This is a genomic window from Flintibacter sp. P01028 (genome assembly GCF_041925235.1).
GTDB classification, from domain to species: domain Bacteria; phylum Bacillota; class Clostridia; order Oscillospirales; family Oscillospiraceae; genus Lawsonibacter; species Lawsonibacter aceti.
Window position 1 is genome coordinate 227,398 of the sequence record NZ_JBHEVC010000006.1, and the last position, 43,228, is coordinate 270,625.

A 43,228-nucleotide genomic window follows, 5' to 3' on the forward strand; every position below is an offset into this window, starting at 1 on the left:
AACTGCATCATCGTCAAAGACCTGTCCCGTTTCGGACGAGACCATTTGGGCACAGGGGAATATCTTGAACGCATCTTTCCGTTCCTGGGTGTGCGGTTTATCGCTATCAACGACTGCTATGACAGCCTGTATCGCAACGCCGGTATAGACGACTTCCTGATCCCCTTTAAAAATCTAATAAATGAAGTTTACTGCCGGGATATCTCCATCAAGATACGCAGCACTTTGGAAGTAAAGCGCAGGAGCGGCGATTTTGTGGGGGCATTTGCCGCTTTCGGCTACCGGAAAGCCCCGGGGAACCGGCATAAACTGGTGATTGACGACTATGCTGCCAATGTAGTCCAGGATATTTTCCGATGGAAGCTTGATGGGTATAGTGCCGCGGAGATATCCCGGCAACTGAACAGACAAGGCATCCCGGCACCGATGACATATAAGCGGCTGCAAGGCCTGTCCTATTATACTCCCTTTCATATCAAGGATGAGTCAGCTTGGAGCGCCGGCATGGTGTTGCGAATCCTCAAAAACCCGGTGTATATCGGCGTATTGGAACAAGGGCGTGTCACCACCCCAAACCACAAGGTCAAGCGGTTTGTGCAGAAGCCCCGGGAGGAGTGGGCAGTGGTGGAGGGTTGCCACGAGTCTATCATCGACCGTTGGGAGTTCGAAAGTGTCCAACGCCTTCTTGGCCGGGATATCCGGGCCAGCATGAGTGGGAAGGCGGTAGGCCCACTTTCAGGGCTTGTCTTCTGCGGAGAGTGCGGGGCCCCCATGGTGCGAAAGACAGTCCCCTCTGGGGCGAAAAGATATGTGTACTACGTCTGCTCTGCCCATAAACGGAAGAAAAGCTGCTCTCCCCATGAACTACAGGAACGGACGTTGGAAGGAGTGGTGCTGAACTCTTTAAAGCAACATGGTTGGGGATATATTGACCTGCCGAGACTACTGGAACAGATAGAAGAACAATGGGCGCAAAGGAACGGCATACATAAGATCCAAACACGGTTGGAGAAGAAGGAGTGGGAGATCGGGCGATATCAACGCCTGGTGGCCTCCCTCCACGAAAATCTGGCGGAAAGGATCATCGACCGAGGTGAGTATGCGGAACTCAAAAAGATCTACTCTAGGTGCTTGGCCAAAGCAACGGAGCAGGCCGAATGTCTCCGGGAGGAATTGGAGAGGGCGATAGCACATTCCACATCGAGGCAGGAGTGGAGGGAGCAGATTTTACGTCAACAGGACATGATTCCTTTGAATCGGCCTATAATCGCTTCTATCATAGAGAGAATCATGGTGGATAAGGAGCGGAACATTGAGATTGTTTATCGCCGGTAAGTCGCAAAGGAAATAGCATACAAAAATTATATCCGATGTTGACAGGTAATGCCGACAGCATCGGATGCGGATTTCATATCAATAACGGAGGGAAATTACAATGAAAAATAAGACAGTAATCTTGGGCAGATTGCCTCCACGCATATTCAAAATTTGCCCTGTAACACAGGCTATATCGATGGGCCGCACAATTCGTCATTATTCAGCAACGGATTCAAAAGCAGTTCGACACGGGTGATGACCTAAAAAACAACAAGAATGTTGTTGTTTCAACAAAGTCCATCAAATCATTCTAAAAAGTCCTCAATTATTCTTAGTTAATGCTTGACACAGGTAGATTTAAGGCACACGTTTGCTACCCACGCCCTCACAAGCGGCGTGGACGCCAAGACCCTGTCCGGCATTCTGGGCCACACCAACGCCAGCTTCACCCTGGACACCTACACCCACGTGACGCCGGACATGCAGCAGGAGGCCAGCCACATCGTAGGCGGCTTTCTGGAAGATCTTCTGGGGAGGGACCTGAAACCGTGGCAGAAAAACAGACCGGAAGGAGGTAGATGCCATGGGTAAGCGGCGGAAAAAGGGCGAGGGCTCCGTCCGCCAGCGCAAGGACGGCCGCTGGGAGGGCCGGGTGGTCGTCGGCTACGATGAGAAGGGCCTGCCCAAGACGAAGAATGTTTTGGCCAAGACGAAACGGGAGTGCCAGGAGAAGCTGAAGCAGCTCCGGGAGACGGTGACCGGCTCCAAAACGGAGAAGGTCCGGCCGGAGATGCTCTTCGGGGAGTGGCTGGACTTCTGGTATCAGAACTATGTGAAACCCCAGATCCGTCCCACCACCCAGGCCAACTACGAGGCGAAGATCTATCAACACATCATCCCGGAGCTGGGAAAGATCTCCCTGAACCAGCTGGCCCAGAAGGATCTCCAGCAGTTCTATGCCCGGATGAAAACGGGCGGGCGGCTCATCCGCACGGAGCAGTTCGGCAGGGGGCTGTCCGACTCCATGGTGCGAGGTCTTCACGCTGCCTGCAGGTCCGCTCTGGAGAAGGCAGTGCAGGAGGAGCTGATCCGCACCAACCCGGCGGTAGGCTGCAAGCTGCCGCCCAAGCGGGGCCGGGAGATGCAGGTGCTGGGCCGGGAGGAGCTCCAGCGGTTTCTTATTCAGGCCCAGGCGGAGGGATACTTTGAGCTGTTCCTTCTGGACTTATGTACCGGCCTGCGGCGGGGCGAACTGCTGGCCCTCCAGTGGGACGACCTGGACTTCAAGACCGGGGCCCTGACCGTGAACAAGCAGGTCTACGAGGTGAAGGGACAGCTCCAGGTGAGTGTCCCGAAAACCCGCGCCTCCATCCGCAGACTGGTCCTACCGCCCGGCGTGGTGGAGGTGCTGCGGCAGTATCAAGAGACGGTGGACTCCCGGTGGATGTTCCCCTCGCCGGTCAAAGAGGACATGCCCATGACGCCGGGCGCGGTGCGACGGCGGCTCCAGATCATTCTGGAGCGGGCCGGGTGTAAGAGAATCAGATTTCACGATCTGCGGCACACTTTCGCCACCCTGTCCCTGGAGAGCGGCATGGATGTGAAGACTCTCTCCGCCATGCTGGGCCATGTGTCAGCGGCCACCACCCTGGACATCTACACCCACGTCACCGGGGATATGCAGAGCGAGGCGGCGGCCAAGATCGACCGGGGGCTGGGCAACGAGGTGCGGGAGGAATCTGCTCAGATAGAGCAGGACTTGGCTGCGAACTTCCAGCCAGTGCTGAGAAAGACCCGGAAGCCCGGCACTGGGTGTATTACCCAGATCAATGACCACCTGTTTGAAGGGCGCTACTCCCCCACCTGGCCGGATGGCACCAAGCATTCCAAATGCGTCTACGCTCACACTCGGGAGGAATGCGAGGCGAAGCTGAAGGTGCTGATCCAGCAGATGAACACAGAGCGGCAGGCCTTGCGGGACCATGCACGGGGCATTACTCCGCCGGATAAGCTTACCAAAACCCAGAAGAAGATCTGGACGTACATGAAGTTCCGCCCCGATGTGACCAGCTACCGGGCCATCGCCAGAGGCGCCGGGGTGACCCGACATACGGCGGCGAAATGGTATGAGAAGATCCGTGGGATGCTGGGCCGGGCGGCGTGAAACACGGGAAGAGGATCGTATCATAACGTGATACGATCCTCTTCCCGTTGATACACACTTTCAAATCATAACATATTGGTCTGCGATGTCTACATATCTGTGATATACAAATTCGCTGTTGCAGCCCTTCACCAATCCTCCGCAGACATCACCACTTCTCCGTCAGCAGAAAATCCGCCAGAAGCACGATGCGGATACCGTTCTCGTTGCCCACATCCAGGCCGTTGGTGGTGACCACATACTTGGGATAGTGGTCCGGGATTTCCATAAGGTTGCCCACCTCCCGGTCCGAGTTCTCCGGTAGCTGGACGCAGACCTGGACATAGATCTTCTCGTCCCGGCGGATGCCGATGAAGTCAATCTCCTTGGCGGCGTTTTTCCCGACGTAGACCTCATAGCCCCGGCGCTTCAGCTCCAGGAACACGATGTTCTCCAGAGCCCCGTCCAGCATCTTCCGGTCATAACCCAGAAGGCAGTATTTCAGCGTGACATCGACCAGATAGTACTTCTCCTGAGTGGCCAGGACTGCCTTCCCCTGAATGTCATAGCGATGGCAGGGATAGATGATAAAGACCTGCTCCAGCCAGCGCAGGTAGTTGTAGATGGATTCCGCGGAGACGGTGCGATGCTCGCTGCGCAAAAACTTGGTGATGGAGCTGGCCGAGAAAGTCTTGCCCATGTTCTCCATCAGGTACTTCACCACCCGGTCAAACAGGTCCGGCTTATTGATCCGATTGCGTTTGAGAACATCCCGGGCAAGGATCGTGTGGTAGATGCCGTTGACGATCTGGTAGGCGCTCTGGGCGTCATAGCTGCCTAATGCGATGATAGGGAACCCGCCAAACCGGATGTAGTCCTCCAGCAGCTCCTTGGCCGGCCGGGGATCTCCTGCGTTGAAGTCCAGAAACTCCCGGAAGGACAGGGGGTAGACGGGGATGGACACATACCGGCCGGTGAGGTAGGTGGAGATCTCGCTGGACATCAGCTTGGAGTTGGAGCCGGTGATATAGATGTCCGCATCCGCCCCCTCCAGCAGGCTGTTGACCGCCTTCTCCCAGCCCTTCACCTCCTGGATCTCATCCAGTAGCAGATAACAGCGGCCCTTCCCATGGATCTGCGCTTTCAGCTCATCGTACATGTCCTTGGCAGAGATGTCCGCCGGAATGTCCATCTCTGTATAGCGTTTTTGGATGATATGGTCCTCCGGTATCCCCCGCCGGCGAAATTCATCAGCCAGCATCTCAAAGATGGTGGACTTCCCGCAGCGGCGCACGCCGGCCAAAATCTTCACCAGCGGCTGGTCCATAAACGGTCTGACAGCCTCAATGTAGGCAGGTCTTATGATCATAGGCTCGCCCCCTTTTTTATGATAGTATACCCGAATTAGCTGTAATATTCAAACACTTTTTCGTGTTAGACATGAAAAATTGTTTTCTTTTGAGCTTGTTTGAGGTGGACGATGAGCCCAGGAGCATTCGTCCCAGATGATCGACTTCCGGCCAGTGCTGAGAAAGGCCCGGAAACCCGGAACCGGGTGCATCCCCCAGATCAATGACCACCTGTTTGAAGGCCGCTACTCCCCAGTAAGGCCGGGCGGTACGTGGCACAGCAAACAAGACCCGGAAGGAGTGCGAGAAGAAACTGAAGGCCCTCATCTAGGAGATGCAGGCGGAGCGGCAGGTGCTTCAGAACCAGGTGCGGGCATCACTCCGCTGGACAAGCTCACCAAACCTCAGGAGAAGATCTGGATGTACATGAAGGTCCCCCCGACGTGACCAACTACTGGGCCATCGTCCGCGGTGCCGGGGTGACCCGGCACACGGCGGCGAAATGGTATGAGATGATGCGGGGGATGCTGGGGCGAACACCGACCTAAAGAAGAAGGGCTGGTATATCCGTTATACCAGCCCTTTCGTTTCTGATTTAGGTCGTTTTTTCTGCTTGGCACACTTGGGACAGCCATGTCCTTTTGTTCGGCTGGCAATGACAGCTTCCCATTCGTGTCCGCACCGTGGGCACTTCCACCATGCCCTTTTCCCACTTCCGGGAAGCAACTGACGCGGATTCAAACCTACGTTTTTTTGAAAATTCCACTCCTCCATCAACCCTGGACACAAAGTTGCCAAGTCATTTACACCGCTTTTGGGGACCCTACCACTGCAACATGGGCATCCCACACCTCTCTTGCGATTATTAGGGCTTGCCTCCCACTCATAACCACATTGCGGACAAAGCCACCAAACCGTCTTAAAGTGTCCTGCCGAGATATCATCGGGGGATAATACTCCGTTTTTTGTCGGATGCCACTCTTTTGCTAAATCAGGCATTGTCTCAGCAAGAGAACCCACCCGTTTTGCAACTTGTTTTGTATATGTAGTTCCCCGTCGACTCTTGGAACATTCCGCACAGCCATATCTTCCTGGGCGTGTCATACTGTTAATGCTACATTGCCACTCATGTCCGCAGTCTGGACATTTCCACCACACGACTTGGTTGGAACTCACTGTAAACATACTGGGGACTAAATTCTTGTTCTTGGTAAAATCCCAGCACCTGACAACATCTGGACGAAGTTCCTCCAACGAGTTCTTGATTTCATTCAGATAGTTGAGAATGTCCGCTCTGTCTCTTTCCAAATCAACTGTGATAGCACTATGAAGATAGCGAGGATTTTTTCTTGTCCACATATTTGAATTCCGGTCAATGGAATCCAATATCGCCTGAATAACACCTTCCAACTCAGAATATGTCCGTACTTTGGGAATGTAATAGACTGCATCCGCAACATCATTCCATTCTTGGTCCGTGTTTTCTTTAACACGAATAAGGGTAATGTGATGCTTCTGGCAGATGGTGTACTTTTTCTTTTCTCGTTTCAACTGTGTTGCGGAGTTATGCCAGGCTGCACCATCAAACTCAATTCCTAATCGTATGGATGGAATATAAACATCCAATTCTATGGAATGTTCAAATATCTCTTTATATCTGTTGACTGCATCAGGATATAGTTTTTTAACGTAATAGAGGATTGCCTGCTCAGGGAATGAAGTCTGGTTCTTGGCATTGCAAATTGGGCATTGTGTATCATCGCTGTTTCTATCGTGAATCGTCGCCTGATATTCATGTCCCACCGGACACATCCACCACACTCTTTTCCCGCTTCCAGCGGTAACATCAAATGGAGTTAAATCAGCGTTTTTCGTGGGATGCCATTCTTTCGCCAAGCGAGGATTTACAGTTGCAAGATCATTGAATCCTCTAAGTGCTTTATGTCCGGAACAGTACGGGCAAGAGTATCCTCGGTTGGTTCGTTTGATAATGAACTGCTCGTAGGCATGTCCTTTTTCACACCGCCACCATACTTTTTTCCGACTACCGGCAGTTACATCACACGGCGTTAAATCAATGTTTTTATCATAGTTCCATTCTTGTGCCAAGTCTGGATTTGTCGTTGCCAAATCGTTTATACCTTTGAGTGCTCGATGCCCAGAACAATAGGGACAGCCATATCCTCTTTTTGTCCTCAGATTGACCACCATTAAATAGGAGTGCCCTTTGGGACACAGCCACCAAACTTCCTTGCTCGATCCAGATGTGATGTCTTCCGGATTTAAGTTCCTATTTTTTTGGGGTGCCACTCTTTTGCCAACACGGGATTCACAGTAGCCAAATCATTCTCACCTTTTATCAATTTGACCATGATTACCTCCCTCTCGACAAGATAGTGGTTTGAATGTGTATTTTAGTAGAGCATAGGCCGCAAAGATAAAATAGATTTTCCTTTTACATTGCTGCATAGGCAGAGAATATTTTCATATAAGAGGGCTCTGTGTGCCATCATCAAAGGCGCAACGGCCAGTTAGCACCTGATGGCCAAGTGGTATGAGACAATGCGGAGATAGTGACTCCGGTTAATCTCCATAGCGCCACGCCTTACTGAAAACTTTTCGGATGTATCATGCTACTTTTCAATAGAAATCATACAACTGTTTGCGTATTCTGGCTAATAATTTGTGTGGAAGGTTTCTGTGCCCTAATAAGATACGGTTGTCCGTCTGAGGCCTTCTGATCTTGACGTTCTGGGCGATACCGCTACGGGATCACACCGTTTCTGAAAAACAGCTTTTACTCCTGTTGTCGTGCAATAAAGTTCGAGATGGCCTCCACCGTCTGGGCCTGCTGTTCCTCTGCTGAGATTGTGGCGGGCAGATCCCCTTTCTGGGGGCCGTAATTGCCGAACTGGGCGTGGTTGCCGCCCTCAATTTCCACCACATTCTCTTTATAGTCGATCTTGGCCTCCACGCTCTGGTTCAGGGAGCCGTAGATGGTGAGGGTGTCCTCCGGCGGATAGTCGCCGTAAAGGTAGGCCCCCAGTAGGATTAGACCGTCCACCTCGTCCGGGTGCTCCGAAGCGAACTGGGAGGCCATGGCCCCGCCCATGGAGTGACCGGCGATGTACCAGTGCCGAATGTCCGGGAACTGGGCCATCACATCCTCTGCCGCGTTCACGTCGAAGATAGCCAAATGGAAGGGCATCTCCACCAGGATGCAGGTGAGGCCGGTCTGCCGGAGCTGGTCCAGCAGGGGCAGGTAGGCGGCGGTTTCCACCTTGGCCCCGGGATAGAAGATGACGGCGGTGTCCGTAGGATAAGAGGGGGAGAGGGCCGTCAGATCATCCCGGACCTCAATATTATCCCCGGCGGAGAGCACCTCCAGGGCCACGTCCTCCGCCCGGTAGTAGTCGGACACATACCAGAAAAAGCCCCCCGCCGCCAGGACCAGCACCGCCAGCAAAATGCCGGCGGCGCTCTTCCACCGTTTGCGGCGGTGTTTCGTCACTGCTTGTTCCATTACGTCTCCCACTCCTTTAGTAGTTCGGTCATCCGCTCCAGCCCGGTCCCCAGGCCATCAAAGCCCGCACACCGGCTGGGGCGGGTGTTGACAGCGTGATCCAGCAGGGGCTGGGCCTGCCGGTCTGTGTCCAGGCACAGGTCCGATGTCAGCACATCTTCCCAGGCCCGGTTGAGAAAGGCCACCTCCCGGCGACCGTGGGTGCGGGTCACATCCATCGCTCCTGCCCGGCTCAGGTAATCTGCCACAAGCTCCTGAGAAAAGTCGGCGGCGGTGAGGCTGTCCAGAAGTCCCTCCCGGAACAGCGTCGGCAGATCCGCCCACTGGAGAGACACCACATCATAGCGGACGAAGGCGTACCGGCTGTGGCAGTGGACGGCCAGAAGGCTCCTGTTCCCCCGCAGGGTGATGACATGGAGGTCCCAGCAGAACCTCCGGTCCGGCTCGGTGCCATAGGGAGGAGGCTTCTGTTTCAAAAACCGCTGGAGGGGAAAGGTCAGGCCCAGCTCCACCATGCCGCCTCGTGAGGGATGGTGACCTTCTCCACCCGCAGGGTCCCGTTTTCCACCTCCGCCATCATCATGGTGATCTCCTGATGGAACCGCCGGGGGCCACAGGAGCCGGGGTTCAGCCAGAGAAGGCCGTCCTTCTCCTCCTGGAAATACTTGTGAGAGTGGCCGAACACCACCGCGTTGATCCCGGGGAGGTCTGCCGGGACTTCTTTTTTGTTGTGCACCATGTAAAAGGACACCCCGCCCAGGGTGACGGTGAGGTGGTGGGGAATGTGCTCCGCCCACTCCTTGTCGTTGTTGCCCCGGACGATGTACAGCGGTGCGTACTGCCGAAGCTGGTCCACAATTTCCTGCTGGTTGATGTCCCCGGCGTGGAGGATGGCGTCGGCGGTCTTCAGGTATTCCACCACTTCCGGCCGCAGCAAACCGTGGGTATCAGAGAGAATGGCAATGTTCACAGGCTACGCCCCCTTATTTAAATGATGATGCCCTCGCAGTGGTCGATCTCATGCTGGATGATCTGGGCCGTCCAGCCAGTGAAGGTTTTTAACCGATCCTGGAACTTCTCATTCTGCCAGCGCACCTTGATGGTCTTCCAGCGCCGGGCCGGGCGGGTGCCAGTGAGGGAGAGACAGCCCTCCTCCGCCTGATAGGGCCCGGACTTTTTGACGATCTCCGGGTTGAACATGACCATATAGGTCCCCTCGTTGTCAAAGACGATGATGCGTTTGTTCACGCCGATCATGTTGGCCGCCATGCCCACACAGCCGTCTTTGTGGTGCTCCAGGGTCTCCAGCAGATCGGCCGCCACTTGCAGGTCCTCCGGCGTGGCGGGCTCCGCCTTCCGGGCCAGAAATGCTTCGTCTTTGCAAATGTCTCGAATCATAATTCGTTCTCCTTGTGTGCCTGAATGGCAGCAGCGATGGTCTCCGCCGCGATACGGGAGCCCAGCTCACTGGGATGGATGCCGTCGGCGGCATAAAGGTCCTGGGGATCGGACCACTTGTAAAACCGCTGGCCCACGTCAGCAATCAGGGCATTATTTTCCTGTGCCGCTTTGTGATAGGCCTCGGACAATGCCCGGGCCCTCTCGTCGTAATCCCAGCCTTTGTCGGTCAGCTTGGTTCCGCCCTTCTGGTAGGCCCAGGTGGCGAACAGAATGGGCACCGCTCCGTTTGCCCGGATCTGCCGGCAAAGCCGCTCCACGCTGGAGAAGAAGCTCTTGGGGGCGGTGATAGGGCCGTGGCTCATCTCCTGGAGCACCACGTAGTCCCATTTCTCCTTTTGGAGCGCCGCTTGGGTCTGACTGCCCAGCCTGGTATGGGGGTCCATCTGCTCTGACAGCCGCGCTCCGCCCCGGGTATGGTGGATCACCTCCGCCCCGGTCAGTTCAGCCAACATCTTCGGCATATTGTTGGTAGAGGTAAAGCTGTTGCCCAGCATGAGGATCCGCATGGCACTGCTCCTTACTCGTTTATTTCACTGCTTTCCACTGCCATTATACGCGGCCCAGTTGGGAGGAACAAGACCACAATGCGCGGCCAGGCCTATCAGATTTTGCGATGCAAGATTCAAAGATAAGGCTGCGGCAGCATGAACTGATTGTGAATGGGTGGTCATGCCCCACGTTCCAAAAATTGTGTAGTTTGCTTTTGCCTCTTTTCGAAACGAATCGTGGTGGAGATGGACAAGAAGCTATATCTACAACAAAAATTCAAAACAAATCCGAAAAAGTGCTTTGACCACATTTGAGGCTTTATTTATGCAAAACGCCAAACAAACTATTGCTCAAAAAGTTATAAAAACCGCCTCAAAACATCGGTTTTGAGGCGGTTTTTGGTCCGAGTGGGGAGACTCGAACTCCCGGCATCTTGCTCCCAAAGCAAGCGCGCTACCAACTGCGCTACACCCGGATATTCAGTTTTTCTGCATGATACCATGCGGAGAGGAAAAAAGCAAGTTTTTCGTGTCTGTGGGCGGCGCTGTGGTCAAGCCCGATTTTGCGGGAATTTTTCAACCGGGGAATTTTCGCCACAAGCTACTGTCCCAAGGACTTCCGGGATTTCGCTTTCAGGGGAATGGATAGGTCGTCTATCCTCCCAAATCAAGCGCAATACTACCTTCACTATATCCAGATATTCGATGTTTCATTTTACATTTGATACATACCAACAAACCGGCATATTGTTTGCTCACAGACTGACAATCAGCTAACAAAATATAGTATAGTATATTTTGAAAAAGATTGCAAGTATTCCTATCAATATGATAAGATATTTTTGTAACAAACCTGAGAGGTGACATCCCTATGAGAATGAGAAAAAAGCCCAATCTAATTCCCCGAATGGAGCGGTGTGCCCGTTTTTTAATTCGCGAACCGTCCTCCTACCGGGGACATTGGAGACAGTTAAAGCCGGACGCCAAGGAAATTAGGCTAGAGATCGGCTGTGGAAAGGGGCGGTTTTCTGCGGAGACCGCTCAACGGAACCCAGATGTCTTATATATCGCTTTGGAGCGGGTGCCTGACGCCATGGTCATTGCTATGGAGCGAAGCATGGAAAAGGGACTGGATAATATTTTTTTTATTGATGGTGACGCAGCCAAGCTCCGGGATTATTTTGCGCCAGGAGAGGTGGATCTGCTGTATATCAATTTTTGCGATCCATGGCCAGGGTTGAAACACGCCCGCCGCAGATTGACCCACGAGCAATTCCTGGTTCTGTATCGTGGGATCCTTAGAGAGGGGGGGCAGATCCACTTCAAGAGCGACAACCGGGATCTGTTTGAGTGGTCCCTTTTCCAATTTCCAAAGGCTGGATTCATACTATCTGAAGTTACTCGTGATCTCCACGGACAGGGTATCAACGGGGTAATGACGGATTATGAAGAAAAATTCTATCAAATGGGGACGCCTATCAACCGCTGCGTAGGAACGAAGGAAGCGATGAATCCGGAGCCGGAATATAAGCCCATCGTAGGACCTGACCAGAGCCGCAGGACAAAGACGGATGCGGAGACGGGATAGAAGGAGAGCGGTATCATGCGCTTTTACCGCCTAATGGGAAGCGACTTTCAGATTTTGGACGGAGAGAAAATCACGCATGTGCCCCTGCCGGGACCACTGGCGCCCGGCGTGTATGCCCACTTAGTGGGCGGAGAGCGCTATGCGGCCATAGGGAATTCCCGAGCCACTGCCGAAGGGCTGAGATATGTGCCTGAGGAGGCCCACGGCCTTTGGCTTTATGACCAGCAGGAAGGACAGCTACTCACGGTTCCCATCAAGGTTACAAAAGAGGACTGCTTTACCGCGGATTCGATTATGGGACCGGGGAATACGCTGTATTTTAGCGACGGGAATAGCTTTTGGCGTTGGAGATTGGGGGAGCGGCAGGGGGAGAAGCTGGTTCGCTTTCAACAGGCCAAAGGGGCCCCTATGGGACTGGGGATCAGTCCGGAGGGTCGGTACCTGTCTTACTATAAATACCGCTCCGGAAACAAGGTGCTGCACCTATATGATCTGGATACCGGAGAGGTTCGGGATACGAAATGCTCCATCTTTCATTACCATTGGCTGGATGAAACAAGCGTGGTATATACCAAGTCAAGTGGGGTGAAGGCACTGGATATAAAAACCGGCAGATGCACCACGATACTTCGAGGTTACAGAGATATCCTGCGGTGGGGAAGCGCCCCGGATATCCTGGCTCCCTTTGAGCGGGAGAAGGAGGTGTGGGAAGAGATGGACCTGCTGGGGATCAGCGGGGGGCGTCTGTGGTTTAGTCTGAGGCTGTGCTGCCCTCGGGAGGCAGCTTTAAGGTCTGGTTCTGAAAGAGAACCCTTCCACCACGGGATATGGTCCTCGGCTGTGAATGGGAGCCAGCCTAGATTCCACTTTGAGTGCCCACAGATATCCAGCAGCTCCAGCGGGCCGGTGTGGACCGGAGACTGTTTGACCTGGTCGGACAGCGCTGGCGCTTATCTATATGATGGCCGCCAGCTGCGGGAATTTTTCGGCTGGAAGCCCCTGGTGGGGTATCCTGATTTCTGACATAAAAACGCCGCCTGGGAAAAACGAGGCGGCGTTTTTGAGCGTTTATGCTGTCGGAGGTGTCGGTTCTAGCCGAGAGTCCCGGCTATACAGGATCTTCAAAAAGATGGGGGTGATGATAGCAGACACCAAGATCAAGATGATAACACTGGTGAAGAACATGGAATTGAGAAGGCCCAGCAGTAGCCCCTTTTGGGCCACAATCAAGGCCACTTCGCCCCGGTTCATCATACCGACACCGATCTTGAGGGAGTCTCTGCCGGAGAAGTGGCACAGACGGGCCATTCCGCCGCAGCCGACCACTTTAGACAGCAGACCGACCACAAGGAAGGCGAGGGTAAACAGAAGGAGCTTAGGATTCATCTCGCCCACATCGGTACTTAAGCCGATGGAAGCAAAGAACAGGGGGCCAAAAATGATATACGAGTTAATGTCCATCTTGCGCTCGATATAGGGGGCGTCTTGCAGATTGGATAACACCAATCCGGCTACATAGGCGCCGGTGATATCGGCAATTCCAAAATACTCCTCGGCAATATAGGACATTGCCAAGCAGAAGGACAGAGCAAGGATGGGTAACCGCCTGGTCTGTGGGTGACGAGCATCCATTCGATCAAAGAACTGATAGATTAGATAACCTACCACGGCAGAGAAAAGGAAGAACATCAAAGTTCCCCAGGCTACCATGAACAAAGAGGAATCGGGATCTTTCAGGCCGCTGATGAGGGTCAAGACGATAATGCCGAGTACATCGTCGATGATAGCGGCTGACAGGATAGTGGTGCCGACCTGCTCTTTTAGATGGCCAAGCTCCCGCAGAGCCTGCACGGTAATAGATACAGAGGTTGCGGTCAGGATACAGCCAATGAACAGCGCTTCATAGAACAGATTTCTCTCTGAGTTGTCCCCGCCATAAAACAGCAGGAAAAGGCCCGTACCCGCAACTAGGGGGAGCAGAACGCCGGAAGTGGCGATAGCAAGGGCCTTGGGGCCGCTGCGCAGAAGTTCTTGGGTGTCAGACTCCAGACCGGCCGAGAACATGAGGAGCACAACGCCGATCTCGGCCATTTGGGTCAAGAAATCGGAGGGCTGGACCAGACCAAAGACACAGGGCCCAACCAAAAGACCAGCTACGATCTCACCTACCACACTGGGGACTTTCAGCCTTCGCGCGCACAGGCCGCAAAATTTGCCAGCCACCAGAATGATGGCGATATCTTTGAAAATTGTATAAGAGTCCATAAAATACCTCCTGTGCAAAGAGGCGGGCCACAACTATCATATCCGACGGACCGTCTTTACCGCCGTAAGGCCGTTACCTGTTTTGCAGACAAATCATAGGCTTAACTTTCGAAAAAGTCAAGGGAGCAAGCGTTCAGATTTCGTTCATTTTTTAATTTAAAAATGTGAAGTTTGCCATAGGGGATATCGATTTTGACTTGCATACCCATTGACATTTTATCGAGTGTTGTGTATCATTGTCTAGTATCAGTTTCTTATATGCGGGCATGATGGAATTGGTAGACATGTGAGATTTAGGTTCTCATGGAGCGATCCGTCGGGGTTCGAGTCCCCGTGCCCGCACCACGTCGGAGCAAACGTCATATCGTTTGCTCCGACTTTTTATAAAAGTCAGAGCGCACTCATTTTGTTGCTCCTCCTTTCCAAACCGGACCCGCTTCGTTGGGCTCCGGTTTGGGGCCGCCCTGCGGGCGGCTTTTTCATTTTATTCCAAAGTTCACCGCGCGCATTCTGCTGCTCCTCGCTTCCGAACCAGACCCGCTGTCGCTGGGCTCCGATTTGGTGCTGCCCTATGGACGGTTGTTTTTCGTTTCTGTCCTAAATATCGATTTTGCCCATCCTTTGCACGTGGGAGCACACTTATTTTGTTGCTCCCCCTCTCCAAATTACAACCGCTGCGCTGGGGCGTGATTTGGTATCGCCGCTTCGTGGCGCTTTTATTGGGTACATGGAGATATCGAGTTTAACCGTCCTTTACGCATCGGGGCAAGCTGTATATAGCTTGCTCCAACTTTCCTGAGAAAAATCAGAGCGTACGCACATTGATAGATAAGATGGTCAAAACAGTAAATTTCAAAAAGTCTTAGATATGGAGTTTCACCCGTTACAAAAGTTTACAAAAATTTTATGGACGATATCGTCTATAAATGCTATAATCCAAACTTGCGGACGATGCCGTCTATAAATCTCAAGAACAAAAGGGGATACCGCCAATGGAACTTCTGCTGGATGTATTGAGGCTGCTTGTTTCGATATTGATTGCGTTTTTAGCTGGAAATCTGATTGCAAAGGGAAAACTGCCTTCTATTTTGGGCTGGTTAATTGCTGGGATGTTACTTGGACCTTACGCTCTGGGTTTACTGGGAAACGGTATCCTGGATGCGCGGTGGTTTGAGATGTTAAAGAGTGTTTTTGAGTGTACCTTTGGCCTGATGATCGGCACAGAGCTCATCTGGAAAAAGATGAGAAAAGCTGGCTCTCAGATTGTTATTACTACAGTGACTGAATCTCTTGGTACTTTCCTGGTGGTCAGTTTGGTATTTGGAGTTATTTTTTTGGTGGTGGATATCCCGCTGTATTTGGCGTTTGTGTTCGGCGGGATCGCATTAGCTACAGCTCCAGCCCCCTCTTTATCTGTTGTGCGGGACATGAAGGCGGATGGACCTGTGACTAGGACACTGATTCCTATGGCAGCTCTAGATGATCTGGTGGGTGCCTTAGTTTTCTTTCTAGTCATCGCTTTTGTGTCTGCCCATATTTCCACCCAGGGGATTCCAGTGCCCGTGGTACTCTTTTTAGTGTTCCTCCCAGTGCTGCTTGGAATGATTACCGGGTTTATCACTGGAGAGCTGTTGAGAATGACCCACACTCAGAACAGCACGTTGTCTGTCGTAATCCTGATGCTCCTGGTCTCTGTGGGGATAGGGGCTGCCTTAAACAGCCTGCTGCCAGCCCCGGTGATTAACTTTATGCTGATTGGAATGTCTTTTTCCACTGTTTTCGCCAATATGGTCTCGGAGGAAAAGCTGAAAGGGATCATGAAGGTGATGGATCCTATCATCGGGGTTGCCATGATAGTGGTCATTCTGAGTTTGGGCGCACCTCTGGACTACCATTTGATTTTCGGCGCCGGAATTTATACAGCGGTCTATATTGTGGCCCGTGCCATCGGAAAGTATCTCGGCGCCTATTTTGGCGCTTCGGTCACCCATGCCCCCAAACCGGTGAGAAAATACCTGGGCTTTACACTGTTGCCGCACTCTGGAGTGTCACTGGTGTTTACTGGTATCGCAGTGTCTGTGTTGGCAGGACCGGCACCAGATTGCGCGGCTATTGTGCAGGGGACTATTGCGGCCGCGGCGGTTATCAATGAACTGATCGCGGTGTTTATGGCCAAAAAAGGCTTTGAGTGGGCAGGTGAGTTGGGCAGAGCGAAGAAAACGGTGTCTCCAGTGGAAGGGGGAGCTGGAGCATGACTCAAAAGGAAAGGCAAGAACGGAGTAGGCGGGAAATACTCCGTGCGGCACGAGAAGAATTTGGGAGCCATGACTATGGTCAGGTGACCATGGAAAGCATTTGCTCTGGACATGGGATATCCAAGGGGATGATGTATCACTACTACGCAAACAAAGACGAATTGTTTCTGCTCTGTGTCCAGGATACATTTTTATCGCTGAGAGCCTATGTAGAACGAGAGGCTGAGAAATTGGCCGGGCAGAAAAATTTTGACGCGATAAAAAAATATTTTATGATCCGGGAATACTTTTTTCAACTGGAGCCCAAGCACAAGCGCGTTTTTGAAAACGCCATGCTTCGTCCACCGGAACAGCTTAGAGAACAAATACAGATTCTACATAGACCGCTGGAGGAGATGAATCGGCGTTTTTTGAGAGTAGTCGTGTCTGGGATGAGGCGGCGCCCAGAACTGAAGGAGGAGCAGGTAAATCGTTATCTGGAGAGTATCGTCTATACCTTCAGTGATATGCTGCTGCGAGGCCGCACTTTGGAGGATATCCATGCTATGCTGGAAGCCACAGAGGAGCTGCTGGATATGATTTTATTTGGTGTGTTTCAGCAGGCGGATGCCCCAAGCAGGGAGCAAAAGACAGAGCAATGATACGCGGTTAAATGGGAACCGGTTTATATATAGATAGGGGGGCGACAGAGTAGGTCTGTCGCCCCTTAGGATGTCAAATGAAAATGGAAAATAGAAAAGACTACCTTTTATTTTGGTGCTGGCTGCTTACTGGAATTTTGATTGCCCCGCGCGCTCTCTGTTTATTGATAATAAGAGGTACCATGGATACGCAGTGGTAAGGTATCAAAGAGTGTTTTATCTTTGTCTCGATGATGGGTACAGAGATCATCTGGAAACAGACGAAAAAACAGCCTCTCAAATTATGGTTACTACGGTAACGGAGTCCCTTGGCACTTTCCTGATGGTCAGCCTGACATTATTAGTTTTTGACGGCGGATGCCTAACAAGGATTCCCGGAATAACAGAGCGTCTTCGACAAAAAGTATGACATTTCTGTAAAAACGGAGGTTTTCCCCTTGCGGGATATATGGTTTGTTGATATAGTACTGTCTACATCCCAGGAGAAAGATAGTAGCTTAAAGTGGCTTGGAGAAAGGAACTAGTATGGTGAAAAGCTCCGTATTGCGTTGTTGTCTAAAAGCGCTTCCGTTTCTGCTGATTCTGCTGTATATACTGGCCGTGGTGGTGCCGTACATAGAGCATAAGGAGGTTTCACCAGAGTATCGAGCTGCTTTTGAAGACCGCCGATTTTATGGGACAGGCGTCGGCCCGGAGCGGGCGGCCTATATTGACAACAATAAGGATGCACTGTTCTGCCGGATGAATCTGATTGGAAACGCGGAGGAGGAGATCATCCTCTCGACCTTCGATTTCAATGGGGACAGCAGCGGGACAGACATGGTCTCGGCCCTTTTCTGTGCCGCGGAAAGAGGAGTTCAGGTCCGTGTGCTGGTGGACGGCGCCAGCGGTTTTTTGGATGTGAAGAAGGATCCGGTATTCAAGGCGCTGGCTGGCCACAAAAACGTGGAACTGAAAATTTATAATCCGATTGACTTGCTCCAGCCCTGGAAGCTGCAGGCGCGGCTCCACGATAAATATTTGATCGTAGATCGAAAGGTCTACCTTCTGGGCGGCAGAAATACAACGGATCTGTTTTTGGGAGAGCAGCCCTCTGTCAAGCCGAACATCGACCGGGAGCTTCTTGTGATGCGGTCTGGACAGGATCCAGAGGCCTCGCTGTATCAGCTGGTGAACTATTTTGAGTCGGTTTGGGCGCTTCCAGACAGCAGACTGTTTCAGGGCCGCCTTGGAGAAGCAGACCGGCAGCGAGAGGAGGAGTCGTTACGCAGTCGGGAGCGGGCCATGAGGGCGGCAGAGCCAGAATTATTTGTCCCCATGGACTGGAGGGAGCGTACATTTGAAACCGGGCGGATCAGCCTTTTGACAAATCCGATCCAGGCGGAAAATAAGGAGCCCTGGATGTGGTATTCTCTCAACCGGCTGATGTCTCAGGGGAAACAGGTGATCGTTTATACCCCTTATATTATTTGTGGGCGGGAGATGTATCATGATCTGGAGCGGCTGACCTCGGGGGGCACAGAGATTCAGATTATTACAAACGATGTAGCCAGTGGCGCAAATCCCTGGGGATGTACCGACTATCTGAACCAACGGCGGAAAATCTGGGATACGGGCGTACAGGTCTATGAGTATATGGGGGAACATTCCTGCCATACAAAGGCTATGGTAATTGACGACAGACTCAGCGTAGTCGGGTCGTACAATATGGATATGAGAAGCACCTATCAGGATACGGAGCTGATGCTGGTGGTGGATTCTCCCAAATTGAACCGGATGATTCGGGAAGAGGCCGAGCGCGATCAGACGTACAGTAAGACAATGAGAGAGGACGGAGAGTATCAGTATGGGGAAAAGTATGTGCCGAAGGAGTTGAGCTTTGGGAAAAAGGCGTTCTATCTGGTCCTGCGGGTACTTACCATCCCGTTGCGGAGATTTTTGTAAAATAATAGTCTGGGCAAAGAGGCAGAACGGAATTCGGATTGACAAGGACGGAACATCATTTTATAATGACAAAAAAAGCATCATGACCTCGTGTCTGCTTTGGGCAGAGGCGGGGATGAGGGAATCCGGTGAGAACCCGGAGCAATACCCGTTGCCGTATGCGGGGGAGGCTGTCGTTCATGGCGTGAGCCGGTCATTGGGAGCGATCCTGAGAAGGCGGAGCGACAGGCGCGGAGCGGTGCTCCACACCCCACAAGCCGGAAGACCTATGGTGTTTATATGACAGGGCATTGGTATGCCCAAATGCACCGCGGGAAAAGTCGGCCGCGGCAGTCCTGTTATGGTCTGCCGCGGCCGTTTTTTATATTATTTGAGTTTTGAATGAGAGAAATGGAGGAGATTTGATGAGGAAAATAAGGACAAGGGCCTTGAGCCTGCTACTCACCCTGGTCATGGCGCTGGGCCTGCTGCCGGGGACGGCGTGGGCGGAGGAGGGCGGTACCACCAGTCTGCCAGAGTTCGAATCGTGGGAGTCAATGGGTACAGATAAAGCGTTCAAAATAAGTTCTGAGGAAAGTCTGAAAGCATTAGCGAATGCGGTGAAAGACGATGATGCAAGTGGCACCTACAATATGTCCGGTATCACATTTTATCTGGCCAATGACATTACATTGAGCAGTGACTGGACTCCGATTGGAAATGTTGCATATCCAAGTGATGGTTTTGCAGGAACTTTTGATGGCAATGGGCACACCATCAGCGGAATGAATATCAATAGCAGTAGTTCTGGCGGTGTCGGTCTGTTTGGGACAATCAACGGTGCAACGATTAAAAATCTGAAGGTTGAAGGAACGGTGTCAGCAACCAAGAGTGGTTATGTTGGCGGCATTGTTGGCAAGACCAGCGGCACTGTCACCATCGAGCGATGCTCCTTTTCTGGCAGCGTCCAGTCTTCCAAGACCGGAGTAAATGCGGGGGCCGGCGGCATCATTGGGCGGGTCAACAGCGGATCTGTGTGCGTCTCAGGCTGTGCCAACACCGCAGACATCAGAGGCGGCGCGGCGGCGGGCATTCTAGGCTATTGCTCCGCCAATGGGACAAGCATTGAAAATTGCTATAGCACCGGCACAATCTCCGGTTCCAACAGGGCCGGGGGTATCGTCGGGCAGGTATATTCAACTACCCCGATTCGCAACTGCTTTACCACATCGGATGCCATCAGCGGCTTCAACGGCGAACTGTTCAACTGCTTTGACAACTCTGATCTTCCAATCGACGCTTCTCTGCTGGGCGATGCCTTCACCACCGATGCAGAGGGTAATGTAATCCTCGTCTGGCAGGCTGGGAATACTCCCAAGCCCCCCGAGCCCAGTATTTCCATCCGCTCTACCAACGGCGATACAATTTGGGTACAGACGGGCGGCGGCGACAAAAATGATACCATTCTCTATGTAGACTATCAGAATATGGGGGACGAGACCCCAGAGGTCCAGTGGAGCTTTTCCGCCAGCAATGAAGGGGCGGCCGCCTGGGTGGAAACCACCCAGGACAGCGATGTGAAAGGCTATGTGGTCACCGCCGGCAAGGGCGGCGTGGTGAATGTAACAGCCACGGTGACCTACGATGGGGAGGAGTACACAGATGACTATACCCTGACGGTGATCCCGCATTTTACAACTGTCACCATTCAAAATATAAGTCAGCCCGGCGCGGTGGCCGTAGGGCAGACGGTAGAAGCTGCCCTTAACATCGAGGGCGGCGGCACCTATTCCCCGGAACAGTATCCCGGACTGGAGATGAAATATCAGTGGTACAAGTATGAGCCTATGGCCGCATATCCCACCTCTCATCCAATCGCCGGGGCCACGGAAGCCACCTATACCATTTCGGAAGATGATTTTGGAGCAGAAGACCAGAAATATAAAATCGGGGTTGAGATCACCTGCGGCGGCAGGGTGATTCACAGCTGCCAGGATCACCAGGCAACCGTCCGTACTGCCGACCACGGCAAGCTGTACCCGGTGGCCTATCAGGAAAATAGACTGCCTGACGAGATCAAAGAGGATACCAAGCTGGAGTTTCCCGCTGTGGTCACAGAAAACGGGATTACTGCCCAGATCCAGTGGGGCGGGTTTAATGATGTGATCGCGGCAGACGGTACCGTCATCCGCCCAACTCAGGGGACGGTGACTGTAACTCTGTCTGCAAAATATACATACAACGATGCTTTCTACAATACGTTGTACAAAATTGTAGTTTGGTCCGACACCGCCGCAGATGAGGACAAACAAAATGAACTGCAGCACGCCATTACCGCCCTGAGCGACGATTACAGGCTCTGCCCGGTCTACGACACGGACACCAACCTCAACCGCATGGTGTTGGCCGATCTGGCGGAGAAGGGCTTTGATGACATCACCGTCTCCGTCGCGTCTGTCACCGAAGTCTACGGAGGGGCAGGTATTGGCGATAACGGCGACATCACTTATTTTTATAAGGACCCCAATACGGTTCCGGCCGTCAAATTTGGAAGCTGCAAGGTGACCTTTACGCTGGAGAAGGATGGGGCGGCCGCCACGCTCTCCGATGTGCCGGTTATCCTTTACTGGGATGCAGCCAAGGTCAGGGCGGCTATGAGCGAGGAGATCATGAGCCAGGTCACCCTTTCCTCCATCGGAGGCGGAGACGGCTTGGCTGTCACCGAAAACCTCACCCTGCCCAAGGTGGTGGACAAGAAATACTGGACCCAGATATCCTGGGAGTCTGACAACGAGGAAGCTATCTCCATCAGCAGAGAAAACCAGAATACTGCCGACACGCTCTTTAACCCCTATGTAGGTGTGGTACGCCGCGGGGAGGAAGATCAGACCGTTATCCTCACGGCCAAATTTACGTTCCAGTATACCAACGATGTCATTGGCGAGGAAGCCCCCATTGAACTTGTCAATACATTTGAAGTGACCGTTCCAGCTATGGACGGGGATCAGTATGCCGAAATCGAACAGGAGCTGCTAACCAAGCTGGACCAGGGCTTCGCGGCTAAGGGCCTCTCCGACGCCCTGACCGGTGAGAGGCTGACTCCGGACGAGGGCGGCGTCTACACAGCCATCAACGATATCCAGCTGCCCACCACACGGGACTTCGGCGTAGACGGAAAGTATATGCCTGTCACCCTGTCCAGCGATCACGAGGAGGTCATCCAGTCTCCGGGTGTGAACAATGCCGCCCGGCTCTGGGTGTACCGCCCCGGAGTGGGGGAGGAGCCGGCGGAGGTCACCATAACGGTCACTCTCCACGACGATGAAACCAGCGTCACCGCCGCCCGGTCCTTTGCCATCGAGGTCCCCGCCCTGACACAGAAGGAGATCGATGACGAGCTGGCGCTGATGGAGAAGGTCAAGGCCAACTACTTCAACGGCATACGGGGAGAGAACGAGGCTATCGACAACATTACCACCGACCTGTCCCCCTTCCAGGAGGTCTATGAGGAAAACGGCGAGTTGGTCTGGGTCCGGGATATGAAGGACATGAAGGGCTATGGCATCGTCCCAACCCCCATCAAGGGGTGGGAGGAGCTGGAGGCATGGCGGCTGTTCAAATCCAGCAACCCCAACGTCATCAGCCACGAGAACCTGCTGGTCACCCGGCAGGAAGAACCTAAGAACGTCATCATCACCAGCTATCTGTCCAGCGAAACGCTGGGCAAATACGGTGAGCTGTACCAGCGCGATACCGTGAAATATGCGAAGTATGCTGAACTGGCCGACCTGTATTACCAGGAGGTCACCGCAGATACCTCCCAGGCCGTCGCCGCGTTTGCCGCCAGAGCGGCGGTAAATGAGGCCGTCCTGCCCGGCCTGAAGCTGCTGGTTCGGGGCACCGCGGACCCAACCAATACCACAGCCGTGGTGGACACCATCGACAACGTCACCTTCTCCCTGTCCGGCTTGGATGGCGAGGAGTGGATCGGAACTACTGCCCTGAGTGGACTGAGCGAGACCTACACAGTCTACGATGTGTTCACCGAGATGCTGGATGAGTACGGCTACACGGCGGAGCGAAGCCGCGGCACCTACATCGTGTCCATCTCCGGCCCTCGGGGTTCCCTGCGGGAGAAGGAGCATGGCGAGGACTCCGGCTGGATGTATCTGGTAAACGGAGAATTTCCCGACGTGTACATGGGGAGCTGCTCCCTCCACAGCGGGGATGAGATTCAGGTGTTTTACACCGAGGACGCCAGCAAGGTGGACCCGGATTACCACCGCCCCTCAAGCGGCGGAGCTTCCGGCGGGAAGGGGGAATCGGGCCAGACTTCCGTTGAGGTGGAGGAAAATAAGTCTGACGGCACCTACACCGTCACCCTCCCCGAAGACAGCGAGGGCCTCCAGAGGGTGGTCATTGATCAGGCGGAGGAAAACAAGCTGGTGGTCATCGTCCACGCTGACGGCAGGGAGGAAGTGGTGAAGAAGTCCCTGGTCAGCGATGGAAAGGCCGTCTTCCTGTTGGAGGAGGGGGCCACTGTGAAGCTGGTGGACTATGAGAGCGCCTTCTCCGACGTGGCGGACGGAGTTTGGTACAGCTCGGCGGTGGACTTCGTGGCGGGCCGTGGGCTGTTCTCCGGCGTGAGCGAGGACCAGTTCGCCCCTGGGCAGACCTTGAGCCGGGGGATGCTGGCCACGGTCCTCTTCCAGTTGGAGGAGCCAGAGAAAAAAACAGCGGACCTTCCCTTTGCCGATGTGGCGGAGGGAGCCTGGTACGCCCAAGGCATCTCCTGGGCCGCTGGGGAGAACATCATTTCCGGTTATGGCGACGGCCGTTTCGGACCGGACGACCCCGTTACCCGAGAACAGCTCGCCCTGATGCTGTTCCGTTATGCTGAAACACTGGATATGGTCACCAGCGGGCGGGATACGCTGACCAGTTTTACGGACAGCGGCTCCGTGTCCGCCTGGGCACGGGAGGCGGTGGCCTGGGCAGTGGACAGCGGCATCCTAAGCGGACGTCCGGACGGGACACTGGCCCCTGGAGGCACCGCCACCAGAGCCGAGGCGGCTGTGATGCTCCGTCAACTGGTTGCCCTGATGCTGCGGTGACGTGAACAGAAAAGAACCGGCCGGGCAGGAGATTTTATCCTGCCCGGCCATTTTCGTATAAAGAAGAGGGAGATCAGCGGGGAGTAGCCACGATAATGCGGATGCGCTCTCCGGCGGGACAGCCCAGGTTGTCGTACCAGCCGGTGAGCCGGTAACCTTCGCCGTTGATCTGGGACAGGGATGTCTGATAGTATTTTGAGCCGTCCCGAAGCAGGACCTGAACATCCTCTGCCAGGGCATATTCCTGATTGCCGGCCATGGCGGACAGGGAGGACACGCTGTCCAACGTTTCAGAGGACAACTGACGCATGGAGCTCACCTGGCCGTCCTCATAGATCATGGCCGCGCCGCCGCTCTTGACGCTGTAAAGCTTACTGCTGTTCAGCGTCTGGGTCTGCCCATCCTGGACATAGGTGTAGGAGGCGGAGATATTCATGTCAGAGGAGTTGTTTACTACACTGCTCACATAGACATACTCCCAGGTATCTCCAGTGACCTCATGGAGGACCAGGCGGTCGATATCTCCATTGGCGTCCAGGCTGTAGTAGCGCACGTCGTCACCAGACAGTTTGGCGCCCGCCAGGCGGGAGGGGTAGATACGGGCGTAGCCGCCATTTTCGTCGGTGTCCAGGATCTGGACTCCGTCCGCGAAGTCGTGGCCAGCGAAGCTGCTGCCGTCCTTGCTCACGCTCCCCTCCAACTTTTTGTTGGACAGAGAAGTCACCTTGGTCCCGGATTGAGTGACTGACACCGTGACCAGACGGCCTGTATTTAAAGCGGAGCCACTATGGTAGAAGGTGCGCACGACTCCGTCGGTACAGGCTACCTGGGTGGTCACCTGGGCGCTGGTGGTGGAGGAGCTACTGGTGGAGGAGCTGGAGGCCCCCTTGACACTGGATACCACACTGCCATAATAGGTCGCTTCGCTCTCCTGGGCGTCCAGCACAGATATGATCTCGCCGTTCATGCCCAACAGGAGGGTGACCAGATCGCCCTCCTGGAAGGAGCCCTGGCTGGAGAGCTGATAAGTGGCCTCGGAAGTGCCGATGTCGTAGCTCACCCCGGCCACGGTGGCGGAGGTGGGGGCGCTCTTGCTGGGGGAGACGCCGGTGAGCGTTCCGGTTACCCGGTCGTGGTAGATCCAGACAGTTCTCATATTGGCGTTATAGTAGTATACGTCATACTGCTGGACTGAGGAGAGAGAGGAGAGAGCCCCGTTGTAGTATACGGACGAGGGGGTAAAAGAGAGGGAGAGAGCACCGCTCTCCGCCACATAGGGGCCCTTGGTATCTGCGGTCACCAGGGCCGAGTAGTCCACCTGTCCATTGGTGACAGTATAGCCCAGTGTGGTGCCGTAGATCGTCCCGGCGCTGTTCTGGGCGGTGAGTGCATTGTAGAACAGGTCTACGCAGTCCTGCCGGGTGAGCTGCTGACCTTGGACAGCGCCTACGTCGTCCAGCAGCCCCAGGGCACTGGCCTTGGACAACTGAGCCGTGGGGTAGGCCCCGGTTAGTGTGCTGGAATCATAGCCCAGCAGGCGCAGAAGGGCTGTGCAGCCCTCCTCCAAGGTGATGCCCTGGTCCGGGCGGAAGGTGCCGTCCACATAACCGGACATCCAACCCTGCTCCACCGCCACTTTCACATAGGGGCTGGCCCAGTGGTCCCCCTTCAGGTCTTTAAACAGGGAGCTGCCGTAACTTCCCACCGCATCCTTATGGCTGGAGGCGGCCACCATCATAGTGACGAACTGGGCCCGGGTGACAGAACTGGACAGATTCAGATTGCCGGAGCCGTCCCCGGACAGGATGCCCAACACCTGGATGGTCTCTAGTTTCGCACTGTCGCTGACCGCGAGGGAGCCTGTGCACAGCAGAGACATGGAGAGGCAGGCGGCCAGCAGAGTGGAGAGAAGGCGAGTTAATTTCATCGTAAAAACTCCTTTTGATGAGAGTGGAGAGTGAAGAGACTCCATATACAAGCTGTTTCCATACTGTTCTTCACGCTCCACCCTGGTTTAGTCGTAGTGCAGCGCGTCAATGGGGTTGAGGCGGGCGGCCTTCTTGGCCGGGAGGTAACCGAACAAAACGCCGATACCAGCGGAGATGCCGAAGGCCGCCAATACCGCCGTGGGGGTGGGGGACACGGTGAGGGCCTCGCCCATCAGCCGGACCACCGCCACCGTGGCTCCCGCGGACAGGAGATAGCCTAGAACGATGCCGATGACGCCTCCCAGAGCGGAGGTGGCCGCCGCCTCGATGACGAACTGCTCCATAATATACCGCTCCTTGGCCCCCAGAGATTTTCGTACGCCAATCTCACGGGTGCGCTTGGTCACGGATACCAGCATAATATTCATAATGCCGATGCCTCCCACCACCAGGGAGATGGCGGCGATCCCAGCCAGCACACCCACTAAAATATTGATCATACTGGTCATGGAGTCCAGCAGCTCGGACATGGTAACGACTGTGTAATAGTCATCACTGCCGAAAAAGCTGCGCAGGGCCGATTCCAGGGCAGACTGGCTGGCGTCCATCAGATTCTCGTCCACCATGGTGATGACATAGCTGGAAACCCGTCCACCCCCCAGACGGGCGGCGGTGGAGTAGGGGAGGAAGAGGCAGTCGTCGCTTCCTCCCTCCTCCATGGTTTCCGCCTGCTGGTCCAGAACTCCCACGATGGTCAGCGCCTGTCCACCGACCCGCAGGGTCTGGCCCACGGCGCTGCCCCCGAAGTAGGCTTGGTTGACATAAGCTCCGACTACGCAGACCTTGGAGCGGGAAGCGATGTCGCTGTACTGTAACCCCCGGCCCTGGGAGAGCGTGTAGCCCTTGATGCTGAAATAGTCCTCACTGACCCCGGTGGCGGAGGTAGAGGTGAGATCCGTACCGATCTTGACCCCCATCATGGACACGGTAGGGGAGCACAGGTCCAGATAGTCGGGATTTTGATCCACGATCTGGTACATATCCTCTACCTCCATAGTCCGGGTGGCTCCGCGGGACTGGACAGATACGGTGAGGGTGTTGGTCCCCATGTCCGCAAAGCTGTCGGCCACATAGCCCTCCAGGCCGTTTCCCAGGCCCACGATGACAATGACCGCCGCCACACCGATGATGATGCCCAGCATGGTGAGGAGGGTCCGGGTCTTACTGGACACGATATTTTTCAGCGCTAGGGAGAGAGATTCGGTGATTCTCATTGGGGCTGTCCCCCTTTCCTTGCTCCGGCGGCCCGGGGGGTGACTACCGCCTCCGGATCGTCGGAGGGGCCGTCATATACCACATGTCCGTCCTCCAGACGGATGATTCGCTGGGCCTGGACGGCGATGGAGTTGTCGTGGGTGATGAGCACTACGGTGTGACCCTGTTCATGGAGATCCTGGAGCATGGCCAGCACTTCCCGCCCAGTGCGGGAGTCTAACGCTCCGGTGGGCTCATCGGCCAGAATGACAGAGGGATGGCCGACCAAAGCACGGGCGATAGATACCCGCTGCTGCTGGCCGCCGGACAGTTCCATAGGCTTATGGCGCCACTTGTCGTCCAGCCCCACCTGGGCCAGCGCTTGGTGGGCCCGCTCCCGGCGCTCCCCCTTAGACACCCCGGCGTACATCAGCGGGACCTCTACATTTTCCAGCAGATTCAGCTTGGGCAGGAGATTGTACTGCTGGAAGATGAAGCCAAGCATCTCGTTCCGAATCTCTGCCAGCTCATTTTTGTTCATCTGGCCCACATCCCGGCCCTGGAGGAGGTAGGTGCCCTCCGAGGGTACATCCAGGCAGCCGATGATATTCATACATGTGGACTTGCCAGAACCGGAGGAACCTACGATGGCCACGAATTCCCCCTTGCAGATCTCAAAGGAGATGTGGTCGGCGGCCTTTACCGTGGCATCCCCCATATGGTAATACTTGCAGACGTTCTGAAAGGTGATCAGTGCGCTCATATCAGAACCCTCCAGGCCCGCCGCTCATACCGCCTCCGGGCCCGCCGCTGATGGTAACGCTGCCCATGCCTCCGCCAGGTATCATCATCATGCTGCCCATCTCGAAGCTGCCCGAGGAGGTGGTTGGGATATAGGCCACGGTGTCCCCCTCCTGCAGGCCGGAGATGATTTCAATGTAGCTGTCGTCGCTGACGCCTACTTCCACAGGGACGGAATAATACTGTTCGCTGTCCCCGCCGATGCCCTCCATCAGAGTGCCATTGGCGGCGCTGGGGGAGTCGGCGGTGACCAGAACGGTGTTCCCCCGGTTAAGGGCGGCGCTGGGAATGGCCAGTACGCCGCCGGCGCTGTCCAGTGTGATGGTGGCATCCACATTCATGCCGGGGAGAAGACCGTCTGTCTCGTCAATGCGGATGGTGACCGGATAGGTGGTGGTCCCGCTGGAGGAGGTGCCGGCCACACTGACCTTGGTGACTACTCCTGTGTAGGTCCGGCCCTCCACCGCTTCGGCGGTGATAAGCACCTGCTGCCCCACCTGGATATTGGAGATGTCCAGCTCATCCACATTAAGCGTCAGGGTAAGATAGGATAGGTCGTAGATGGAGCACAGGGTCTGACCAGTCTCGATGTTTTCCCCCGCGTTGTAGTTCTTGTCGATGACAGTGCCGGAGATGGGGGAGGTGATGGTGTAGTTATCCAGCTGGTCATACCGGCTCTCCAGAGAAAGCTCCGCATTTCTCAAAGCCTCGGCGGCGCTTTGGAGCTCATCCTCCAGATTATCGCTGGTCAGCGTGAGGATAGCTCCCCCCTGGGAGAGACGGTCGCCCTCGCTGACGTGGATGCTGGCGACAGTGCCAGAGACCTCGGCAGTTACTGACCGCTCTGCCAGATAGGAGAAGCTGCCTCCGCTGGCGCTGGCGCAGCCGTCCACTGTGGCAGAGCCTGTCTGGCTGGTGGACAAACCGCCAGGATTGCTGACTTGTATGGTCACATCCCGGACAATGACGTTGCCTGTCAGCACCTGATCCACGCCAGATACCTCCGTGACTGTGCCATTCAGCACTTCAAAGGTGCTGTCCAGGGTGACCTGGGCGCTCTGGCCCACATAGAAACCGGCTGCCTCATCGGCCAGGAAAGGGACCTTCAAAGTCATAGTGTCTGAGTCCCGGATGGTGGCGACGGTCTGCCCCGCGCTCACATCGTCCCCTGCCTCCACGGCGATATCCACCACCTGTCCTGCTTTGGGAGCGATGACGGTCAGGTCAGCCAGGTCCTTCAACTTATTGTTGTAGCTGCGCTGGGCCTGACTCAGAGAGATCTCACTCTGCTCCAGAGAGCTGGCCATGTCAGAGCTGTCGATATCGTAGAGAACAGTGTCCTCGTTCACTTGATCCCCCTCCTCAAAATAGTCAGCGAGGATGGTGCCATCCACCAGGGAGGTGACGGAATAGGAGTTGGCCGCCTCCAGAGACCCACTTCCGGTGATCTCGGAGGTGATATCCCGCCGCTCCACCGCCGCGGTGGTATAGGTCAAGTCGGCGGCCAGGGCGGTCTGGCCGCCCCCGAAAAAGTGTATCCCCAGAGAGAGGGCCACCACACAGGCCACTGCGGGGATCAGTACCCTTTTCCTCAGCAGTCTCTTTTTCCACGGACTGGAGCCCGACTTGGGAGGGGTATCCTCCGGTGACGGGACTTCTCGCTTCAATAAAACCGGTAACTTCATCATGGGACACTGTCCTTTCCAACATAAGGTAGGTCCAGTGTATCTAACAAATTTGAACGGGGGGAGGAGAAAATCACAACAAAAGATAAACAGGACTCAAACAATTTCAAACGCCGCCGAGAAGCGATAGACTTCTCAGCGGCGTTTTATCAGTTATTGCCGGTTTAGGCGGTAGCCTGCGCCCCATACGGTTTCGATGAGTGTGGGGTGAGCTGGGTCGTCCTCCACCTTGTCCCGGATGCGGCCGATGTGGACGGTGACAGTGGCGCTGTCCCCCAGATAGTCACAGCCCCAGATGGCCTCAAACAGCTTTTCCTTGGAGAAGACCACATTGGGGTGCTCCGCTAGAAATTTCAGCAGAGCGAACTCCCGGTTGGGCATCTTGACCTCCCGCTCCCCTTTAAAAACCTTCCAACTCTGGGGCAGGATACGGAGATCCCCAACCGTGAGGGCCTCCTGTTCCTCCTGGCCGCCGGTAAGCCGGGCATAGCGGGCCAGATGGGATTTGACACGGGCCACCAGCTCCGCCGGGTCAAAAGGCTTGGCGATGTAGTCGTCCGCCCCAAGACCCAGCCCCCGGACCTTGTCTACTGAGTCGGTACGGGCAGTCACCATCAGGATGGGAATGTCTATTTTGTCCCGAATGAGACGGCAAACGTCGTACCCATTGCAGCCAGGGAGCATCAGATCCAACAGGATCAGGTCATACTCCCCCTTCAGTGCCTCTGTGATGGCGGCCTGTCCGTTGTCTACCGCCGTGATCTCATAGCCCTCCATCTCCAGATAGTCCCGCTCCAACATAGAGATAGCCTGGTCGTCCTCAGCCAGCAGAAGTTTAGCCATGGCAGTCGTCCTCCCTTCGGGGCAGGGCGATCTCAAAGACCAGCCCCCCGTCGTTTTTAACCCGGATAGTCCCTCCGTGGGCCTCGATGATGCATTTGGCGATATACAGCCCCAGGCCGCTGCCCTCGCCGTTCTGGCTGCTCCGGGCCTGGTCCTCCCGCCAAAACCGTTCAAACAGGCGGGGCAGACACTCCTGCGCTACCCCGTGACCATTGTCAGCGAAGCGGACGCATTCCATGTCGCCCTGCCGCCATACGGTCAGGGTGAGGATTAGCGGATTGGCCCCGGCGTACCGAAGGGCGTTGTCCTTCAGATTGTTCAGTACCCGGTAGATCTGCTCTGAGTCCATAGACACCGGGTGAGCGGAGGGGATCATGTGGAGCTCCACCCGGCCGCCCTCCTGTTCCAACTCCTGGCCAGCCTCCTGGACAAAGTGGGATACAAAGTCCCCCAGATCGGCGGGCTCGGGAAAGAGGGGGAGGTTCCCTGTCTCCAGGCGGGAGAAATCAAATAGCCGTTGGAGCAGTATGTCCATATCACAGGCCTTGCGGTAGGCGATATCCAGATACTGGAGCTGGCGCTCGGGAGTTTGGGCCACCCCGTCCCGCAGTCCCTTGATATATCCTTTGACCGAGGTGAGGGGGGTGCGGAGGTCGTGGGAGATACCAGATACCAGATCGGTGCGGGCCCGCTCATAGGCCGCGGACTTCTCCCGCTCGGCCAACAGGTGCTCCTGCATCTGGTTAAAGGCGGTACACACCGAGGAGAACTCATCCTGTCCGCCATAGTCCACCGGCTGGGAGAAGTCCCCCTCCTCCACACGACGGGCAGCCCTGGCAAGGGCGTCCACCGGTGCCAGCAGCCTTCTGACCTGCCGGCGGGTAAACAGCAGATTGAGCGCCACGATAACGACAATGGCAGCCATTCCGCTAAGGACCATGGAAAGGACGGCAATCTCAGCCGGGGGCCTCTTGCTGCCCAGAAACATGGGCATGGCGGGGGTGGAGACTGATACAACCGAGTAGTTGTCGCTGATTGTGCCTACCATGACCATATCAGCACTCTGGATAGTGATAGGGGTGGCCTCCACCCAGTTCGCTTCCTGGCCCACCTCATGGTATAGCCGGTCCTGGGCCGGATCCAAAGAGGAGAATACAGGATCCCCCTCCTGCGTGGTGACGGTCAGTGCATATCCCCGTGTCCGAAGCTGATGGTCCAGGGCGGGCCAGTCTTTTCGTATGATTTCCTCCCCTTGGAGCAGTTCCTGCACCTCAATGGTAGCAGTCACGTCCATGGATGCCATACTCTGCCGCCGGTAGTTTTCTGCGGTAAAGTGGGTGGTTACCCCGCTGACCAGCAACATGACCACCAGAGCCGTAAACACCGATATAGTATTATAGAAAAATAGGTGTCGCTTGATGCTCATACAGACACCTCCCATAATAATGATTTTATTATAGTGCCTGTTTGTAAAAAAAGAAGGGGGAAAATCTAAACTTTTTACAAATTCGGACAGATACGCTGCCGGGCGGCGGGGTGGACTGGTATAGGGCAGCGTCCTAGGTGGCCCTTGTACCCTGTGGCGGGCTGTGGTAAAATGACAGAAACGAGGGGAGAACCGGCGGGACAAGCGGGGCTGACCTCCCTTCCTAAACATTGGAGGAGCGGAACGATGGCCCATGTGATCGAGATAACGGACTGGAGGGCGCCAGAGCTGGATCTCTTTGCCCGACTAACAGAGGGGCAGCTTCGTAGCCGGAGAGAGCCGGAAAAGGGGATCTTTATCGCGGAGAGCGCCAAAGTGATTGGACATGCTCTGGACAGCGGCTGTCAGCCCATCGCCCTGCTGATGGGACACAAACATTTGGAGGGAGCGGGGCGGGCTCTTATAGAGCGGTGCGGGGAGGTGCCGGTCTACACCGCGGACGACCAGATTTTGACGGCGCTGACCGGCTATCACCTCACCAGGGGGATGCTGTGTGCCATGGGACGTCCGGTACTGCCCAGGGTGGAGAAGGTGTGCGCCGGCGCCCGCCGAATCGCCGTCCTGGAGGGGATCGTGGACGCGACCAATGTGGGGGCGATTTTCCGTTCGGCGGCGGCGCTGGACCTGGACGGCGTGTTGGTCACCCCTACCTGCTGCGACCCGCTCCATCGCAGGGCGGTCCGGGTAAGTATGGGTACTGTCTTCCAAATCCCGTGGACCTGGATTGGGAGCGACGCCTCCCAGTGGCCCAGGCCCGGACTGGAACGGCTGAAAGAGCTGGGCTTCCGGACAGCGGCCCTGGCTTTGGACAGCAGGGCAATCAGCATTGAGGACCCGCGCCTGATGGCGGAGGACAAGCTGGCCCTGGTCTTGGGAACAGAGGGGGATGGCCTGGCTCCTGCCACAGTGGCCGGGTGTGACGATACGGTATGCATCCCTATGGGACACGGGGTGGACTCTCTCAACGTGGCAGCAGCCAGCGCGGTGGCCTTTTGGCAGCTGCGGGTGAAAAAGAAGGGGTAAATATGGCGGATATTATCACCTTCCGCGGTGGCAGAGAGGCCCCGGAAGGCCTGGACCGGAGGGCGCTCCTGGCCTGGCTGGACCGGGTGAGGGATCAGATAGACCGGTTAGACGGACAGGAACCAGAGCATATGGGTACAGAGGAACACGAACGCTGGGGAGAGCTCCATGAGGAGCTGGAGGACCTGGTGGACGAGCTGCAGGACCGCCTGGATGAGCTGGGGCAGGACTAAAAAACATTCTGACGTATTTAAACCTCCATGCGAAAGCGCAGCTGCCGACAATTCGGCAGAGCTCAAGTCAAACGTCCAGCTGATCCTGAGAGCTGGGAAGGTATGAGAAGGGCATACGGATATATCTGCTGTTTGCTTCCATATAATGAAATTATATTTTTCCTTGTCGCCGTTTAAGTGTAACGTTTTTGCGTTTCGAGATTCTATCTGTAAGATAATCCTAATTTTGGAGATGCGGGGAGGCCGGGTTAAGATCATATGCTGCTGAGTATTGTGTTGGGCCTGTCAATGAAACTATCATCACTCAACTGTCCCAGTATCTGATATGAGAAGATTAAGCCTTTGCTCCCTTTCTTTTCTTGGCCTGCTTGCTCACTACACCGTAAACAAAGAGATATACGATGCTGAGAATAAGGAGAGGAAAATTGCACAGAATATACATAAGATGGTAGAATGGTAGAATAGCCGATTTGTTTCAATACCAACAGGCGAAAAAAATAGCGTTGATCAGTAAAAAACCCCTGAAAGTGCTTTTTAGCACTTTCAGGGGTTCTAGCTTGTAAAGGACGGTAAAACAGGCGTTTTCTCATCATAAGACCAAACCGCTGTAAAGCGATGGACCCAGATCGAAGCCCAGTGACAGCGGGTTCGGTTTGGAAAAGAGGAGGAACAAAATGAGTGCGCTCTGAATTTTAAATAGAAAAGTCGGAGCAAACGACATAACGTTTGCTCCGACGTGGCAGCGGGAGAAGGATTCGAACCCTCACAAACAGAGTCAGAGTCAGTGCGCAAAAAATTAAAAAATGGCTGTCGCTCTATGTATTCGAGCTACTAGAAAAATTTTTTCCACCATCTTTTCCACCACTTCCGTCCAAAAGCGCAATATTTTGGTGCAAAATCAAGTTGTCCCGGTGAGTATAAATATTAGCTGTTATAGATATGTCAGAATGTCCCATAAGCTCTTTCGCTACGTTGATAGGAACACCAGCTTTTTGCAAGTCTGTACAAAATGTATGACGTAGGCAATATGGTGTAAGGTCATCAGATAATTTGCTTTCTATGATCTGGTTCCGATAAACTTCAGCTCCCATGTAGATGTCCAACTCCCGGCAGAATGAGCGCCAACGCCGATACATAGTATCGTCATCCATACGTCCGCCCTTTGCGTTAGGAAATACTGGAGCAAACAGATCGCCTCTAGCCTCTAATAGTCTTGGAAGGAGTTTGGAGTGTATTGGGATGTCACGCACTCCAGAGGCCGTTTTTGGCCCCTTGATGGTCGTGGAACCACTTTCTTTTGCTGTGTGTATATGTATCTCGTTGTGCTTAAAATCTACGTCAGACCAAGTAAGAGCAGCTGTTTCTCCCGGCCTCATGCCTGTGTATAACAGAGTGAGTATCCAAAGGCCAGAAGGATGGTATTCCGCTACAGCCAAGATTGCAGTTCTTTCTTCCTCGGTAATGGATCGGCGCCTTCCCTCTTTGACGTGTGGCAGCGCTAACAGTTCCGCTGGATCATATGGAATGAGCCTAGACTGTCTAGCTCTTTTGAACATTTCCTGGAGAACCATGCGAATTTTTTTGACATGAGAAGCTGACTTTCCGGCCTGTCCATTTAATATACGTTGAAGGTGTACGTCCTTAACTTCTCTTAGCTTCATATATCCGATGGCTGGCTTTATATAACCGTTAAATTTTTCATCATACATACTAAGGCTCTTTGAGGTGAGGCCCTTTGGGTCCTTGTAGGTCCTTTTCCATTCTATGTACCACGCACTTACAGTCATAGATCCGCCTACGACTTCTTCACCACGCTTGGCGGCGGCGATTTTCTCGGCCAGCTTTGTCATGGCCTCTAATTCAGTTTTTCCAGTAGCCTCGTACTTCTTTCCGTTGTACCTGGCTGTTTTTCGGATATAATCTTTAGACATTGACTTTTTCCCTCCGTTCTAATAAAATGGAGGGGCAGAGTGCCCGCAAAGCTTCTGCCCCTTGTCCTCGTTCCGGTGCGCCAACACTGGAGCGGGGATTTTTATTGTGCCTTTTTCAGTTCCGCAATCTCCTGATTTATGCTCCGAATAGCGAGCTTCAAAACGGAAACCTCACTGCGTAGCTCTTCTAACTCACTCTTCGGCGCTAATTTATCCAGCATGATTTTTTGATTTTCCGCCAGCAGATTGAATTTCGGAGTGACTTCTGTATCCAGAAGGACCTTCATGCGCTGGGTGGTTTCGTCCAAAATCTCCTGTTTCTGCTGGGCCAGCAGACCCGTTGTCTCAGACATGATCTCCTGCTTCTGCTGGGCCAACAAGCCCTTCGTCTCAGACATGATGTCCTGTTTCTGTCTCTCCATCAACTGTGCGATAGCTTGCAGATCTTTTTCTTCTAACATAAGACTTCCTCCTGTGGTCATACCATAACTTTTTTAGTGCTTTCAATTTCTTCTTTACAGGCGCTCAAAGATCGATTGCATACATCACAGACCGCCTGTCCTCTTTGGGTGGAAACGGAAAGGATGATATCGCCCTCTTTGTTCTTGACAGTTAGCGTCCCGTTTTCGTATGTAAAACCTGATATGTCTAAAGTCTGAATAGTTCTGGTTTCCCAATCATCCGCAATAATCAATTTGCTGATAGCCATAGCACAAGCGCACGGCGTTCCATTTTTCTTTGCGATAAAAGCACTGACAACTTCGACATCAGGAGAAACAGCACGCTCTACAAAAGAGAAAAGCTTAGAACAATCTCCTTCTGCAAGACCAAAATTAAATTCAAAGCGGGTTACATAGCTGGACATAGCTTCCGCTCTGACCATGTCTTTGGCGGTGTAATTAAATGGGCATTGAACTAGAGAGGAGCCTTGTTCAGATAATCTTGGAGCAGGAGCAGTCCTTTTTTGCACGGCCTCCGGTTTTCTCAAAAGCGAGATAATAGCTACTACAGCACATGCGACACACCATGTTGACCAAACAATAAGATCTACATAAATGCCACCCATTGTATAGCCAAGTAGAGCAGCAATACCAAATAGCACGATAATTGCTATATCGCCGGCTTTGTTGCCCTTCCTAGTTACAATAGACACGATACCGCCAGCGACCATAAGGAGTGCAACAATATAACCGATAGTGCCGCTATAACTTCCGGCATTTAATAAATTGTTAGCTATGCGGTCTATAATTGAAGCTGCTCTTGACTGATATACGACTACTGCGCTGAGTACAATGGAGATGATTCCAGATACCAGTTTCCAGGTTTTCATTTCCGCTCTCCCTCTCTCTATCTTTTTCCGCCCTCCGGCGGTTTGGTTACTAAAAATAAAGCTCGGTTGCTAAATTCCCGTGGGTGTACCAACAAACAGTTTTTTTCATAAAATCTTCGGTTACACAAAAATGTTCTGCCAGAGAATAAATATCTGTATATCCGCTTGCGACAGCATCGTCTAAATCATTTTCGGATATATAGTTTTTGATGGCCCACTTCCATGCCTTGTGCTCATGTTTCTCTACTAAGTCAAATGGACTGCATACTTTGTGTGTGGCTCCTGTGGATGCGTGACCTCCTTCATGAGCAACGACAACAGCTTCTTCGGAGGAAGAAGTGATATTATCGAAGTCCATAAATATTCCGTAAGTTCCGTCTACTTCTAAAGTGACGGCTTTATCTTTTTCCAAATCCCATATATAGAATCTAGTCCCAGCTTTGCTAAGTTTCTGATAAAGCGCCAAGAGCCTGTCCATAGGCCATTACCCTTTCTCTTTTTCTAAATCCGCTTTCATAAATCGGGCCATATCAAGAAGCATTTTCTTTTTCTCTTCCGGGAGATCCTTAGACTCTTCATAAAACGCATAAGTGAAGTCATCAAAGCTTATTTCATGCTCACCCTCTTGGGTGGGCGCTTTTTCTATTCCACGAAGCCAAGATTCAGAACATCCAAAAAAGGCACAGATTTTATCTATAATCTCTTGTTCGGGCACGACATCTTGGCCCGCTTCATACTTCTTTTTCCACACACTTACGGTTCCCTTGTTAAACCCCGCCTTGACTGCGGCAGTAGATGGGGAGATTTTTTCCCTAGTACACAGAGATACATATCTTTCGTAAAACATGCCAATACCCCTTGTCAAAATTTGTGCAGCACCACCAAGTTTAAGCAAATAGACAAAAAGGGGTTGACAAGTTTAAGTGATTAGACTAAAATACAGATATAGTTGAACCACTTAGACAACACAATCCCACTGTGGGGTGCTATTTGATTCCGGCAAGTTGATAATAACACAGTTGTTTAAGAAATTCAACCAAAATAGTCTATGGAGGTGAACTTTGTATGCCTGCACAATGGACGGCGGATCTAATTGGTGAAATGCACCTAGCGCGCGTATCCAAGAAGCAACTGGCGGAACATCTTGGGGTGACACCGGAGTATGTAAGCATGGTTTTGAACGGGCATAGAGAACCGGACGGAGCCGCCCAACGCTTTAAGGAGGCACTTGTCCAGATTACTTCTGTGCAGTTTCAGAATACCACAGACAGTGGGTGTTAAACCGGACTTTTGGGTAGTGAAGCAATATGAGCACAGTAGAGGGAGTGAGAAGAATGAATGATTTTGTTGAAAGAGCCAATGAAGCGATCTCAAATATGGCGGCGCAACCGCACAAGCGCGGGGACCTGGTGAGCATATATATCCCGGTTCCACATGGGTTGGAAATCGGAAGCAGCTACGAGGAAATTGACTTGGATAATGTTCGAGTTATTCCAGTAAGCGATGGAGTAGCCACAGGTGCAGATGGGAAATTACTTTTTGATGCAAGCAAGATTGGCGCTGATTTGTACCTTGTGGAAGGGAATATGAAAAGGTAAAACCGCCCTGCGCGGCAACGCAGAACGGCTTTACAAAGTCACTGGCTCCCTAGTTTTTGACTCCAATCGGAACCACGTTCCATCATGTAAAATGGCTTTCCGTTTTCGGGGAAGTAACCAACGGACACTACCACATATCCTTCTTCCTCCAAACGGACACGCTCCTCATCTAAGGTGCATGTAACTTTTTCCACCAAGTGTTTCACCTCCCTTCTATTGCCATTCTACCACAGGGCAGAACGGAGGTAAAACGAAAGTTTCCTTCCGACTACGAATTGATGGCGAATAAGAGAGGAGGTGGTTTTATGCGGGAAAGAAATCCCAGACGCTGGCACGATATTCTTCCCGATGTATCGCTTGCTGTGTCTGTTGTTGCTGTCGTCCTTGCATTGGCGGCTCTGGCTGCCCGGATGTAAGTAACCCAACCAATGAGACCAGGATTGCAATAGCGGACAAAATCAGAGCAATGGTTGACTTTATATCACTCCTCCAGGCTCGCTTGTGTTCAAGCAAAGCAGATTCCCCGGTTGGAGTAATTCGGTACTGTTCTTCCAGATGAACAATTTCGTTTATGTAGTTCAAATCTAATAGGTGGCCTATGTTCAAGGAATCGACATTGATTCCATAGGAGGTAAGGTTCGATCTGGGAACCCATTTCCCATCTTCAGATTGCAAAACTTTGAGAAACCTTCGAGTTTTTGGGTCAAGCATTTTTGTCCCTCCTTTCCGTGACTTTATTGTAACACGTAAGGAAGAGGCTAACAAGAACAGCATCACCATAGACGATCTTCTTACAGAAGATGGTAGCAAAGAACCTGTCCAATAAAACGGGACGGTGAATAGGGGAGGGGGTGCATATCATATTTCAATGGATCGCTTTATTATTGTCTGTTATTGAAGTGGGTTACATATTTATCTGCGCTGTTTCAGATGAAGAAATAAGCGGCCTGCTTGTATCTCTACTCTCTTCCTCAACGATACTTTTTGTAGCATTACGCTCTTCTGGAACATAAGCTTTTCGCATGTTAAATGAGCCCAATAGGAATAACTTAAAGTTTTCCCATTGCTAATTGAAATTGATAAATCACGAAAGTGGATAGTAAAAGGGGGGATTTCCGATTGAGCAAGGTAAGTATACGGTCAAAAGGCACGATAACAGAGATTTCCATTAATGGAGTGCCAGTGGAGAAAAATGCTTTGCATTTCCGGCTAGAGCAGGATGGTGGCGAATATCCTAGGTTGCTCCTTACCACTTTGGTTGATGAGTTAGATTTGGAGTGCGACGCCGAAGTAGAAAAATCTCGTGTGAGGGGGTGATAGAGATGGAAACTATTTTGAAAGGTACACCTGAAGAAATTGCCGCCCTTGTAGTAGCGATACAAGAGCGGCGGGTAAATGTAGATATGGAGATCAATCCTGATTTTGTTCGAGCCGTACATGCAATAGTCCGACGAAAAACGGACAGAAAGGAGGAAACGCAATGACCCCCAAACAGAAAGCGAAAATACTCAGGGAGATATACGGCGGTCTAATGACCCTGGAAGATGTCCGGCGAGAGCTGGGCTGTACCAAGAGATGGGCCAAGCAGTGGCTGGAAAACCACCAGATATTCGGCATCAGAATGAGCGAAAAGAGGGTGAAATACGATGCGGACATGGTGGCATCCGCTATTGTGCGTGACATGGGTGTGAGCGCATGAGAGCGCAAAATAATTGCCCCCACCCGTGGTAGCGCACGGATGAGGGCGGAAGAACTCAGACAAGTCCTAGCGCCTTGTATTTTAGCATGGTGCGGGACGGAATACAAGGAGGAAATATGTTTAGTTTTGAGGATTATATGGATGCGCTAAAAGGTGCGGGCCCGAAGTTAAAAGAAATGGTCCTTGAACGTGCAGAGCGAGAGGGCAACCTGGATCTCCGGGAGTTTAAGAGGCTAGTTGATTTTGCGTATCCAGACCCTGTTTAAATAAAAACGCCCCGCCAGGTGCTGGACACACCTGACGAGGCTGGCAAACCTAACTGAGTAGGCAATTAGGCTTGATGGATATATCATACTAGAACATCTGTTCTCTGTCAAGCCGGAAAGGAAAAAAATATGGCAGAGAAAGAGACAAAAATTGGACGCAGAAACACCATTGAGGAACTGGGAAAACTCGGCGAGTCAGTCAAAAACCAAATGGATTGGCTCAACAAGCAGGTTTATGGAATGACATTCGAAGATTTAATTCGATACATGGGGAGGCGGACAGATGATGACACCGAATGAGGTCATCCGCCGTATCACCCAGCGGGCTATGGAGCGGCACCGACTCTCACAAAGGGGCCTTGCCCATGAGATCGGATGCGGCGATGGCTCTATTGCAAAGCTCCTGGACGAGCAGGAGGTACGCCTTACTCAAGAACAGTGGTTCTATTTGATGACACTGGGAGGAATCAAAATTGTTTGAGTTTTTATCCGTGGTGTGCATGGTGTGCATCGTGATCTGTACCGCCCTCGCTGTGGCGGAATTTATAGAAAAGAGGCGGAAAAAGTGAAGTACATTGAGGACGGACGCTCTCTGGTGGAGCGAAACCACGACGCCAGAGAATATTGCTATCAGTGCCGCCGGGAGCGTGAGGCACGCATGAACCGCATTGTGAGGCGGTGCCTGGTGGTATCTAGCATGATCTTTATGTGCTCCCTGCTGGTGGGGTGGGCTCTGTGAGAGATATGGACTTGGAGCACCCTGATATCACCGCCACACTGCGGACGGGGTATCCGTCATGGATCAAAGAAAAAAACCAAGATGCACCAGAGATACTAAAAGAGTATGCCGACGAATACAGCGAAGAGATCATTAAGTGGCTGCTAGCTGGCTATCCAGATACGATAAGAGAATTTTCAGATTATGCAAAGTTTTATAATGCTAAAACCTTAGAAGATTGGCTGAATTAGGAGGCAGTATGAACATATATGAGAAGCTTGCGGCGATCACCAGCGAGCTAAACGCCGTAGCAAAGAATCTGATGGTAGGGGAGGGGCGAAGCTCCTATAAGGCGGTGAGTGAGGCGGATGTTCTGGCCGCCGTAAAACCTCTGGAGCAGAAGTACAAGGTGTACAGCTATCCTCTGTCCAGAAAGGTGATAGACAGCGATATTATTACCACTAAGAAGGTATACAACGGCCAAGAGAGCGAAATATCGAAGTTTTTTATGCGGGTAGAAACAGTATATCGGTTTGTCAACACGGAGGACCCGGCTGACTATGTAGATATCACCACTTACGGAGACGGGGTGGACAGCAATGATAAGGCCCCAGGGAAGGCCATGACCTATGGAGATAAATATGCCCTTCTCAAAGCATACAAGATCATTACCGGGGACGATCCGGACCAGAACAGGAGTGACGAGGGAAAGGTTACCAGAGGTGGGTACAACGTTGAACCAGGCAAGCCCGGAGAGCGTGTCCCTCCTGTAGGAGATACCCCTATCAAATGTCAGCGGTGCGGTATGCTGATCCCTGATTTCTGGGATGGACAGGAGCTGATCAAGGCGGAGACGATTGCGGAACGGGCCAAAGCCAGGTATGGGGAGCCACTTTGTATCAAGTGCGGGAAGAAGGCGGCGAAATGAATCTAACCTTCACACAGTCGAAAATCTCAATGGAGGACGGCCTGTGGCTGTGCCTGAAGGTGAACGAAACCGCCCCGGCCAGGGAGTTTGTGCTAAAGAAACAGAACAAATTATATGACTGTAAGATCAAGCAGCACCGGGACAAGCGGAGCATGAACGCAAATGACTACTGCTGGGTGCTGCTGGACAAAATGGCTGACGCACTTCACACAACAAAGGAAGAACTCTACATACAAAAGGTACGGGAAGTCGGACCGTTTAAGGATTTTACCCTGACGGAGGATGAAGCAAATACATTCCGTGTGGCATGGGAACTGCTTGGGACAGGGTGGCCTACGGAACAGGTTGGCTATGACAAGGACGGCGACAGGCTGGTTATCAGGGCCTATTACGGCTCCAGCAGATACAACACCAGGCAAATGTCCCGGCTCATTGACAGCATCGTGCAAGACTGCAAGGACCTTGGCATTGAGACATTGCCGCCTGAGAAGCTGGCGGCCATGAAGGAGGAGTGGGGCCGTGCATAAACAGACCAAACAAACAGCCATATCGGCCCGTGTCAAGGCCGCTGTGGCCGCGCGGGACTGCACCCAAGGTCCCGCCACCTGCATCCTCTGCGGCGCTCCGGGAGGCCCCCACTGTCATGTGGTGCGCCGCTCCCAGGGCGGCATGGGGGTGGTGGAGAACATCGTTACCCTGTGCGGCCCCTGCCACTACGCTTTTGACGAGGGGCTGTTTATGGATCGGCTGCGGCCTCTTGGATTCCATTCCCAGGCGGACATCAGGGCATACATCATCAACTATCTCAGAGGCTTTTATCCTGACTGGACCGAGGAGAAAGTGAGGTATCACAAATGGGACAGTGTGAGCAAGTCCTCCAGTACATAAAGGATTTTGGTTCTATCAACCCGGCACAGGCATTTTTGGACTTGGGTTGCTACCGAAGCATGGGTATTCAATCAGGAAAACAACTGTCAGCGCAAAAAACCGATACGGCAAGGCGGTGAGCTACGCCGAGTACAGATTGGAGGATAACAATGCTCAATAAAGTATTCATCATGGGACGTCTGACCCGCGATCCAGAACTCAGGCGTACCCAGACAGGCACACCCGTGGCCTCCTTTTCCCTGGCCGTAGACCGGGATTTCAAGGACAAGGCCACCGGCGAGCGGACCACTGACTTTATCGATGTGGTGTCCTGGCGGAACACGGCGGAGTTTGTCAGCCGCTATTTTACTAAGGGACGTATGGCTGTTGTGGAGGGCCGGCTCCAGATGCGTGACTGGACGGACAAGGACGGCAACAAGCGCACCAGCGCGGAGGTGGTAGCCGACCATATCTACTTCGGGGACTCTCAGCGGAGCGGGGACACCTCCAACACCAGCGGGGACTACGGAGCGCCGGAGCCCCAGCAGGACGGCTTTTCTGAACTGGCCGA

Annotated in this window: 44 protein-coding genes, 2 tRNA genes, 2 pseudogenes and 1 riboswitch (1 of these 49 cut by a window edge); of the genes and pseudogenes, 26 read left to right on the forward strand and 22 right to left on the reverse strand. The window is 53.3% G+C overall.

Annotated features, from left to right (window positions below):
• The 3 genes and pseudogenes from ACEVJK_RS11405 to ACEVJK_RS11415 all read left to right on the forward strand — a co-directional run.
• On the forward strand, window positions 1-1,335 hold the 3' portion of the coding sequence (locus ACEVJK_RS11405; RefSeq protein WP_374740607.1) for a recombinase family protein. It extends 237 nt beyond the left edge of the window; 1,335 of the gene's 1,572 nt are visible here — the last part of the coding sequence; its start codon lies beyond the left edge, outside the window; its stop codon occupies window positions 1,333-1,335.
• A gap of 336 nt (window positions 1,336-1,671) precedes the next feature.
• A pseudogene (locus tag ACEVJK_RS11410) lies at window positions 1,672-1,908 on the forward strand (tyrosine-type recombinase/integrase); the annotation flags it as partial.
• Window positions 1,901-3,481 (forward strand): tyrosine-type recombinase/integrase, encoded by a 1,581-nt coding sequence (locus tag ACEVJK_RS11415; protein ID WP_262669864.1) that lies wholly within the window; start codon window positions 1,901-1,903, stop codon window positions 3,479-3,481. The pseudogene ACEVJK_RS11410 and the gene ACEVJK_RS11415, both read left to right, overlap by 8 nt.
• A gap of 148 nt (window positions 3,482-3,629) precedes the next feature.
• Here ACEVJK_RS11415 and ACEVJK_RS11420 read toward each other — a convergent pair whose 3' ends face one another.
• A complete protein-coding gene (locus ACEVJK_RS11420) occupies window positions 3,630-4,829 on the reverse strand; it encodes an ATP-binding protein (RefSeq protein WP_374740608.1) in 1,200 nt (399 codons plus the stop codon).
• A 136-nt stretch (window positions 4,830-4,965) separates the two neighbouring features.
• Here ACEVJK_RS11420 and ACEVJK_RS11425 point away from each other — a divergent pair, with 136 nt between their 5' ends.
• A complete protein-coding gene (locus tag ACEVJK_RS11425; protein ID WP_374740610.1) occupies window positions 4,966-5,256 on the forward strand; it encodes a hypothetical protein in 291 nt (96 codons plus the stop codon).
• 123 nt (window positions 5,257-5,379) lie between these two features.
• On the opposite strand, the gene ACEVJK_RS11430 is transcribed toward ACEVJK_RS11425, so the two are convergent.
• From ACEVJK_RS11430 to ACEVJK_RS11465, 8 genes and pseudogenes are all read right to left on the reverse strand, one after another.
• Window positions 5,380-6,939, reverse strand: coding sequence for a zinc-ribbon domain-containing protein (locus ACEVJK_RS11430; protein ID WP_374740649.1), 1,560 nt, complete (start codon window positions 6,937-6,939; stop codon window positions 5,380-5,382).
• Between the two features lie 45 nt (window positions 6,940-6,984).
• Window positions 6,985-7,119 (reverse strand): annotated as a pseudogene (locus tag ACEVJK_RS11435) (zinc-ribbon domain-containing protein); the annotation flags it as partial.
• A gap of 487 nt (window positions 7,120-7,606) precedes the next feature.
• A complete protein-coding gene (locus ACEVJK_RS11440; RefSeq protein ID WP_262669859.1) occupies window positions 7,607-8,332 on the reverse strand; it encodes an alpha/beta hydrolase in 726 nt (241 codons plus the stop codon).
• Window positions 8,332-8,847 (reverse strand): hypothetical protein, encoded by a 516-nt coding sequence (locus ACEVJK_RS11445; protein ID WP_374740611.1) that lies wholly within the window; start codon window positions 8,845-8,847, stop codon window positions 8,332-8,334. The genes ACEVJK_RS11440 and ACEVJK_RS11445 overlap by 1 nt, the downstream gene beginning before the upstream one ends.
• Window positions 8,829-9,302, reverse strand: a complete 474-nt coding sequence (locus ACEVJK_RS11450) for a metallophosphoesterase family protein (RefSeq protein ID WP_374740612.1) — start codon at window positions 9,300-9,302, stop codon at window positions 8,829-8,831. Before ACEVJK_RS11450 ends, ACEVJK_RS11445 begins: the two co-directional genes overlap by 19 nt.
• Window positions 9,303-9,319: 17 nt before the next feature.
• Window positions 9,320-9,730, reverse strand: coding sequence for a peptide deformylase (locus ACEVJK_RS11455; RefSeq protein ID WP_262669856.1), 411 nt, complete (start codon window positions 9,728-9,730; stop codon window positions 9,320-9,322).
• Window positions 9,727-10,299 (reverse strand): SGNH/GDSL hydrolase family protein, encoded by a 573-nt coding sequence (locus ACEVJK_RS11460; protein WP_262669855.1) that lies wholly within the window; start codon window positions 10,297-10,299, stop codon window positions 9,727-9,729. Before ACEVJK_RS11460 ends, ACEVJK_RS11455 begins: the two co-directional genes overlap by 4 nt.
• Before the next feature lie 382 nt (window positions 10,300-10,681).
• Window positions 10,682-10,757, reverse strand: a tRNA-Pro gene (locus ACEVJK_RS11465).
• Window positions 10,758-11,152: 395 nt separating this feature from the next.
• Here ACEVJK_RS11465 and trmB point away from each other — a divergent pair.
• Together trmB and ACEVJK_RS11475 are read left to right on the forward strand one after the other, a co-directional pair.
• Entirely contained in the window at window positions 11,153-11,869 is a 717-nt protein-coding gene (gene trmB / locus ACEVJK_RS11470) for a tRNA (guanosine(46)-N7)-methyltransferase TrmB (RefSeq protein ID WP_240287901.1), read from the forward strand.
• A 15-nt stretch (window positions 11,870-11,884) separates the two neighbouring features.
• Entirely contained in the window at window positions 11,885-12,892 is a 1,008-nt protein-coding gene (locus ACEVJK_RS11475) for a hypothetical protein (protein WP_186853006.1), read from the forward strand.
• Between the two features lie 45 nt (window positions 12,893-12,937).
• Here ACEVJK_RS11475 and ACEVJK_RS11480 read toward each other — a convergent pair whose 3' ends face one another.
• Window positions 12,938-14,134 (reverse strand): cation:proton antiporter, encoded by a 1,197-nt coding sequence (locus ACEVJK_RS11480; protein WP_186853005.1) that lies wholly within the window; start codon window positions 14,132-14,134, stop codon window positions 12,938-12,940.
• Window positions 14,135-14,394: 260 nt separating this feature from the next.
• Between ACEVJK_RS11480 and ACEVJK_RS11485 the strand changes: the two genes are divergently transcribed.
• The 5 genes from ACEVJK_RS11485 to ACEVJK_RS11505 all read left to right on the forward strand — a co-directional run bounded on the left by ACEVJK_RS11485 (window position 14,395) and on the right by ACEVJK_RS11505 (window position 24,067).
• Window positions 14,395-14,479: transfer RNA gene (locus ACEVJK_RS11485), tRNA-Leu, on the forward strand.
• A 647-nt stretch (window positions 14,480-15,126) separates the two neighbouring features.
• The gene (locus tag ACEVJK_RS11490; protein WP_186853004.1) at window positions 15,127-16,389 is read left to right on the forward strand and encodes a cation:proton antiporter; all 1,263 of its coding nucleotides are present in this window, start codon (window positions 15,127-15,129) and stop codon (window positions 16,387-16,389) included.
• Complete coding sequence (locus ACEVJK_RS11495) at window positions 16,386-17,030, forward strand: TetR/AcrR family transcriptional regulator (RefSeq protein ID WP_186853003.1); 645 nt, start codon at window positions 16,386-16,388, stop codon at window positions 17,028-17,030. The genes ACEVJK_RS11490 and ACEVJK_RS11495 overlap by 4 nt, the downstream gene beginning before the upstream one ends.
• 525 nt (window positions 17,031-17,555) lie before the next feature.
• Window positions 17,556-18,974, forward strand: coding sequence for a phospholipase D family protein (locus tag ACEVJK_RS11500; RefSeq protein WP_374740613.1), 1,419 nt, complete (start codon window positions 17,556-17,558; stop codon window positions 18,972-18,974).
• Window positions 18,975-19,045: 71 nt separating this feature from the next.
• Window positions 19,046-19,263: riboswitch (cobalamin riboswitch) on the forward strand.
• 115 nt (window positions 19,264-19,378) lie between these two features.
• Window positions 19,379-24,067, forward strand: coding sequence for an S-layer homology domain-containing protein (locus ACEVJK_RS11505; RefSeq protein WP_374740614.1), 4,689 nt, complete (start codon window positions 19,379-19,381; stop codon window positions 24,065-24,067).
• Window positions 24,068-24,140: 73 nt separating this feature from the next.
• Here ACEVJK_RS11505 and ACEVJK_RS11510 read toward each other — a convergent pair whose 3' ends face one another.
• The 6 genes from ACEVJK_RS11510 to ACEVJK_RS11535 all read right to left on the reverse strand — a co-directional run bounded on the left by ACEVJK_RS11510 (window position 24,141) and on the right by ACEVJK_RS11535 (window position 32,004).
• The gene (locus ACEVJK_RS11510; protein WP_374740615.1) at window positions 24,141-25,994 is read right to left on the reverse strand and encodes an S-layer homology domain-containing protein; all 1,854 of its coding nucleotides are present in this window, start codon (window positions 25,992-25,994) and stop codon (window positions 24,141-24,143) included.
• An 87-nt stretch (window positions 25,995-26,081) separates the two neighbouring features.
• Window positions 26,082-27,269: an ABC transporter permease gene (locus ACEVJK_RS11515; RefSeq protein WP_374740616.1), complete on the reverse strand. Its 1,188-nt coding sequence runs from the start codon at window positions 27,267-27,269 to the stop codon at window positions 26,082-26,084.
• A complete protein-coding gene (locus ACEVJK_RS11520) occupies window positions 27,266-28,012 on the reverse strand; it encodes an ABC transporter ATP-binding protein (RefSeq protein WP_186852997.1) in 747 nt (248 codons plus the stop codon). The genes ACEVJK_RS11515 and ACEVJK_RS11520 overlap by 4 nt, the downstream gene beginning before the upstream one ends.
• 1 nt (window position 28,013) lies before the next feature.
• Window positions 28,014-29,738, reverse strand: coding sequence for an efflux RND transporter periplasmic adaptor subunit (locus ACEVJK_RS11525; RefSeq protein WP_374740617.1), 1,725 nt, complete (start codon window positions 29,736-29,738; stop codon window positions 28,014-28,016).
• Window positions 29,739-29,888: 150 nt separating this feature from the next.
• A complete protein-coding gene (locus ACEVJK_RS11530; RefSeq protein WP_374740618.1) occupies window positions 29,889-30,578 on the reverse strand; it encodes a response regulator transcription factor in 690 nt (229 codons plus the stop codon).
• Window positions 30,571-32,004, reverse strand: coding sequence for a HAMP domain-containing sensor histidine kinase (locus ACEVJK_RS11535; RefSeq protein ID WP_240287884.1), 1,434 nt, complete (start codon window positions 32,002-32,004; stop codon window positions 30,571-30,573). Before ACEVJK_RS11535 ends, ACEVJK_RS11530 begins: the two co-directional genes overlap by 8 nt.
• A 246-nt stretch (window positions 32,005-32,250) precedes the next feature.
• Between ACEVJK_RS11535 and ACEVJK_RS11540 the strand changes: the two genes are divergently transcribed.
• Together ACEVJK_RS11540 and ACEVJK_RS11545 are read left to right on the forward strand one after the other, a co-directional pair.
• A complete protein-coding gene (locus ACEVJK_RS11540) occupies window positions 32,251-33,087 on the forward strand; it encodes an RNA methyltransferase (protein WP_240287882.1) in 837 nt (278 codons plus the stop codon).
• A 2-nt stretch (window positions 33,088-33,089) separates the two neighbouring features.
• On the forward strand, window positions 33,090-33,320 hold the full coding sequence (locus ACEVJK_RS11545) for a hypothetical protein (protein WP_147571240.1): 231 nt from the start codon (window positions 33,090-33,092) through the stop codon (window positions 33,318-33,320).
• Between the two features lie 815 nt (window positions 33,321-34,135).
• Here the strand turns inward: ACEVJK_RS11545 and ACEVJK_RS11550 are convergent.
• The 5 genes from ACEVJK_RS11550 to ACEVJK_RS11570 all read right to left on the reverse strand — a co-directional run bounded on the left by ACEVJK_RS11550 (window position 34,136) and on the right by ACEVJK_RS11570 (window position 37,428).
• Window positions 34,136-35,251: a tyrosine-type recombinase/integrase gene (locus ACEVJK_RS11550; RefSeq protein WP_374740619.1), complete on the reverse strand. Its 1,116-nt coding sequence runs from the start codon at window positions 35,249-35,251 to the stop codon at window positions 34,136-34,138.
• Window positions 35,252-35,352: 101 nt separating this feature from the next.
• Window positions 35,353-35,712 (reverse strand): hypothetical protein, encoded by a 360-nt coding sequence (locus tag ACEVJK_RS11555; RefSeq protein ID WP_374740620.1) that lies wholly within the window; start codon window positions 35,710-35,712, stop codon window positions 35,353-35,355.
• 17 nt (window positions 35,713-35,729) lie between these two features.
• The gene (locus ACEVJK_RS11560) at window positions 35,730-36,581 is read right to left on the reverse strand and encodes a hypothetical protein (RefSeq protein WP_374740621.1); all 852 of its coding nucleotides are present in this window, start codon (window positions 36,579-36,581) and stop codon (window positions 35,730-35,732) included.
• A 49-nt stretch (window positions 36,582-36,630) separates the two neighbouring features.
• The gene (locus ACEVJK_RS11565; protein ID WP_374740622.1) at window positions 36,631-37,059 is read right to left on the reverse strand and encodes an ImmA/IrrE family metallo-endopeptidase; all 429 of its coding nucleotides are present in this window, start codon (window positions 37,057-37,059) and stop codon (window positions 36,631-36,633) included.
• A 6-nt stretch (window positions 37,060-37,065) separates the two neighbouring features.
• Window positions 37,066-37,428: a helix-turn-helix domain-containing protein gene (locus ACEVJK_RS11570; protein ID WP_374740623.1), complete on the reverse strand. Its 363-nt coding sequence runs from the start codon at window positions 37,426-37,428 to the stop codon at window positions 37,066-37,068.
• A gap of 218 nt (window positions 37,429-37,646) precedes the next feature.
• Here ACEVJK_RS11570 and ACEVJK_RS11575 point away from each other — a divergent pair, with 218 nt between their 5' ends.
• Window positions 37,647-37,862, forward strand: coding sequence for a helix-turn-helix domain-containing protein (locus tag ACEVJK_RS11575; protein WP_374740624.1), 216 nt, complete (start codon window positions 37,647-37,649; stop codon window positions 37,860-37,862).
• 53 nt (window positions 37,863-37,915) lie between these two features.
• The gene (locus ACEVJK_RS11580) at window positions 37,916-38,179 is read left to right on the forward strand and encodes a hypothetical protein (RefSeq protein ID WP_374740625.1); all 264 of its coding nucleotides are present in this window, start codon (window positions 37,916-37,918) and stop codon (window positions 38,177-38,179) included.
• Window positions 38,180-38,217: 38 nt separating this feature from the next.
• Here ACEVJK_RS11580 and ACEVJK_RS11585 read toward each other — a convergent pair whose 3' ends face one another.
• Window positions 38,218-38,373 carry a hypothetical protein gene (locus ACEVJK_RS11585; RefSeq protein WP_374740626.1) on the reverse strand — a complete coding sequence of 52 codons (156 nt, stop codon included), beginning with the start codon at window positions 38,371-38,373 and terminating at the stop codon, window positions 38,218-38,220.
• Window positions 38,374-39,501: 1,128 nt separating this feature from the next.
• On the opposite strand from ACEVJK_RS11585, the gene ACEVJK_RS11590 reads away from it, so the two are divergent.
• The 11 genes from ACEVJK_RS11590 to ACEVJK_RS11640 form a co-directional block, all read left to right on the forward strand.
• Complete coding sequence (locus ACEVJK_RS11590) at window positions 39,502-39,663, forward strand: hypothetical protein (RefSeq protein ID WP_374740627.1); 162 nt, start codon at window positions 39,502-39,504, stop codon at window positions 39,661-39,663.
• On the forward strand, window positions 39,660-39,878 hold the full coding sequence (locus tag ACEVJK_RS11595; protein WP_186852979.1) for a hypothetical protein: 219 nt from the start codon (window positions 39,660-39,662) through the stop codon (window positions 39,876-39,878). The genes ACEVJK_RS11590 and ACEVJK_RS11595 overlap by 4 nt, the downstream gene beginning before the upstream one ends.
• 116 nt (window positions 39,879-39,994) lie before the next feature.
• Window positions 39,995-40,144: a hypothetical protein gene (locus tag ACEVJK_RS11600; RefSeq protein ID WP_374740628.1), complete on the forward strand. Its 150-nt coding sequence runs from the start codon at window positions 39,995-39,997 to the stop codon at window positions 40,142-40,144.
• A gap of 129 nt (window positions 40,145-40,273) precedes the next feature.
• The gene (locus ACEVJK_RS11605) at window positions 40,274-40,444 is read left to right on the forward strand and encodes a hypothetical protein (protein WP_374740629.1); all 171 of its coding nucleotides are present in this window, start codon (window positions 40,274-40,276) and stop codon (window positions 40,442-40,444) included.
• Complete coding sequence (locus ACEVJK_RS11610) at window positions 40,428-40,625, forward strand: hypothetical protein (protein WP_374740630.1); 198 nt, start codon at window positions 40,428-40,430, stop codon at window positions 40,623-40,625. The genes ACEVJK_RS11605 and ACEVJK_RS11610 overlap by 17 nt, the downstream gene beginning before the upstream one ends.
• Window positions 40,626-40,709: 84 nt before the next feature.
• Entirely contained in the window at window positions 40,710-40,883 is a 174-nt protein-coding gene (locus tag ACEVJK_RS11615) for a hypothetical protein (protein ID WP_374740631.1), read from the forward strand.
• Window positions 40,880-41,113, forward strand: coding sequence for a hypothetical protein (locus tag ACEVJK_RS11620; RefSeq protein ID WP_329963060.1), 234 nt, complete (start codon window positions 40,880-40,882; stop codon window positions 41,111-41,113). The genes ACEVJK_RS11615 and ACEVJK_RS11620 overlap by 4 nt, the downstream gene beginning before the upstream one ends.
• A gap of 8 nt (window positions 41,114-41,121) precedes the next feature.
• A complete protein-coding gene (locus ACEVJK_RS11625) occupies window positions 41,122-41,790 on the forward strand; it encodes an ERF family protein (protein WP_374740633.1) in 669 nt (222 codons plus the stop codon).
• Window positions 41,787-42,317: a hypothetical protein gene (locus ACEVJK_RS11630; RefSeq protein WP_374740635.1), complete on the forward strand. Its 531-nt coding sequence runs from the start codon at window positions 41,787-41,789 to the stop codon at window positions 42,315-42,317. Before ACEVJK_RS11625 ends, ACEVJK_RS11630 begins: the two co-directional genes overlap by 4 nt.
• A complete protein-coding gene (locus tag ACEVJK_RS11635; RefSeq protein ID WP_374740637.1) occupies window positions 42,310-42,678 on the forward strand; it encodes an HNH endonuclease in 369 nt (122 codons plus the stop codon). The genes ACEVJK_RS11630 and ACEVJK_RS11635 overlap by 8 nt, the downstream gene beginning before the upstream one ends.
• 149 nt (window positions 42,679-42,827) lie before the next feature.
• Window positions 42,828-43,228 (forward strand): single-stranded DNA-binding protein (locus ACEVJK_RS11640; RefSeq protein ID WP_374740639.1); only part of this gene is annotated, 401 nt, incomplete at its 3' end.

Excerpts from the sequence above, each read along its gene's own strand:
- ACEVJK_RS11535 (WP_240287884.1), bottom strand. The coding sequence starts at position 32,004 with ATGAGCATCAAGCGACACCTATTTTTCTATAATACTATATCGGTGTTT.
- ACEVJK_RS11505 (WP_374740614.1), top strand. The coding sequence starts at position 19,379 with ATGAGGAAAATAAGGACAAGGGCCTTGAGCCTGCTACTCACCCTGGTC.
- ACEVJK_RS11580 (WP_374740625.1), top strand. The coding sequence starts at position 37,916 with ATGAATGATTTTGTTGAAAGAGCCAATGAAGCGATCTCAAATATGGCG.
- ACEVJK_RS11490 (WP_186853004.1), top strand. The coding sequence starts at position 15,127 with ATGGAACTTCTGCTGGATGTATTGAGGCTGCTTGTTTCGATATTGATT.
- ACEVJK_RS11630 (WP_374740635.1), top strand. The coding sequence starts at position 41,787 with ATGAATCTAACCTTCACACAGTCGAAAATCTCAATGGAGGACGGCCTG.
- ACEVJK_RS11425 (WP_374740610.1), top strand. The coding sequence starts at position 4,966 with ATGATCGACTTCCGGCCAGTGCTGAGAAAGGCCCGGAAACCCGGAACC.
- ACEVJK_RS11440 (WP_262669859.1), bottom strand. The coding sequence starts at position 8,332 with ATGGAACAAGCAGTGACGAAACACCGCCGCAAACGGTGGAAGAGCGCC.
- ACEVJK_RS11605 (WP_374740629.1), top strand. The coding sequence starts at position 40,274 with ATGGCAGAGAAAGAGACAAAAATTGGACGCAGAAACACCATTGAGGAA.
- ACEVJK_RS11540 (WP_240287882.1), top strand. The coding sequence starts at position 32,251 with ATGGCCCATGTGATCGAGATAACGGACTGGAGGGCGCCAGAGCTGGAT.
- ACEVJK_RS11575 (WP_374740624.1), top strand. The coding sequence starts at position 37,647 with ATGCCTGCACAATGGACGGCGGATCTAATTGGTGAAATGCACCTAGCG.
- ACEVJK_RS11500 (WP_374740613.1), top strand. The coding sequence starts at position 17,556 with ATGGTGAAAAGCTCCGTATTGCGTTGTTGTCTAAAAGCGCTTCCGTTT.
- ACEVJK_RS11590 (WP_374740627.1), top strand. The coding sequence starts at position 39,502 with ATGGAAACTATTTTGAAAGGTACACCTGAAGAAATTGCCGCCCTTGTA.
- ACEVJK_RS11555 (WP_374740620.1), bottom strand. The coding sequence starts at position 35,712 with ATGTTAGAAGAAAAAGATCTGCAAGCTATCGCACAGTTGATGGAGAGA.
- ACEVJK_RS11560 (WP_374740621.1), bottom strand. The coding sequence starts at position 36,581 with ATGAAAACCTGGAAACTGGTATCTGGAATCATCTCCATTGTACTCAGC.
- ACEVJK_RS11550 (WP_374740619.1), bottom strand. The coding sequence starts at position 35,251 with ATGTCTAAAGATTATATCCGAAAAACAGCCAGGTACAACGGAAAGAAG.
- ACEVJK_RS11545 (WP_147571240.1), top strand. The coding sequence starts at position 33,090 with ATGGCGGATATTATCACCTTCCGCGGTGGCAGAGAGGCCCCGGAAGGC.
- ACEVJK_RS11520 (WP_186852997.1), bottom strand. The coding sequence starts at position 28,012 with ATGAGCGCACTGATCACCTTTCAGAACGTCTGCAAGTATTACCATATG.
- ACEVJK_RS11525 (WP_374740617.1), bottom strand. The coding sequence starts at position 29,738 with ATGATGAAGTTACCGGTTTTATTGAAGCGAGAAGTCCCGTCACCGGAG.
- trmB (WP_240287901.1), top strand. The coding sequence starts at position 11,153 with ATGAGAATGAGAAAAAAGCCCAATCTAATTCCCCGAATGGAGCGGTGT.
- ACEVJK_RS11625 (WP_374740633.1), top strand. The coding sequence starts at position 41,122 with ATGAACATATATGAGAAGCTTGCGGCGATCACCAGCGAGCTAAACGCC.
- ACEVJK_RS11510 (WP_374740615.1), bottom strand. The coding sequence starts at position 25,994 with ATGAAATTAACTCGCCTTCTCTCCACTCTGCTGGCCGCCTGCCTCTCC.
- ACEVJK_RS11475 (WP_186853006.1), top strand. The coding sequence starts at position 11,885 with ATGCGCTTTTACCGCCTAATGGGAAGCGACTTTCAGATTTTGGACGGA.
- ACEVJK_RS11610 (WP_374740630.1), top strand. The coding sequence starts at position 40,428 with ATGATGACACCGAATGAGGTCATCCGCCGTATCACCCAGCGGGCTATG.
- ACEVJK_RS11565 (WP_374740622.1), bottom strand. The coding sequence starts at position 37,059 with ATGGACAGGCTCTTGGCGCTTTATCAGAAACTTAGCAAAGCTGGGACT.
- ACEVJK_RS11495 (WP_186853003.1), top strand. The coding sequence starts at position 16,386 with ATGACTCAAAAGGAAAGGCAAGAACGGAGTAGGCGGGAAATACTCCGT.
- ACEVJK_RS11420 (WP_374740608.1), bottom strand. The coding sequence starts at position 4,829 with ATGATCATAAGACCTGCCTACATTGAGGCTGTCAGACCGTTTATGGAC.
- ACEVJK_RS11595 (WP_186852979.1), top strand. The coding sequence starts at position 39,660 with ATGACCCCCAAACAGAAAGCGAAAATACTCAGGGAGATATACGGCGGT.
- ACEVJK_RS11570 (WP_374740623.1), bottom strand. The coding sequence starts at position 37,428 with ATGTTTTACGAAAGATATGTATCTCTGTGTACTAGGGAAAAAATCTCC.
- ACEVJK_RS11455 (WP_262669856.1), bottom strand. The coding sequence starts at position 9,730 with ATGATTCGAGACATTTGCAAAGACGAAGCATTTCTGGCCCGGAAGGCG.
- ACEVJK_RS11480 (WP_186853005.1), bottom strand. The coding sequence starts at position 14,134 with ATGGACTCTTATACAATTTTCAAAGATATCGCCATCATTCTGGTGGCT.
- ACEVJK_RS11445 (WP_374740611.1), bottom strand. The coding sequence starts at position 8,847 with ATGGTGGAGCTGGGCCTGACCTTTCCCCTCCAGCGGTTTTTGAAACAG.
- ACEVJK_RS11515 (WP_374740616.1), bottom strand. The coding sequence starts at position 27,269 with ATGAGAATCACCGAATCTCTCTCCCTAGCGCTGAAAAATATCGTGTCC.
- ACEVJK_RS11530 (WP_374740618.1), bottom strand. The coding sequence starts at position 30,578 with ATGGCTAAACTTCTGCTGGCTGAGGACGACCAGGCTATCTCTATGTTG.
- ACEVJK_RS11600 (WP_374740628.1), top strand. The coding sequence starts at position 39,995 with ATGTTTAGTTTTGAGGATTATATGGATGCGCTAAAAGGTGCGGGCCCG.
- ACEVJK_RS11415 (WP_262669864.1), top strand. The coding sequence starts at position 1,901 with ATGGGTAAGCGGCGGAAAAAGGGCGAGGGCTCCGTCCGCCAGCGCAAG.
- ACEVJK_RS11460 (WP_262669855.1), bottom strand. The coding sequence starts at position 10,299 with ATGCGGATCCTCATGCTGGGCAACAGCTTTACCTCTACCAACAATATG.